The following is a 47,778-nucleotide window of genomic DNA, read 5'->3' as shown; positions in this document are numbered from 1 at the left end:
CGGACACCGTCAAGGTCTCCTTCAAGCAGTCCACGGACAACTCCATCAAGGTGATGGACACCTACCTCGCGGACATCAAGAGGCAGTTCGAGAAGCGTGCCCCCCGGCGCGCGCCGCGAACCGGAGGGGCCGTCAGGCGTTGGTGCGCCGACGGCCGGCGAGTACGCCGTACGCCACGCCCATCGCGCCGACGACGATGCCGACCACGCCCAGGACGCGGGCGGTGGTGTCGCTGGTGCCGGCGGGCTCGGCGGCGTCGGTCTTGGCGGAGGCCGCCTCGGCGTCCTTGGAGTCGGCGGCCTCGTCGGAGGACGACGAGCCGTGGTGCCCGTCCTCGCCGGCGGACAGCTCAAGAACCGGCGCCGGGTTCTCGGGCTCCTCCTGGCCTTCCTGCGGCACCTCGATCCAGCGCACGACCTCCTTGTTGGAGTACGTCTGGATCGCCTTGAAGACGAGCTGGTCGGTGTCCTCGGGGAGCTGGCCGACGGAGACCGGGAACTTCTCGAAGTAGCCCGGCTCGATGCCCTTGCCGTCGGCGGTCCAGGTGATCTTGGAGACGGCTTCGGAGATCTTCTCGCCGTGCATCTCGATCGGCTTGTCGAGCTTGGACTTGGTGACCTCGATCTTCCAGCCGGGCATCGGCTCCGGCATCGCCGAGGCCAGCGGATGGTCGGTCGGGAAGGTCACCTCGAGCTTGGTGGTCGAGGCGTTGTCGCGCTCGTTGGGCACCTTGAAGTCGACGACCGCGTAGCCGCCCTTGGCGGCCGTGCCCTCGGGCTGCACGCTGACGTGCGCGAAGGCGGGGACGGACAGGGCGAGCACGGCCGAGCCGGCGAGGACGCCGGCGGTGGCGAGGCGAGAGACCTTCATGCTGAGCACTCCACAGTGAGTGAGATTCGAGATTCCGGTGGTGAAGAGGAGTACGCCTGCGCGGAGGTGCCCGATCATCCAGGAAGGGCGGGAAAGGCGGGAAAGGCCCGAGGGCCGGAAGGCCGGTAGGCCGATAGGCCGGTAGGCCGGAAGGCCGGAAAGAGCCGTCCCACGATCGAGAACCGGGTACGCGCGCGTGCCGAGCGACGACGGCCGCTCATCCCCACGTCCGTGGAGTGGTGGTCGCGTCGCGTCAGGCGGCGAGGACGAGTGCGGCGCCGGCCGGCGGGCCGCGCCTGATCACCGAGTGCTGGAGTGCGAGGGTGCGGGGCTCGGGCGGGCCGAACCACTCGGCGCGCAGCACGCGCGGGCCCGCCTCGGGCGCCCCCGGCAGCCCGGCACGCAGGGCGCGCACCAGCGCGAGCGCCCCGCGCAGGGATCGTACGAACGCGCCCTCGGCGACCGAGTGCGCCGACAGGGCCGACATCTCGACGATCCGCAGCAGGGCCAGATCCCCGCGGCGCAGCAGCCACCCCGCGACGACCGCCGCGAGGAGATGCGCGAGCACCATGGGCAGGGACGGCAGGAGTGACGCGTAGGAGTCCGGGGCGGTGGACATGGCGTCCGCCGCCCGGTGCGAGGTGTGCGTCCCCGTGGCCGGCTGGAGCCGTGCCTCGGTGAGGATCCGTTGGGCCTGGGCGGGGCTGATCGCCGCCGCGGTGGTCCCGCAGACGAGCCGCGCGGCCTGCTGCACGAGCGTCGCGTCGGACAGGGCGGCGGAGGCGGACGCGGAGGAGACCCCGGCGCTCGCCCCGTGCTGGCCGAGCCCGAACAACGTGTGCAGGACCGTCTGGCCGGCCGCGAGCAGCCCCGCGATCCCGGCCAGCGAGCGCTCCCGCCCCGCGAACGGCACCGTGACGAGGAGCACCCCCAGGAATCCCGCGCCCAGCGTCCACAGCGGGATCGTGGCGCAGGAGCCCAGCACATGCCCGACCGCGGCCAGCACGACGCAGACCGCGGCGAACACCGCGGCCCGCAGTATCCGGAGATCGCTTCCGGAGCGCACCGTGCGCGGGTGGGGGGCAGTCATGGCGGGCTCATCATCGCACTGGCCTTATGACCGCCATACGGCAGGTCCACAAGGTGCCGTACGAGCGGTTGAGGGAGGTACGGGGCATAGGCGTCATAAAACCGGAAGATCGCCTTCTGGTGTGGGCCGCCCCCACATACACCGATTCCCGCATGGGCGCATCGACCATATGGGCGGCATCACGTCAATGATGTGCTTACGGCTGGGCACTCGCGGCAATACGTAACGGTATGTCGAGCCGCGGCCAGGAGGCTGGAGCATGAGCATCTGGTGGTCACTCCATCTGCGGCGGGAAGCCGCGAGCGTGCCGCTCGCCCGGCGGTTGCTGATCGGCACCATGGAGACCGCGGGCGTCGACCCCGATGTGTCGTACGACCTCTCCGTAGCCCTCAGCGAGGCGTGCGCGAACGCCGTCGAGCACGGCGGCGACACAGCGCCCGACGGCTCCCCCCAGGCATACCGCGTCACGGCCTATCTGGACGGCGAGAAGTGCCACATCGAGGTCACCGACTCGGGACCCGGCTTCACCGCTCCGCCCCGCGCACCCCGACCGGTGTCCACCGAAGCCGAGCACGGCCGGGGACTCTGCCTCATCGCGGAACTCGCCGACCACGTCCAGATCGGCAACAAGCCTGGGCGGAGCGGGGCGGTGGTGAGCTTCGACAAGATCCTCAAGTGGAGAGAGGACGCGCCGCTGGTCGCGGTGTAGCCCCTGACCGTCGAAGTCACCGTCGAAATCACCATCGAACGCAGTGGCGTTCGCACTACGGCCCGATGCGGTTCTCGCCGCCGGTCAGCGCACGACCTCCGGTTGCCTGAGCGCACGGTTCCCCCGGGCGTCGGCGGCCCACCTCGCCGTCGGCCCCATGGCGTACGACGCGGCCAGCGTCAGGACGCCCAGCAGCAGCCAGCCCGGCGTCCCTCACCCCACCAGCAGCGAGGTCAGGACGAGCGACCCCAGGGTCCGCGCCACCGTCACGCCCGTCCCGAAGACCCCCTGGTACTCACCCACACGATCCGCGGGCGCAAGATCGAACGACAGCTGCCAGGGCCCGCGCTGTCGGTACCCCGACAGCGCGTTCCGCAACTCGATACGACCGCGCGGATCGCCGTAGTCGTACGCCAGTGAGGGCGCCGTGGCGATCGCCCGCCGCAGCGCCCGCAACCAGGCAGCGGCCGGGAACGCCCTGACGTCCGGACTGCCCGGCCGCAGATCGAAACGCGACTCACGCGCGCGTGCGGCGGCCCGCGGCGGTTCGGCATCGACGGGAGGCAGCGAGCCGACGGGTGGCGGGCAGCCGAGCGCCAGGGGCGAGCCGCCCGTCCCGAACGGCGTCGCGCAGGGCACGTTCGAGCCCCGCACGACGCCCGTCCCCCGCGTCGGCGTCCAGATGCAGGTCCACCCCGACGCCGCCAAGGGCGCGGGGAACCGCCCGACCAGCCACACACCACCCCCGGAAGACCGCGACGATGGCCGGGCACCCCTCCGGTACCCGGCCATCGATCACACGTCAGCCCTTCAGCGAGGCCATCCAGCTCTCGACCTCGTCCGACCGCCGAGGCAGCCCGGCGCTCAGGTTCCGGTTCCCGTCCTCCGTCACCAGAATGTCGTCCTCGATCCGCACACCGATGCCCCGGTACTCCTCCGGCACGGTCAGGTCGTCGGCCTGGAAGTACAACCCGGGCTCGACGGTCAGCACCATGCCCGCCTCCAGCGTGCCGTCGACGTACGACTCCACGCGCGCGGCAGCGCAGTCATGGACGTCCATGCCGAGCATGTGCCCGGTGCCGTGCAGCGTCCACCGTCGCTGGAGCCCGAGCTCCAGCACCCGCTCCACCGGCCCCTCGACGAGCCCCCACTCGACGAGCCGCTCGGTGAGCACGCGCTGCGCCGCGTCATGGAAGTCCCGGTACTTCGCGCCGGGCTTCACGGCCGCGATACCGGCCTCCTGGGCGTCGTACACGGCGTCGTAGATCTTCTTCTGGATCTCGCTGTAGCGGCCGTTGATCGGCAGCGTGCGCGTGACGTCGGCGGTGTAGTACGTGTGCGTCTCGACGCCCGCGTCGAGCAGCAGCAGGTCGCCCGACCGCACGGGCCCGTCGTTGCGCACCCAGTGCAGCGTGCAGGCGTGCGGACCGGCCGCGCAGATGGAGCCGTAGCCGACGTCGTTGCCCTCCACGCGCGCGCGGAGGAAGAACGTGCCCTCGATGTAGCGCTCGGAGGTCGCCTCGGCCTTGTCGAGGACCTTCACCACATCCTCGAAGCCCCGGACCGTGGAGTCGACGGCCTTCTGCAGCTCGCCGATCTCGAACGCGTCCTTGACCAGCCGCGCCTCGGACAGGAAGACCCGCAGCTCCTCGTCCCGCTCGGCGGTGACCTTGTCGGTCAGCGCGGCCTCGATGCCGGCGTCGTAGCCGCGGACGACCCGCACGGGGCCCGTCGCCTCGCGGAGCTTGTCGGCCAGTTCGCGCACGTCGGACGCGGGGATGCCGTACAGCTTCTCCGCCTCGGTGAGCGAGTGCCGGCGGCCGACCCACAGCTCGCCCTGGCCGGAGAGCCAGAACTCGCCGTTCTCGCGGTCGGAGCGCGGCAGGAGGTAGATCGTGGCCTGGTGGCCCTCACCCTTGGGCTCCAGGACGAGCACGCCGTCCTCGGTCTGGTTGCCGGTGAGGTAGGCGTACTCGACCGAGGCCCGGAAGGGGTACTCGGTGTCGTTCGAGCGGGTCTTCAGGTTGCCCGCGGGGATCACCAGACGCTCACCCGGGAAGCGGGCGGACAGCGCGGCACGGCGGGCGGCCGTCTCGGCGGCCTGGGGGATCGGCTCCAGGTCGCGCAGCTCGGTGTCGGCCCAGCCGGACTTCATGTTCTCGGCAAGCTCGTCGGACACGCCCGGGTACAGGCCGTTCTTGCGCTGCTTGATGGGCTCCTCTGCGCTCTCTTCCGGGCCCGCTGCGGTAGCAGCAGAATCAGACGCTGCCGGGGTGAGCTCGTCGGCCACGGTCATCCTCCTCGATATGGCACTGGACCCCCTCCATCGTACGGATGTACAGGAGAGGGCCCAGGGGAGAAGGAACCGTGGCCCGCCGCTGCTATGGCCCGGACCACACGTCTGTTATGGCCGGTGACCGGCGGACCACGGTCAGCTACTCGAAGCGCGCGGCCAGCAGGACGACGTCCTCCTCGCTGTCCGCCCGGTCCAGCCCGTTCGGCAGCACGGTGCGCAGGACGTGGTCGACGACGGCGTCCGGGTCGTGCCGGATCGCCCGGGGCACCCCGGCCGCGGCCGCGTGCAGTCGGGCGAACGCCCGGTCCGTGGGGTCGCCGGTGCGGTGCAGCAGCCCGTCGGTGTACAGCAGAACCGTCTCTCCGGCCTCCGCCGTCAGCTCGACGCTCGGCGCCTCCCAGCAGGCCAGCATCCCCAGCGGCGCGGACACGGACGTCTCCACGAACTCCGTGCGCCGCGCGCCGATCAGCAGCGGCGGGGTGTGCCCGGCGCCGGCGAGCGTGAGCTTGCGCAGGGAGGGCTCGCAGTAGGCGAACAGGGCGGTGGCGCAGCGGGCGGGCTCGGTGAGTCTGAGCAGCAGTTCCAGGTCGGACAGGACCGCGACCGGGTCCTCGCCCTCCATGACGGCGTACGCCCGTAGCGACGCCCTGAGCCGGCCCATCGCGGCGACGGCGCTGGGCCCGGAGCCGGTCACCGAGCCGACCGCCAGTCCGAGCGCGGCGTCCGGCAGCGGCAGCGCGTCGTACCAGTCGCCGCCCCCGCGCGGGCCGGTGCGGTGCCGGACGGCGAGCTGGACCCCGGCCATGCGCGGCAGGCGGGAGGGGAGCAGTTCCTCGGCCATCGTCCGCATGCACGCGCGCGTGCGCTCGACTTCGAGGAGCTTCGCCAGGTGCTCGCTCGCGTAGCGGATGTACAGACCGACGAGGTGGCGCCGGCGTTCGGCCGGTTCGGCGGGCTCGTCGTACAGCCATACGGCGGCGCCGAGGCGGTCGGCCGCCTCGGTGGACAGGGGGAGGGCGTAGCTCGCGGCGTAGCCGAGGCGTGCGGCCACCTCGCGGTGGCGGGGGTCGAGCCCGTCCTCGGCGAACAGGTCGGGCTCGGCGATCTCGCCGTCGCCGCCCGGGAGGCCGTCGAGGATCCTGCCGTACGACAGGGAGCTGCGCGGCACGGTCTCGATGTGCCCGAGGTCGGCCCGGGCGAGGCCCAGTCCGATGGTCGTGTCCGGGCCGAGGCCGTCGGCCGGTTCCAGGACGACGAGACCGCGTCGGGCGCCCACGAGGGCGGATCCGGCGCGCAGCAGCTCCTGGAGGGCTTCGGCGAGTACGTCCGTACGGGCCAGGCGCTCGGTGAGTTCGTGGAGTGTCGTGAGGTCGGAGACCCAGCCGGCGAGACGGTCCTGGAGCAGTGCTCCCGGTGCGTTCGGTGGGGGGACCGATGAGGTGGCCGAGACCGCGGGCGCGGGCGCGACAGTGTGTGCGGGCGAGGGAACCGTTGAATCGATTCCGGCCACTTTCGGAGGGTGAGGGGCGTTCATGGCGTCCGGCTTTCCGACCGGTGCGTATTGCTCAAAAGCATCGCAAACCCCCATGTCATTCTGCGCCGCTAGCAGTGTCTCCACATGTACACGCACTCGTGAGGGGATGTCCAGCATTGTCCTGCTGGGATTCCTGGTGTCCGTGGGTAACCGGAGTACTCGTCGTAGTCTTCTTGCGTAAAGGCAAAGTTGGCTTAAAACTGCTTCAGGGAACGGGGTATTGCGGTCGACTGGTTTCGCTCCACGGAGCGTCACAGCGGTCGTGATGGGTACGTACTCGGTGAAGGCCAGGGGTGGTTGACGACCATCCGGAACCTGGTGACGGACCCGGGCGTCTTAGCCACCGACGACCGTGCCCCATCCTCCCGTGGCGGAGGCGAAGCGAAATACGCGCGACGGCAAACGCCATACTTCGCCACCCCACGCCACGCCCATGCTTTTGACAGACGCGGTATGGACGAGGCTGCCGCGGAAGCAGCCAACGCTCGGCCCATAGGGGTTCCCCTTGCTCGCGGCAGGGGTGTGATGCGCCAACAGGTACGCACAGTGAAGTGATCGACACATGATGTGATGTGGACCACGGTGTTGCCAGCGGTGCAACGGAAAGGAACGAGCGCTCATGCGCGAGATCCTCGGAAGGCGACGCAGGCTCCTGCGCGGCGACGGGAAGTCTGAGTTGATCAGCGCGGCCCTCACCTACGCGACGGAATGGCGCTGGCCCGTACTCCCGGGCGTGACGACCCACCCGCAGGGGACCTCCCGCTGCGGCTGCCCCGACCCGGAGTGCACGGTGCCCGGTGCGCACCCCTTCGACCCCGGTCTCCTCGCGGCGACCACCGACGAGCGCATGGTGCGCTGGTGGTGGGCCAACCGGCCCGCGGCGCCGATCATCCTCGCCACCGGTGGCAAGGCTCCCTGCGCGGTCAGCCTCCCCGCCCTGCCGGCCGCGCACGCACTCACCGCGCTCGACCGCATGGGCATGCGCCTCGGCCCGGTCGTCGCCTCGCCCGCGCGCTGGGCGATCCTGGTCAAGCCGTACTCGATGGAACAGCTCGGCGAACTGCTGTACGCCAAGGACTTCGTCCCCGGCTCCCTCCGCTTCCACGGCGAGGGCGGCTATATCGCCCTCCCTCCGTCCGAGACGGGCCAGGGCCCCATCAGCTGGCAGCGCGCACCGCTGCCCGGTTCGGCCTCGCCTTGGGTGCCCGATGTGGAGGCCGTGGTCGACGCCGTGGTTGAAGCCCTCACTCGTACGGGTGTGAGCGCCCCCGAGTTGTAGGGGTGTCCGGCGTGCGCGGAACGGCGTACGCCCGCGTGGTCGTTATCTTCCGCTGTATGCCGCGTCACGCTGAGACACGCCGTCCAGGCTCTGGAAAAGTCCGTTTGCTCGCCCTCACCGGCGTCGTGGTGTGCGCGGTCGCGCTGCCGCTGGCCGTCGCGTCCGCGGGGCCCGTGGGCGAGGAGGAACGCGCCCAGGGCCATACGTCACGCAAGGCAGAGCGCCCTTCCGTACGTCCCTCCCCCACCGGCGACGGCAAGGCGCGCTCGACCGACTCCGCCGACCTCGGCGAATCCTCGCTGCTGCTCGACCTGGGCCTTGCCACCGCCGCTCGCTGCGGCCCCGAGCTCACCTCCCCGGAGGGCATCGAGGCGCAGACCTGCGTCCTCACCCAGGGCGCGGAGACCTGGGCGCGCACCTACTTCCGCAATGCGACCGGTGGCGCGCTGGACTCCGTGCTGAGCCTCATGGGGCCAGCGGGACGGACCTTGCAGATGCGCTGTGCCGGGAGCGCCGAGGACGAGCCAGGGACGTGCGAGACGCCCCGGCAGCGCACCCGGGGAAACCTGGACGCCTACACGGCGGTCGCGGAATTCGCCGCGCGGGCGGGCGACGGGCCGCTGCTGCTGCGCGCGGCGAGCAACTCGGCACCGGAGAAGTCCGGGGAGTCCACGGGCAGTTGACACCCGGCGCCGATCCGTAAACAACCGCGCACATGGAAAGACCCGGTTGCTGGCGACGGGGGATGCACCAGCAACCGGGCTATTGGAACGGTAACAAGAGATCGGCGGTTCGCAAATTCGATCCGGGGTTTCCAGTCACGGACTCCCTTGCTCCGCAGGGGAGTTGTGATCGGACTCACCTATCCCGCGCGGGCCGGTTCGGCTGAACGGTCGGTCAGCCGAACCCGATCTCCGCACCGTCCGTCAGCTGAGCGTGACCTGCCGGTTGGTCAGGCCGCCACGCGCGCGTCGCTCCTCCGGAGTGAGCGGAGCGTCCGTGGCCAGGGCCGCGGCGAGGCGCTCGGCGAACTCGGCCGCCGGCTTCTCCACGTCCTCCGCGCCGACGCCGCTCGGCAGGTCCCAGACCGGCACGGTGAGGCCGTGAGCACGGAAGGAGCCCACGAGCCGGGTGCCCTCGCCGAGGTTCGACTGTCCCGCCGCGTGCAGGCGCGCGAGGGCGTCCAGAAGCCGCTCCTCGGCGTGCGGCATGACCCAGCGCAGGTGGTTCTTCTCCGGCGTCTGGCACCAGTAGGCGGCGTCCACGCCGGTCAGCCGCACCGTGGGGATGGCCGCGGCGTTGGCCCGCTCCAGGGAGGCGGACACCTCCGGAGTGGCGTTCTCCGCGTCCGGGACCCAGAACTCGAAGCCCGTGTGCACAACTGGCTCGAACGCGCCTTCGGGGTCGAGCAGATCCTGCAGCCGCGGACCGTCGGCCGGGGCACGGCGGCCCTGGACCGGGGTGCCGGGCTGCGCGGCGAGGGCCTGCTGGAGGGTGTCGGCGAGGTCGCGGCTGATGTCGCCGGACGCCGTGTCGTTCTGCAGGCCGAGCAGGACCGAGCCGTCGTCGCGGCGCAGGGCCGGCCAGGCCATCGGCAGGACCGTGGCGAGCGTGACGGACGGGACGCCCTCGGGGAGGCCGCCCTTCAGGGTCAGCTCGACCGTGGCCGCGGGCACCAGTTCACGCAGGGCCACCCAGTCGCACTCGGCCGGCAGTCCCTCGAACGGGCGCTGCACCAGCTCGGTGACCGCGTGTGCGGCGGCCCGGCCGTGGCAGGCCTTGTAGCGGCGGCCGCTGCCGCAGGGGCAGGGCTCGCGCGCGCCGACCACCGGGATCTCTGCATCGCTGAGCTGCGGGCGCTTGGCCTTGGTCTGGGGTCGCTTCTTGGCCATCTGGGTGTCTCCCGGTTACGGCTCGTCTCGTACGGGCGCGAGCCTAGCCGTTCAGGTCCGGGCCGACGGGAGCCTGTGGACAACCCACGGGTCGTGCCGGAGCGGATCCGGTTCACGGGGCCACCGGAACCCGTACGGGTAACCGGTGCTCACCGGTGCGGGCAACCGGTGCTCACAGGTGCGGGCAACCGGTGCTCCCCGTGCGGGAAACAGGTGCTCTCAGTCCAGGTCGTCGAAGGCGTCCGCGAAGTCGAGGCCGGATATCGCGCCCACGGCCGGTGCCGCGACGCGCGTAGCGAAGTCGTCACGGCGGTGCCCGGCATCCGGATCATGAACGTCGTCGTGGACCACGACCCACACCGTGACCTCGCCACGGGCGTCGTCCCGGACACCCCAGTCGTCGGCGAGAGCGGTGACGATGTTCAGCCCGCGGCCGCCGTGCGCGGTGACCGAGGGCGTCGCCGGAGCAGGGCGGGTGGGTCCGCCGCCGTCCGTCACCTCCACCGTGAGCCTGCCGCTCGCGTCCACGCGCCACGCGGCCCGGACGTCGCCGTCCCCGGCGAGTGCGTCGCCCAGCGGCCGACCGTGCTTGCAAGCGTTGCTCAAGAGTTCGGAAAGAATCAGTACGGCATCGTCGATGACCGATTCCGCTACGCCGCCCCTGCGCAACTGAGTGCGCATACGGTGTCTCGCTTTCCCCACGCCCGCAGGGCCATGGGGTACGGCCATGCTCGACGACGTGGGCACCTCCTGTGCCACCACCAACGCCACCCCCGAGACCTCCTTTGCCCCACGCCACGGTGTGGATGCCCCATTGGCCTGTACCGGAAACCGGCCAATCAAGGTCCGGCGACGCATTCGTAACGATCGAATACGGACCGAACGCGCCGGAGCACTCCCTGTAATCAGGATGGCTGGAACTGGACGGTGTGGCCGAGAGTGGAGGATGGGGTCGAAGGGGCTCCAGGGTCAAGAGGTTGTGCAGGGGTTGATGAGGATTTAGGGGTTTCCCGGTGTGCGGTTTGCCTCCGGCGCGCGCGTGTCAGCGGCCGAGCTGACGCAGCACCGCGCGCGGGCGGTTGGTGATGATGGCGTCCACGCCCAGTTCGACGCAGAGATCGACGTCCGCCGGCTCGTTCACGGTCCAGACGTGCACCTGGTGACCGGCGCGCTTCAGGCGCTCCACGTACGCCGGGTGGCTGCGCACGATCCGGATAGAGGGGCCCGCGATGTGGACGCCCGCGGGAAGCCGGCCGTCCCGCAGCCTGGGCGAGACGAACTGCATCAGATAGACCGTCGGCAGCGTCGGTGAAGCGGCACGCACGCGATGCAGCGAGCGCGCCGAGAAGCTCATGACGCGCACCGGTGACGCCTCGGCGGAGGCGGGCGTGTCGAGCCCGAAACGCTTCAGCAGGAGCAGCAGCCGCTCCTCGACCTGCCCCGCCCACCGGGTCGGGTGCTTGGTCTCGATGGCCATCTCCACGCGCCGTCCGGCGTCGGCGACGAGCTCCAGCAGTCGCTCCAGGGTGAGGACGGAGGTGTCCTCGGGGTCCTCCGGCCGGAACTCCCAGTCGGGCTCCTCGGTCCGGTTCTTCCAGGAGTCGCGGTTCTTGCGGGAGCCGAAGTCCAAGGCGGCGAGTTCGGCGAGTTCCAGGGCCGAGACCGCGCCGCGGCCGTTGGACGTACGGTTGACGCGTCGGTCGTGGACGCAGACGAGGTGGCCGTCCGCAGTGAGGCGTACATCGCACTCGAGGGCGTCCGCACCGTCCTCGATCGCCTTCTTGTACGCGGCCAAGGTGTGCTCGGGAGCGTCTTCGGAGGCTCCGCGATGGGCGACGACTTGGATCTGCTGCTGCCGTACGTGGGTCACCGCGTCATGGTGCCACCGCATGGGGGTAGACGTGCGACCGGAGGAGTTGCGAGGGTGCTGGGATTGCGCCCGTTTAGTCGCACATGACCAATATAAGGATTGGCCGTGGACCCACAGCGACCGCTTATGGTCTTCTGACGGCCAGTGGGAAAAGCTGACGGCAGACACAAAATGGCATGCACAGCTGAAACGCACCGACCGCCGAACAAGAGACTGGCAAGCGTGAACGGGCGTGACCGAGTGCGACCGAAGACAACAGCCGTGGATCGAGGAGAGAAGCTGTGAGCACCGAGAACGAGGGCGCCGCGGTCCCCCCGGCCCCGCCCGCACCCCCCGTGCCGGTGGATGCTCCCGCTGCTCCGGCGTCCCAGGAGCGCCCGGCCCCCGAGGGCGACGTCGCCCCGACCACTCAGCTCCCGCCGGTGCCGAACAGCGCCCCGCCGAGCCCTCACGGCACCCCGGAGAGCCCTCACGGCACCCCGGACAGCTCGAACGGAGCCCAGCCGTACGCCGCCCAGGCGGCCTCGAACGGAAGTCAGCCGCCCGCCTCCCAGGGCTCGGCCCCGGATGCCTCCTGGCCGCCCCCGCAGCCGCCCGCCACGTCTCCCTACGCCGAGAGCGGCGCCGCGGCAGGCGGTGCCGCCGGTGCGGGTGGGGGCGCGGGCTTCGGCTGGGGCAGTGCCTACCAGCAGCCGGCGCCGAAGTCCGGCCGTGGGCGCGGGGGTCTGCTCGCCGGGGTCCTCATCGCCGCGCTGGTCGCCGGCGGCCTGGGCGGTGGACTCGGGTACACCCTGGCCAAGAACGACGCCAACACCTCCTCGACGACCGTCTCCGCCTCCGACAGCGGCGGCTCCGTCAAGCGCGACCCGGGCACCGTCGCGGGCGTGGCCGCCAAGGCGTTGCCCAGCACCGTCACCATCGAGGCCGAGAGCAGCAGTGGCGAGGGCGGCACCGGCACCGGCTTCGTCTTCGACAAAGAGGGCCACATCGTCACCAACAACCACGTGGTGGCCGACGCGGTGGACGGCGGCAAGCTCACGGCGACGTTCCCGAGCGGCAGGAAGTACGACGCCGAGGTCGTCGGTCACGCGCAGGGCTACGACGTCGCGGTCGTCAAGCTCAAGAACGCCCCGTCCGACCTCAAGCCGCTGACGCTGGGCGACTCCGACAAGGTGGCCGTCGGCGACTCGACGATCGCGATCGGCGCCCCCTTCGGTCTGTCCGACACGGTCACCACGGGCATCATCAGCGCCAAGAACCGCCCGGTGGCCTCCAGCGACGGCACCGGCAGCAACGCCTCCTACATGAGCGCTCTGCAGACCGACGCCTCGATCAACCCCGGCAACTCAGGCGGCCCCCTGCTGGACGCGCAGGGCAACGTGATCGGCATCAACTCCGCGATCCAGTCCGCCGCCAACGGCCTCGGCGGCACCAGCCAGTCCGGCTCGATCGGCCTCGGCTTCGCCATCCCGATCAACCAGGCCAAGTACGTCGCCGAGCAGCTGATCAAGACCGGTAAGCCGGTGTACGCCAAGATCGGCGCCTCCGTCTCCCTGGAGGACACCAGCGACGGCGCGAAGATCACCGAACAGGGCGCCAGCGGATCGGACGCGGTCGAGGCGGGCGGCCCCGCCGACAAGGCCGGCCTCAAGCCCGGCGACGTCATCACCAAGCTCGACGACAGGGTGATCGACTCCGGCCCGACCCTGATCGGCGAGATCTGGACCCACAAGCCCGGCGACAAGGTCACGATCACCTACGAACGGGACGGCAAGTCCCACACGATCGAACTCACCCTGGGAGCCCGCACCGGCGACAGCTGACGCCGGCCAGGGCCACGGCCACGAGCACGGCCACGGCCACGGCCACGGCCACGAGCACGGGCAAGGGCACGGGCACGGGCACGGGCGCGTACGTGCCGGCACCGACAGGAGCCGACCGTACGCGCGCGTGCCCGCTCCGTTCCGCCGGCCGACCCCACGCGCACGCGCCTGGCCCGTTTTGGCCGGCCGACCCCACGTACGCGTGCCCGCCCGATCTCCTGGCCGACGCCAGGCGCGCGTAGACGCCACGCGCGCGTAGTCGCCCGCTTTCCTGGCCGAGTGCGCGCGGAGCGGGAACCCATCTCCCTTGATCTTGCGTCGTGTTGGACAGGCGGCGCATGAGCGGCGGCCGGTCGAGCGCGGACCGTGCCCGGATGTTCGTATGGGTTATCGTGCCTTCTCGATCTCGACGGTTCGCGAACGGGAACAGAGAAGGGGACGGTTCCACGGTGTCCGATCTTGGGCGGCTGGTCGCCGGCCGGTATCTGCTGGTGGAGCGGGTGGGCAGCGGCGGCATGGGCACCGTGTGGCGGGCCGAGGACAAACGGCTCGGCCGACAGGTCGCCGTGAAGAAGCTGCGCATCCCACCCCATTTGCAGGACGATGAGGTCCAAACGCTCTACGAGCGCACCCGCCGCGAGGCCCGCAGCGCCGCCCGGATCACCCACCCCAACGTGATCGTGGTGCACGACGTCGTCGACGACGAGGGCCTGCCGTGCATCGTCATGGAGTACATACCCTCGGCGACCCTGAGCGACGTACTGAAGAGGCGCGGTGCGCTGCCCCCCGACGAGGCCGCCCGGATCGGCCGTGCCATGGCCGCCGCCCTGCGCGCCGCGCACGACGCCGGGGTCCTGCACCGGGACGTCAAACCCGCCAACGTCCTGCTCGGGGGCGACGGGCGGATCGTCCTCACCGACTTCGGGATCGCCATGGAGTCGGGAACGTCCTCGCTCACCAAGCCCGGCGAGCTGATCGGCTCCATCGGCTACCTGGCGCCCGAACGGCTCAGGGGTGCCCGTCCCGAGCCCCACCCGGCCAGTGACCTGTGGGCCCTCGGGGCGACGCTCTACCAGGCGGTCGAAGGGCGGGACCCGTTCCGCCGCGACACCGCGATCGAGACGGCGTACGCCATCGCGACGGACTCGTACGAACCCCCGCGCAATGCCGGGGAACTGGCCCCGGTGATCGAGGGACTGCTCGTCAAGGATCCCGAACAGCGCATGGACGTGCACGAGGTCGAACGCCGCCTGGGCGAGGTGACGGCCACACGAACCGCGCGCCTCGATCCACCGACCCGCCCGGACCGCTCCGACGACCTCGCGTCTCCCGAACGGAAGGGCAACGGCAACCGTCGCCGTACGGTGGCGGGGGCGGTCCTCGCGGTGACCCTCGCCGCCTGTCTGGCGAGCGGCGCGCTGTGGTGGCTCAATGGCGATGCCGACAAGGCGACCACCCACGCGTCCGGGGCCGACGCCGCCACCCCCTCCCCGAGCCCCACCCCCACGGCGCCGCCGCCGCTGCCCGCCGGGTACCACCTCGAAAAGGCGGACCGGGGCCTCTCCGTGCCCGTGCGGGACGGCTGGACCAGCAAGACGCTGCCCGGCGGCGAAGTCGTGTACATCGACCCGTCGGGCCTGGTCGGCCTCAGGGTCAACGTCGTCGAGTTCGGCGGCACCGACCCCCTGCGGCACTGGCGTGAGACGGAGGAGGACCAGACCGCCCGCGACAATCCCGGCTACGAACGGGTGAGGATGGCCGAGACGACCTTCCGCGGGCGGCCTGCCGGGTACTGGGAGTTCACCTTCGACGGCAGGGCACGGAAGTACCGGGCGGCGGAGTTGGCGTTCGCGAGCGCCGACGGCACCCAGTACGTGATCTACCTCTCCGCGCCGGACGCGCAGTGGCACGAGCACCGCCCGGCCTTCGACACCGCCGTCAACGGAGTCCGCCTGCGCGACAAGACCTGACGAGGAGGGCTCGTAGGGCTCGTCGCTGCACCGGGCATCCGGGGAAGCACCACCATGACGGCCACCATGACGGTGCGCCTCCGCCGTCGAGGCAGGGCATGCCCAGAACGCCGAACGTGAAGCTGTGGCAGTCGAGTTGACGACGGTCACGCTGGCGGTGAACGCAATCCGCAGATTGCCGGTTTCCGGCACAAAGAGGAGCGGCGCAGGCTTCGATTCAGCACCGACAGGCATCACGGCCGAGGGCAGCTAGAAGGCGCCGCCCTCTCCCCGGTAAGGCTGAGGATGGCGCCTGTTGACAGACTGCCGCTCGGCCTATTCGCCTTCGTCAGCCTCCAAGGCAAGGGTGACTACGGCATCGTGTAGGAGAGCGTGTACGGCTACTTAGCGATGCAGTACAGCAACTGCCGGATCGGCGACAAGCAGTACATGAACGTATGGGCCCCGTACCACGAGGGCCGGCACATTCACGAGTGACGCGCACACCGCGACCCAACTGGTCCTCCACCGGAGATCAGAAGGTCGCAGGGTCTGCGGTCCACACAGACCCAGTGGACCCAGAGGACCCAGTGGCCCCAGTGTGGACCACGCACTCCGCACACCGCCCGCGGCCGGTACGCTGTACCCGCTCCGCCCCCAGGTGGGTCGGGGCCGAGGTGGGTTGCCCGAGCGGCCTAAGGGAACGGTCTTGAAAACCGTCGTGGCGCGAGTCACCGTGGGTTCAAATCCCACACCCACCGCCGCAGGTCAGAGAAGTAGCAGGTCAGAGGGCGTGTCCCCGTTTCGGGGGCACGCCCTCTCTGCTCAACCTGTCTCACCCTGGATCGGGTGTGTACCGCCTCTGACCGGTGCGTGTGGGCCATACGCGGGCCATAACGTGGACCATACGTGGGCCAGGATCAGCGCTCGTCCTCGGCCTGGATGCCTTGCTCGATGAGGCTGTGGCCCGCCCGATGGGCGACCTCCATCGAGTCCACGCCCGACTTGATCCACACCGAGATGCCGGCTCTCCTCGACCAGCCAGCCCCGTTCCACCAGCCGTTCCAGCCGGGCCCCTGCTCCCTCGACGCGGGAGGCAAAGGGGCTGTCCCAGCCCGGCACCACCGCCGCCCGCCGGGCACCCAGCCTGTCTTCTCCCGCCTCCAGGACGGCGGCCATCGACGCCCGGTAGTCCACCGACAGGTCCTCGACACCGTCCGCGTTCTCACGGTGCGGCATCGAGCGTCGCGGTCCGACCGGTTTCCTCCGCGACGACCCACGGCTAGCACGGCGGGGCTTCCTCCTTCGAGCATGACCTGCGCAAATGCCCGGGACGACCTCGAGGGTCTCTTCACCGGGTGCACATGAGGAATGAGCGCAGTTCGGTGGCGTTTGGCGTGGAGATCAGGAAAGCTCGCGCGCATGGTCTCGGTATTGCAGAACGTGGCGATTGACTGTGCGGATGCCTACGAGCTTGCTCGGTTCTGGAGCAGGGTGACTGGCCGTCCGCTGTATCCGGAGGACGGACCGGGCGCCCCGGAGACTCAGGTGCTGCTGGCGGAGGGCCCGGTGCTGCACTTCAACCAGGTGCCCGAGGCTAAGGCGATCAAGAACCGGATCCATCTGTGTTTGCGCCCTGAGACATCGCGCGATCAGGAGGTGGACCGACTGCTGGGTCTCGGTGCCACCTTTGTTGCCGATCACCGGAATCCCGATGGTTCGGGCTGGGTGATCCTCGCTGATCCCGAAGGTAACGAATTCTGCGTGCTGCGCAGTGAGTCCGACCGAGCCGCCATGAATACCTGACGCTCACGCGCCGTCCTGGCCGGTTCCGGTTCCGTATGGCAGCTGTCCATAGCCACTCGTTGAGGCCCACGACGAGAACAGTCGCTTCGTGGCAGGCGGCGAGCTTGTCTTACCGGGTGACCACCGCCCGGTGCCTCCTGAGGCGATTTCCGAACGACACTATCCGGGCTCTGCGCTGCGTAGCTGAATCGGTTCGTGCGCCTGACCAGGAAGGGCCTCCGCAGGGCTCAGGACTTCTTCGCGGTGGTCCGTTTCGCGGCTCTGCCCCCGCTGGCGCGGGTCCGTCCGGCAGCGGGGGCAGAGCCGCCCTTCCGTCCGCCCCCGGCCTTCGCTGCGTCTGTTTCCGCCTCCACAGAAGGCGCTGCCCGGGTAGCCGGTCCGGTCGGCCACTTGAGCTCGATCTCCAGCTCGATCTCCCCGTCGCTGACCTCGACCTCGATCTCGCTGCGCAGCTCCCCGGGGATCCGCAGGCTCAGCTTCCAAGGGTCGAGTTCCAGTTCGGCTTCCCCACCTTGCCTCAGCGCGGCCGCCAGCGCCTCGAGCTGTTCAGCGGCCTCCAGGCGGGACAGCGAGCGCTCCTGTTCAAGCTTGAGGTCCGTCATGGCGTTCTCCGATGCGGCACAAACAGCAGATAACGCCCATTTTCTCGCCATGTGTCACGTCGGACATCTTGCGGAGAAGCGCTGAGAGGCGCAGAGAAGCGCTGAGAGGCGACTGAGAAACTCAGTGACCCGGCTGCCGGTCCCGCAACAGCCGCAACTGCCCGATCTCCGCGACGTTCTTCATCAGCTCCGCGTTCACCCAGCCGATCATGTGGGCGACGGTGTACTGAGGGTCGTTCGGCCAGGGAAACCGTGCCGGGGCGTCCAGCTCCCTGTCGTCGAGCCGCTCCAGCGCCGCGAGCCAGTCCGCGCGCAGATCGCGAAGCCAGGCGACGGTCGCATCGCCCTCGCCCGGCCAGGTGATGGCGGTACGTTCCCGGGGCGTACGGCCCCACAGATGGTCGGCGGCCACGCTCCACCACCAGCCGATGTGCCAGCTCACCCAGGCGATCGTCGGCACAGGGACGGGGTCGGGCTCGGTCTCCGCCCAGTCCGGCACCCAGCTGCCGTCAGCCGCCTGACGCACCGTCCAGCAGTGCGGACCCGGTTCCCACAGGAAGTCCTCGGGCCGTAGCCGGTCGAGGTGGTACTCGAACAACGACCATGTCAGGTCGAACTGCCAGCGCATCAGCTCACGTCGGGAAACACTCATCGGCCGACCCTGGCATACGGGTTCGCCTCCGGAGCAACCGATTTCCCGGTGATACGGCTTGTCAGCAACTGGCCCGGGACTGCGAGCTGTAGGGGGCCGGGGGCTCAGGGGGTGCCTGAGAACTTCAGGGGCGCGGGCGGTGCGACCCGTTAGGCAGCCGCACCGCCGGAAGTCGTGTCGCAGGGGGAATCACTGTCGCAGAGGGGGGCCTGTCGCACCGGGTCCTCTACCGCTCCGCCCTCACGATCATCTGGTTCCAGCCCACCCCGCATGTGCCGTCCGGCTGTGACGCGGAGGAGGCGTTGCGGGAGGTGCCGTGGGAGTCGAGGGCCGTGGAGTGGAAGGCGCCGACGCAGGCCACCGCCGGCAGCACCTCGACCGGGCCGAAGGCGCCGGCGTACTGGTCGGGATACTCGCGCGGCGGCGGGACGAGGTGTACCGGAGCGGAGGGGTGGGCGCGCTCCGCGGTGCGGACGAGGCCTTTGATCGTCATGTCGTTGATCGGCTTGCACGGGTAGCCCTCCAGCATTCCGCCGTACGTCGAGCAGAGCCGCAGCTCGGACAGGTCGAGCGAGCGGCCGGAGGTGAGGACGACGCGGGTCAGCGACATGGTCGGCACTCTAGGGCGGTGGTGCATCGAGCTCCCGTGAATTTCAAGGTCCGCGATCCAAGGCCACGACCGTCCGAGGACGACGACCCGTCCGAGTCACGCGATTCGAGGCCCACACGCCCCGTCCGTCCCGCGACCCGAGGCCACACGCCCCGCCCGTGTCCCGCGACCCGAGGCCCACACGTCCCGTCCGTGTCCCGCGATCCAAGGTCCACAACCGCCCATGGCTCACGATCCAAGGCCCGCGATCCGAGGCCCGCGCCCCAACCAAGGCCCGCGCCCCAACCAAGGCCCGCGCCTACCAGGTCGGCGACCTCAAGACATGCGGCGTGGTCAGGGCCCGTCAGGACGGGTTCCCCGTCATCCGTGCCGCCGACGCGATCGTCGCGCGGGCCTCGCGTTCGGTCAGGCCGGTGTTGAGGGCCGCCTCGACGAGCGGAGCGACCAGGGCGGGGCCGATGCCGTCCTCGTAGGCGCGGCAGGCCGCCCAGAACAGTCGGGTGTTGCGCTGGCCCTCGTGCGCGGCGAGCACGAACTGGACGAGTCCTTGCCCGTGGCCGCCGGTCGACGGGGGCGTGGGGTGGTGTGTGCGAGGCGGGGGAAGCAGAAGGCGCAGAAGGGCGCGCGGGCAGGGCGCGGGGGCGATGTGGGAGGTGCCGGGAGCGGTGCTGTAGACGCCGTGGTCGGTGCGTGAACCGGGGCCGACGAGGTAGCCGCCGGCGCCCCGGATGTCGATGCCGGGCGCGAGGCGGCCCGCCGAGTTGGGGACGACGACGTCGGGTGGGCCGGTCAGCCAGAGGTGGCGGCCGCCGCTGGGGGTGAGGACGACCACCGTGGGCGGAATCGTGAACAGGTGGCGCAGTGCGAGCTCACGCAGGGCGGCCGAGGAGTCCGTACCGGATTTGGTGTCCAGGTCGATGCCGATCAGGTGGTGTGGGGGCAGGCCGCACGCGATGCCGTAGCCCGTCGCCCAGGGCGCGGCCGCGAACAGTTCGCGTATGCGGGCGGGGTCGGTGGAGGCGTCGTAGACCCCATGTCCGAAACGGCCGCACTCGCCATGGCAGGGCACGGGCGCGGGGTCGTCGCGGTGTGGGGAGCGCAGGGCCGGGAGCTTCGTCCGGGACAGGGGGATGACGGCCAGTCCGCGTTCGGCGGCTGACAGGGCGTGTGCGAGGGCCAGCGTCGTGGCCTGCCGGTCGGTGGTGGCCATGGCTCCATTTTCGTACGTGCGTTCGAAAAAGGAAAGGGGATAGGTGGGGGTCGCTCGGCGACTCGCCGGTCGGCGGAGGTTGGCCGGATATGTGCAGGAACGCTTCGTCCCTTGTGGTGCTTGGGTTCCCGCTTACCTGTTACGGCACGTACTGCCCTGACCTGGGAGTCGGAAGTGGCGAAAGGGGTTTATCGACTTGTCATCACGCTTCAGGGCGAATAGGGGCTTCCGGGGTGGTTCGCCGGGGATTCGGTGGGCAACTCTGATCTCGCGACGTCGTGCAGGGCTCCGGGGCGGTCGGCCAACTTCCTTGGAGCGAGCAGTACTTCATGCACCACCTGAGCGTCCGGCGGGGAGCCTGGGCGCACCTGTTCTGGAGGAACAACATGGCAAGCATCCGTACCGCCCGCGTCATCGCGGCCGTCTCCGCCCTTCCGCTCGCCGCCGCCCTCTTCGCCGGCGTCGCAGCGGCGGACAACGGCGCCTTCGCGGACGACGGATCCAGCGCGGCCGTCACGAACGCCGCTCAGGGCCTCATCGGCAGCGGGGTCGGCGGCGACAACTACGGCAACTCGTCCACCACCCAGCAGCAGGCGACCGGCTCCGGCGCCTCGAATCAGAGCAACTCCGCCCAGGTGAACGGCTCCGCGTTCACGGCCATCAACCAGGGCAACGACAACGCGGCGGTCAACTTCACGCCGCTCTGGTGGTGAGCTGAGGGGGTCGGTGCCCCGTGCTCAGGCACCGGCCCCCTCGAACCGTGTGGGTGTGCTGTGGGGTGTAACACGTCTGTGCGGCGGTACTTCGGTGCCGCCGCGCAGGCGTTTTCGACGTTGTCCGTCGGCACTCGTCGGCACTCGTCGGCACTCGTCGGCACTCGTCAGCACCCCTCGGCATCCGTCGATGCCCCTCGGTGCTTTCGGCGGCCTTGACAGTGGATCGCATCTGACGGACAGTCAGAAATCTTCGTGGGGCCTCGCTCGCTCCGTGGATGTTCCCGGAAAGTCGTGGGAACCGGATCGGCGGTCGCGGTGTACCAGAAGTGTCAGTGCGATGCGCTGTGGGGCTACGAGGTAGATGGGACGAGGGGGCGACGGTGAGTTACGAGCCGGTGATGAGCCATGAGGTGGAGGCGGGCGACGAGTTCGGCGAGCGCCTGAAGGCTTACGAGGGGCGGTCGGCCGCCGTGGCCCGACCGGGCAAGGACCCCGTCAACGCGCCCATGATCCGGCACTGGTGCGAGGCGATGGGCGACACCAACCCGGCGTACGAGGGGCCGGACGCCATCGCACCGCCCACCATGCTCCAGGCATGGACCATGGCCGGCCTCTCCGGCCATACGGGACGGGCGCACGCGTACGAGGAGCTGCTCACCCTGCTCGACGAGGCGGGCTTCACCTCGGTGGTCGCCACGGATTGCGAGCAGGAGTATCTCCGGCCCCTGCGGCCCGGGGACGAGATCACCTTCGACTCGGTGATCGAGACGGTGTCGGAGAAGAAGACGACCAAGCTCGGCACGGGGTACTTCGTCACGACCCGCATGGATGTCCGCGTCGGCGCTGACCTGGCCGGCACCCACCGCTTCCGCATCCTCAAGTACGCGCCCCTACGGCAGACCGATCAGTCGGGCCGGCGCCCACGGAAGAAGCCTGCTCGCCCCCGCCCCGTCGTCAACCGTGACAACGCCGGTTTCTGGGAGGGCGTCCAGCGGCACAGCCTGCTCATCCAGCGCTGCACCGGCTGCGGCACCCTGCGCCACCCCTGGCTGCCCGGCTGCAACGCCTGCGGCGGCCTGGACTGGGACACGGTCGAGGCGAGCGGCGAGGGAGCGGTCTACTCGTACGTCGTGATGCACCATCCGCCCTTCCCGGCCTTCGACCCGCCATACGCGGTCGGGCTGATAGAGCTGGCGGAGGGCGTGCGGATGATCAGCAACGTGGTGGGCGTGCCGTACGACAAGGTGCGGATCGGCATGCCGGTGCGCCTCGAATTCCAGGCGCACGACGACGAGTTGGTGCTGCCGGTCTCCCGCGCGCGGGAGGAGGTCGCGTGAACGCCGGTGACGAACTGCCCCCGTTGGAGATCCCGATCACCCGCACGCTGATCGTCGCGGGGGCCATGGCCTCGCGCGACTACCAGGACGTGCACCACGACGCGGAGTTGGCCCGCCAGAAGGGCTCCCCCGACATCTTCATGAACATCCTGACGACGAACGGCCTGGTCGGCCGCTATATCACCGACCACTTCGGACCGACGGCCGTACTGCGCAGAGTGGCCGTACGACTCGGGGCGCCCAACTATCCGGGGGACACGATGGTGTTGACGGGCAGGGTCGAGAAGGTCGACGGCGACACGGCGACGGTAAGGGTGGTCGGCGCGAACAGCATCGGCAGACACGTGACGGGCACGGTGACGGTGACCGTGCCGCCGGGTGTGACCGTGACCGTGCCGCCGGGTGTGGCGGCCACCGAGCCGAAAGCGGGGGCCAAGGCCGCCGTGCCGGGAGGGGGCACGGCTACTGAACCGGCGAGGGCTTCAGCCGCGGAACCGGCGAGGGCTTCAGCCATGGAACCGGCGAGGGCCTCGGCCAAGGAACCGGCAGGGGCGACGGCCGCTGAACCGTGCGGGACCACGGTCCCCCCGCTGCCCGGTACCTCGGCCCGTGTGCCGATGTCCTGCTCGCCGGCCCGTGTGCCGGGGTCCGCCTCGCCGGCCCGTGTGCCGACGTCCCGGCCCCCGGCCCATGTGCCGCCCGGCACCCCAGCCCCTGTCCCCTCCCCCTCCCCCTCCCCGTCCCCGGCCACAGCCACGGTGCCGTCGGCAGGTCCGGTATGAGTGTCCGGGGGCGGGACGCCCTTGCCGGGCGGGCGGCGATCGTCGGTATCGGGGCCACCGAGTTCTCCAAGGACTCGGGGCGCAGCGAGCTCCGGCTGGCCGTGGAGGCGGTACGGGCGGCGCTCGATGACGCGGGGCTGACGCCGGGGGACGTGGACGGGCTGGTGACCTTCACGATGGACACCAGCCCGGAGATCACCGTGGCCCAGGCGTGCGGCATGGGTGAGCTGTCCTTCTTCTCCCGTGTCCACTACGGCGGCGGCGCGGCCTGTGCGACCGTCCAGCAGGCGGCGCTGGCCGTGGCGACGGGGGTAGCGGAGGTGGTGGTCTGCTACCGGGCGTTCAACGAGCGGTCGGGGCGGCGCTTCGGCTCGGGGGTGCAGCACCGGGAGCCGTCGGCGGAGGGCGTGGCGCTCGGGTGGTCGCTGCCGTTCGGATTGCTCACGCCGGCCTCCTGGGTGGCGATGGCGGCCCAGCGCTATCTCCACACCTACGGGCTGACGCCGGAGGTCTTCGGGCAGGTGGCGGTCATGGACCGCAAGTACGCGGCGACCAACCCGGCCGCGTACTTCCACGGCAGACCCATCACCCTCGCCGACCACGCGGCCTCGCGCTGGATCGTCGAGCCGCTGCGGCTGCTGGACTGCTGCCAGGAGACGGACGGCGGCCAGGCGCTGGTCATCACATCCGTCGACCGGGCCCGTGACCTGCCCCACCCGCCCGCCGTCATAGCGGCGGCGGCCCAGGGCGCCGGCCGAGGGCAGGAGCAGATGACGAGCTTCTACCGGGGCGACCTCACCGGCCTGCCGGAGATGGCCGTGGTGGCGCGGCAGTTGTGGCGGACGGCGGGGCTGGGGCCGGGGGAGATCGATGTGGGGATCCTGTACGACCACTTCACGCCGTTCGTGCTGATGCAGCTGGAGGAGTTCGGGTTCTGCGGAAAGGGGGAGGCCGGGGACTTCGTGGCCGAGGAGCGGTTGCCGATCAACACGCACGGGGGGCAACTGGGGGAGGCGTATCTGCACGGGATGAACGGAATCGCGGAGGGAGTGAGACAGGTGCGGGGTACGTCCGTGAACCAGATATCGGGGGCGCGGCGGGTGCTGGTGACGGCGGGCACAGGCGTGCCGACGTCGGGTTTGGTCCTTGCAGGCGACGGCTGACCCCCAGGGGTGATCCCGCAGTACGGGTCCCTCGCTCGTCCACCTTCAGGAGGTGGAGTCAACCCCAGCCCTACAACCTGAGGCGGACGTCGCTTCGGCACCTGCGGCCGATCCGCCGGAGTAGGCACCGCTCATAGCGTGGAGCCATGACCACACCCGTCTGCACCAGCGCTTCCGACGCCGCTACATCAGCGAGGCAGACCTTCCCGCACGCGACGTACCCCTCCTTCACGTCGTACGTGCGGGCCCGCCAGCCGGTGCTGCTGCGTACCGCCCGGTCGCTGACCGCGAACCCGAGTGACGCGGAGGACCTGCTGCAGACCGCGCTCACCAAGACTTACGTCGCCTGGGAGCGTATCCAGGACCATCGGGCGCTCGACGGCTATGTACGCAGGGCACTGCTGAACACGCGGACGTCGCAGTGGCGCAAGCGCAAGGTCGACGAGTTCACCTGCGACGAACTGCCCGAGCCCGAGCCCCTGCCCGGCCACGACGACGACCCGGCGGAGCGGCAGGCACTGCACGACGCGATGTGGCGCGCGATCATGCGGCTGCCGGCGCGGCAGCGGGCGATGGTCGTCCTGCGGTACTACGAGGATCTCAGCGAGGTCCAGACGGCCGAGGTTCTCGGGGTGTCCGTCGGCACGGTGAAGTCGGCCGTGTCACGAGCCCTCGGGAAGCTGCGTGAGGACCCTGAGCTGGAGCTGGTCCGTTAGCGGGGAGGCACGGCTCCGTTACCGGCACAGCCGCATGAACGCAACGTGACATGATCGATCGGCCGGCCCTAGTGACATACCGCGCGGTATGCGCGCAGAATCTCCGCAACCCTTACCACCGCGTAGGCAATGTCGCCCCGGGAGGACGCCGTGCTGAGCACCATGCAGGACGTACCGCTGCTGATCTCCAGGATCCTGACCCATGGGTCGACGATCCACGGCACATCGCAGGTCACCACCTGGACCGGTGAGGCAGAGCCGCACCGCCGTTCCTTCGCCGAGGTCGGTGCACGTGCGGCACAGCTGGCGCACGCTCTGCGCGAGGACCTGGGCGTGACCGGCGACGAGCGGGTCGCGACGCTGATGTGGAACAACGCCGAGCACGTGGAGGCGTACTTCGCGATCCCCTCCATGGGCGCGATCCTGCACACCCTCAACCTTCGCCTCCCGGCCGAGCAGCTCGCCTGGATCGTCAACCACGCGGCGGACCGGGTCGTCATCGCCAACGGCTCTCTCCTCCCCCTGCTCGCCCCGCTGCTGCCGCACCTCAAGACCGTGGAGCACGTGGTGGTGTCGGGGCCGGGTGACCGTTCCCTCCTCGTGGACGCCTCCGCCCAGGTGCACGAGTACGAGGACCTGATCGCCGGCAAGCCGACGACGTACGACTGGCCGGAGCTGGACGAGCGGCAGGCCGCCTCGATGTGCTACACCTCCGGCACCACGGGCGACCCGAAGGGTGTCGTCTACTCGCACCGTTCGGTCTATCTGCACTCCATGCAGGTCAACATGGCCCAGTCGATGGGTCTGACCGACCAGGACACGTCGCTGATCGTGGTCCCCCAGTTCCACGTCAACGCCTGGGGCCTGCCGCACGCCACCTTCATGACCGGCGTCAACATGCTGATGCCGGACCGCTTCCTCCAGCCCGCGCCCCTCGCCGAGATGATCGAGGGCGAGAAGCCGACGCACGCGGCCGCCGTGCCCACCATCTGGCAGGGCCTGCTCGCCGAACTCACCGCCAAGCCCAGGGACGTCTCCACCCTCGGTCAGGTGACGATCGGCGGTTCGGCCTGCCCGCCCTCGCTCATGGAGGCGTTCGACAAGCTCGGGATGCGGGTCTGCCACGCCTGGGGCATGACGGAGACCTCCCCGCTCGGCACGGTCGCGCGCCCGCCGGCCCACGCGGTCGGTACGGAGGAGGAGCTCGGGTACCGGCTCACCCAGGGCCGTTTCCCGACGAGCGTCGAGGCCCGCCTCACCGGCCCCGGCGGCGAACGCATCCCCTGGGACGGCGAGTCGGCCGGCGAGCTGGAGGTGCGCGGCCCCTGGATCGCGGGCGCGTACTACAACGGCCCCGACGGCGAGCCCCTGCGCCCGGCCGACAAGTTCAGTGAGGACGGCTGGCTGAAGACCGGCGACGTCGGCACCATCTCCCCCGACGGCTTCCTCACCCTCACCGACCGCGCCAAGGACGTCATCAAGTCCGGCGGCGAGTGGATCTCCTCGGTCGAGCTGGAGAACGCCCTGATGTCGCACCCGGATGTCGCCGAGGCCGCGGTCGTCGCCGTCCCCGACGACAAGTGGGGCGAGCGCCCGCTGGCCACGGTCGTCCTCAAGGAGGGCGCCACCGCCGACTTCGAGACCCTGCGCGCCTTCCTCGCCGACGAGGGCAAGATCGCCAAGTGGCAGCTCCCGGAGCGCTGGACGGTCATCGCGGCGGTGCCGAAGACGAGCGTCGGCAAGTTCGACAAGAAGGTGCTGCGCAGGCAGTACGCCGAGGGCGACCTGGACGTCACCCAGCTCTGACACGCGTACGGGGCCGGGACGGGGAGGACTCGTCCTGGCCGCCGCGTACTTCATCGCCGTCCGGCACCTACGCCGACGGCCTGCTTGGTAGTGGTCCGGTACCCCGCGCCGACCGCTTGCCTCTCAGCCGGTCCGGTACCTGTGCCGACGGCTTGTCTCTCAGCCGGTCCGGCACCCGCGCCGACCGCCTGCTTCATAGCGGGTCAGCGCCGTCACCAGCCGTCGGCTTCATCGCCGTACGGCACCAGTCAGCCCCCACCCCGACACCAGCCAGACGCCGGCCACCGCGCAGACCCCGCTCCACCCCCAGTGCCCGAAGGCGAAGCCCGCCAGGGCCGAGGCGGTGGCGCCGCCCGCGAAACCGGCGACGACATAGGCACTGTTGGCGGTCGCGGGGGAGGTCGTGGTCGTCAGGGCCAGGGTCTGGTTGGCGACGTGGGAGGCGACCAGGGCGGTGTGGATGGCGACGGCGGCCACGAACAGCGCGGTCATCACCCGCCCGCCGAGCCAGAACAGCGGCACGGACACGGCGGCGAGCAGATACGCCGACCGTACGACCCGAGCGGCGCCGAAGCGGTCGACGAGGCCGCCCGCGAGCGGGGCCACGATGCTCGCGGCCAGTCCGAAGAGGCCGAAGAGTCCGGCGGTCGCGGTCGAAAGGGCGTACGGCTCCGCCGTCAGCAGCAGGGTCAGCGTGGTCCACAGGGCGCTCCAGGCGCCGTACATGCCGGCCTGCCGTACGCATGCCCGCCACAGGTCGGGGGAGCGGCGCACCAGACCCGGCATCGCGGTGAGGCCGGAGAAGAGGCCGCCGGGGCCGTCGGCGCGACGAGGGCGCTCGGCCGGCAGGACGGCGGCGGTCAGCAGGCCGAGCACGGCGGTGAGCACGGCCGCCCCGACGAAAACCCAGCGCCAGCCGAAGGCCTGACCGGCGAGGCCGCCGAGGACGCGGGCGGCGACGATACCGGTGAAGAGTCCGGCGATGACGGCCGCGACATGGCGGGCGCGGCGGTCGGCGGGGGCGCGTTCCGCGACGAGCGGGACGAGAAGCTGCGGGACGACGGTCGCGGCGGAGGCGACGAGGACCGCGGCCGCGAGCGCGGTGGTCCCAGATGCCGCGGCACCCACGGCCAAGGCAACCGTCGTGGTCAGCGACAGCACGGCGACCAGCGGCCGCCGGCTGACCCGGTCGCCGAGCGGGGCGAAGAAAAGCAGACCGGCGGCGTAGCCGAACTGGGCGACCGCGGCGATCCCCGCCACGGCCGACGGGGTGGTGCCGAAGTCCTGGGCGATGACGGACAGCAGCGGGGCCGCGAGGTAGATGTTGGCGGCCGTGACGGCGGAGCAGAGGGCGATGAGAGGGAGAAAGAAGCGGGACACGGCGGCCGTGCCCGTCGGCTGACGGGCGGGCCTGACCTGCCGTGTGGTGTTCGTTGACGACATGAGCGCGGTGACTCCTTCGAGAGCGCGGTGACTCCTTCGAGTCCTTCCAGTTCTTCGAGTCCGCTCTAGTAACTAACTGGTTGGTTGGATGCCTGCCGGACAGTCTGCGCCGGACATCCCTTCGCGTCAACCAAACAGTTGGTTACTTGCCCGCTACCCTGAACCCATGGGAGTAAGGGACCCCGAGGCCACCAAGGCCCGGATCTTCGACGCGGCCGTCGCCGAGTTCGCCCGGTACGGCATCGCGGGCGCCCGCGTCGACCGCATCGCGGCCGAGGCGAAGGCCAACAAGCAGCTCATCTACGCCTACTTCGGCAACAAGGCGGAGCTGTTCTCCAAGGTCCTGGGCCGGTGCATGGTCGACCTCGCGGCGGCCGTACCCGTCGACACGGACGACATCGAGGGCTGGCTGGACCGGCTGATGGACTACCACGCCGCCCACCCCGAGCTGCTGCGCCTCCTCTACTGGGAGGGCATCCAGTACGGTGCCGCCGAACTGCCCGACGAGGCCGAGCGCCAGGACCACTACGCCCACAAGGTCGCCGCGGTCCGGGACGGCCAGGAGCGCGGCGTCGTCACCGACGCGATCCCGGCCCAGGACCTGCTGTTCCTGCTGGTCGCGATGGCCAACTGGGCCACCGTCGTGCCGCAGATGAGCCGCATCCTGGTGGGCGGCGCGGACAGCGACCGCGAACGCCTGCGCGCCTCGGTCAAGGAGGCGGCGCGCAGGCTCATCGCGCGCTGACGTACGGCAGCCGACCAGCCGACCAGCCGACCAGTCGGTCAGTCGGTCAGTTGGTCCCGATCCGAGACAGCAGGTCCACGATCCGCGCCTGCACCTCGCCGCTGGTGGACCGCTCGGCGAGGAACAGCACCGTCTCACCGGACGCCAGCCGCGGCAGGTCGGCCTGGTCGACCGCGGCCGTGTAGACGACGAGCGGGGTGCGGTTGAGCTGTCCGTTCGCACGCAGCCAGTCCACGATCCCGGCCCGGCGCCGGTGCACCTGCATCAGGTCCATCACGACCAGGTTCGGCCGGAAATCGCCGGCCAGCGTCACCGCGTCGGCGTCACTCGCGGCCCGCGCCACCTGCATCCCGCGTCGCTCCAGCGTCGCGGTCAGCGCCAGCGCGATCTCCGCGTGCTCCTCGATGAGCAGCACGCGCGGCGGGTGCTGCTCGCTGTCGCGCGGGGCGAGCGCCTTCAGCAGTACGGCCGGATCGGCGCCGTACGCCGCCTCCCGCGAGGCCTGTCCGAGCCCCGCCGTCACCATCACCGGCACCTCGGCGGCCACCGCCGCCTGCCGCAGCGACTGCAGCGCGGTCCGCGTGATCGGCCCGGTCAGCGGGTCGACGAACAGCGCGGCCGGGAACGCCGCGATCTGCGCGTCGACCTCCTCGCGCGAGTGCACGATGACGGGCCGGTAGCCGCGGTCGCTGAGCGCCTGCTGGGTCGTCACATCCGGCGCCGGCCACACCAGCAGCCGCCGCGGGTTGTCGAGCGGCTCGGGCGGCAGTTCGTCGTCCATCGGCTGCGGACGCGGCGTGTCGGCGACCTCGACGGCCCCGCCCGGCCCGTCCAGCGGTTCGGGTCCCTCGGCGGCGTTCTCGTCCGGGGCGCCTATGGCGTACGACCGTCCGGCGCCCTCGGTCATCGGCGACAGCCGCGACTGCCCGGCCAGCGAGGTGTGGGGCTGCCCGCCGAGCGACGGCTGCGGCGACGGGGAGGGAGTCGGCTGCGCGGCAACCGGCTGCGCGGACACCGGCTGCTCGGCCGACGGATGCGGTCGCGCCGCCTGCTCCGCCGCGGCGCCCGCCCGTGTGGCGGGGTCGGGCGGCGTACCCAGCTTGCGGCGCCGTCCGCCGCCACCGGTCTGATGCGGGGGCGGCGTGGCCGACGGCTGCGAAGCCTGTGAGGGCTGCGGCGGCTGTGAGGGCTGCGGCGACTGCGACGGTGCAGGTTGCGTGGACTGTGTGGACTGTGTGGACTGCGTGGGCTGCTGCACCTGCGCCGCCTGCCGCGTGAACGGCACCCCCTGCCCCAACGTCCGCACACTGATCGCCCGACCCTGAGTCGAGTTCGGGTCGACGGGTGCGGTGGGAGCGGTGGGAGCGGGGACCCCGGGCGCGACGGGACCCGTGGCTGCGGCTGCGGCTGCGGTTTCGGCTTCGGCGGGCAGGGGCTGGGCCGCACGCTGCGGCTGGGCGGCCGCGCCCTGCGCTGCCGCCTCGGCGGGCAGCGGGGTGCCCGGAGCCGGGGTGCCGGACGCGGGCTGCGCCGCATGCGGGGACTGCGCCTGCTGGGAGGCGCCGGAGGTGTCGTCGGCAGCGGGCCACGCCTGCGGGGCGGGGACGCCCTGGGCCGGAGTGCCTTGCGCGGGGACGCCCTGACCGGGGGTCGCCTCGGCGGGCAGGGGCCCGCCCGGAACAGCCTGCGCCGGAACCGCCGGACCCGCCTGCCCGGGCCCGGCCACCGGAACGCCCTGCCCGACGGTGCCCTGCGCGGGCACACCCTGACCGGCGGCGGGCTGCGCGGGCATGTCCTGCCCCTGCGCGCCCGGTGCCGGAACCCCCTGCTCAGGAGTCCCGGCCGCTACCGCCGGCTGGGCCACGGCCCGTCGGCGACGCCCGGTCGGGGCGCTGGTCGGATGCGGCTGCGGCGGCGTGTGGTCCTCGGCCTGATCGTGCGGCACGGCATCGTGCCGACCCTCGTCGACGAGTACGTCACCGGGGGAGCCCTGCCCAGGAACCTGGAGCTGCCCCGCGGCCTGAGCCGGAGCCTGCCCCGCGCCCTGAGCCGGCACGTGAGCCACGCCCTGCCCCGGAACAGGCCCGGGAACGGGCCCCGGAACAGGCCCTGGAACCGGCCCCGGAACAGGCCCTGGAACCGGCCCGGGAGCAGGAATCGGAGTCTGAGCAGGAACCGGCCCCGGAGCCTGCCCCGGATGCGCAGCAGCGGGGGCGACAGGCGCGGCCGGAGTCATGGCCGCAGCGGAAGCCGCAGCCGCAGCCGCAGTCGCCGCTGCAGCCGGAGCCGGGGCCGTCCCGGCGCCACCCTGCCCCTCCGCCTCGCCGACGCCGGCCCGGTCCGCCTCGGCGGGCGGCAGCGCGAAGACCTTACGGGGCCCCGCGTCCTGGGCCTGCGCGGCGCTGCGCTCGGCCGCCGCCGCCAGGGCACGCCGGCGCCGCCCGGTCGGCTGCGGGTCACCGGTCGGATCACCGGCCGGATTGCCGGCCGGATTGCCGGTCGGATCACCGGTGGGCTGACCGCCCTCGGCCGAGCCGGCCGTACCGGCTCCGGAAGCCGACTGAGCGCCGTCACCGGCCGCGGGCAGCGCGGGCGGCAGAGCGTGCTGCTCCCCGCCGTCACGCCGGGCGCGTCGTCCGGTGGGCGCGGGCACTCCCTGCGGCGGTACGGTCCCGCCCAGCCCGTTGCCGACGGCCGCGGCGCCCGCGGCATGCTCGGCGGCGGTGACCACGGCGCCCTCGGCGACACCGTCCGCGGTGCCCTCGGCCGGTCGCCCGCGCCGCCGTCCGGTGCCGCCGGACACCTCGCCACCGCCGTCGCCCGCACCCTGGGGGAGCGCCGGCGCGGCCGCGCGCCTGCGCCGACGCCCGGTGGGCACCACGCCCTCGGCGTCTCCGGTCGCGGAGCCGCCCTCGGCGTCGGCGCCGGGCGTGTCGCTCTCCAGGAAGGCGTCGACGGACGACCGCCGGGCCCGCCGCCGCCCGCCACCGGCACCCTGCTCGGCACCCACCGCGCCCTCGGCCCCGACGGCGGCACCCTCGGCCCCGTCGCCGGCCTCGGCCGCGGCGGCCTCGTCAGGGGCGGCGGCGGGAACGGACCCGGCCCCACCCCCGATGGGCACTTCGAGGACGTACGCGCTGCCGCTCATCCCGGGCACCTCGTGCGTCTGGAGCACCCCGCCATGGGCCCGCACGATCCCGCGCACGATCGGCTCGTGCACCGGGTCTCCCCCGGTGTACGGCCCGCGCACCTCGATGCGTACGACCTCACCGCGCTGCGCCGCCGCGACGACGACGGTGTTGTCCATGTAACCGCCCGCCGACACAGGCGAGTTGCCGGTCGCGTCGACTCCCGCGACGTCCGCGACGAGATGCGCGAGCGCGGTCGCGAGGCGCTGCGGGTCGACCTCGGCCTCGATGGGCGGCGCGTGCACGGCGAACTGCACCCGCCCCGGCCCGATCAGCTCGACGGCCCCGTCGACACCCGCGGCGACGACGGCGTCGAGCATCACCTTCGTACGGGAGACCTCGTCGCTGCCCGAGTCGAGCCGCTGGTACTGGAGGACGTTGTCGATCAGCGTCGTGATCCGCGAGTAGCCGGCCGACAGGTGGTGCAGCACCTGGTTGGCCTCGGGCCACAACTGCCCGGCGTCGTCGGCGGCGAGCGCGGCCAGCTCACGGCGCAGCTCGTCGAGCGGACCGCGCAGCGAACGCCCGAGCAGCGTCAGCAACTGCTCGTGCCGACCCGCCAGGGCCTCGTACCGGTCCTTCTCCCGCTCCCCGAGCGCGGCGTACCGCTCCTCGCCGGCGGCGAGCTGCTCCTGGTGCCGCTCCTGAAGCTCCTCGATCTCGGTGACGTGCTTCTGCCGCAGGGCGGTCAGCTCGGAGGCGTGCTCCTCGGTGAGGCGCTCCAGCTCCTCCTCGTGCCGCTTCTGAGCGGCGTCCTTCTCCTCGGCGAGGGCGTCGTAGGGCCGCCGGTCGGTGAAGGTCATCACGGCGCCGACGAGCTGCTCGCCGTCCCGCACGGGCGCGGTCGTCAGGTCGACGGAGACCTTGTCGCCGCCCTTGGACCACAGCACCTGCCCACGCACCCGGTGTTTGCGCCCCGAGCGCAGGGTGTCGGCGAGCGGGGACTCCTCGTACGGGAAGGGTGAGCCGTCGGCACGCGAGTGGAGCATGAGCGTGTGCAGCTCCCGTCCCCCCAGATCACTGGCGCGATAACCCAGTATCTGAGCGGCGGCCGGATTGACGAGGACGATCCGCCCGTCGGTGTCGGTCCCGACCACACCCTCGGCCGCGGCCCGCAGGATCATCTCGGTCTGCCGCTGCGAACGTGCCAGCTCGGCCTCGGTGTCGACGGTCCCGGAGAGGTCCCGCACGACGAGCATGAGCAGCTCGTCACCCGTGTAGCCGTAGCCGTCGTAGGCTTGCTGGCCGTTCTGCAGATTCGCGGACGTGACCTCGACCGGGAACTCGCTGCCGTCCGTCCGCCGGGCCATCATCCGGGTCGGCTTGGTCCGCCCCTGCGGGTCCATGTGATCGGGGCGCCGCATGGACCCCGGGATCAGCTTGGAGTCGAAGTGCGGCAGGAGATCCAGCAGCCCCCGCCCCACCAGAGCGGTGCCCGGCGTCTCGAAGGTCTCCAGGGCGATGGTGTTGGCGTTGACGACGGTCCCATTGGCGTTGACCAGCACCAACGCGTCGGGCAGTGCGTCCAGTATGGCTGCGAGGCGAGCAGCGCCTCGGGATGGCCTGCTGCTCACGAGACGCTTCCTCCCTGTTACCGCACCTTGCCGACCGCTCGGGCCATCTTGCCAACCGGCCCGCAGCGTGTCACGCGAGGGAGTCTAAGGGCTGGGGTTGCGCTCGCGACGCCGGATGAGAGGGAGGTCGCACGACGAAGTGACCCAGAACGTCTGACCGCCTGTGCAGACGTCCTTCCGGCTGCTCGCCGGCTCCCTTCCGGCTTCGCGAGACCTTCGCGGGACATTTACGGAGCCGATGCTTCCCCTATGGAAAGCCTGTACGACCACGTACCGGAGCCCCCGCTTCCCACACCCGCACCCGCACCGCACTCGCAACCCTGTATCCGCGTCCGGCATTCGGCATGCGTCACTCCATGACGACGGGAGCCGCGTGCCCCGGCGGACGGTGGGTGCCCGCGGACTACGGCCGCCCCTCCTGCCGCAGATCGGGCAGGACGGGCACGAGCCGGTCCCACCGGCCGATCTGACACCCGTCACCGCGGTCGTACCTCGCGTCGACGGGCCGCCCGGCCCAGGTCCCGGTGACATGGGCGGTGGCGGGCCCGCCGTACTGCATGGTGCAGAAGCTGTCCTTCGGTACGGGAGCGAAGGCGTCCCTGCCCCACCGGGTACCGCGGTCGAGCGTGGCGCAGGCGCCGGCGGGGTCCGGGTGGTCGCCACGGTCCGGGTGGCAGTACAGCTCGTAGGTCCCGTCGGCACCGTCGCCGGCGTTCCGGACGGTGATCGTGAGGTGGTCGCCGGAGCGGCCGGGGTCGGAGAGGGACGGGGGTGCGAGGGGGAGGGGCGCGGCCTGGGCGGCGTAGGCGGAGGCGGGCATGACGGCGGCGGAGCCGACGGCGACGAGGGACGAGGCGGCGACCAGGAGAAGCCGCCGAAGACGTCCGTCCCCGACGGAACGATTGACCTGCAACATGACCTGACTAACGCCGGCCGCCTCCCGACGTTGCGGCCCGGCGGCCCGGCACCGACCCGCTCCCGCACCCCGAAGACCTCGAAGACCTCGAAGAACCTCGAAGACCCCGAGACCTCGCAGCACGCCGACGCCGGGAAGGGCTTTGCCCTGTGGCCTGCCCGCCTAGTACCGTGGACGTCGATTGGTGACACCCCGCTCGACTGTGTCATCATCTGCACGCACCGATCGCGCTCGCGCGAGCGGCTGTGCTGGAGGCGTCGCCTAGTCCGGTCTATGGCGCCGCACTGCTAATGCGGTTTGGGCCTTAAAGCCCATCGAGGGTTCAAATCCCTCCGCCTCCGCGCTCGATCACGAAGCCCCGGTCCACTGGACCGGGGCTTCGCTGTTCGATACAGGGGTTCCGCCGCACCCCGCCGCAACCCCGCCGCGCGACGGCCCCCAGCAGCCCCTCGCAGGGGCATTTACGCAGGTCGCAAGGGGTGCACCTAACGGATTTCACATGGCGGCGCCGGTCATGTAATGTTCTTCCTGTCGCCGCGAGCGGGCCGGAAGGGCCGGGAACGGCGGGAAAACAGAACAAGCACTCGTAGCTTAACGGATAGAGCATCTGACTACGGATCAGAAGGTTGCAGGTTCGAATCCTGCCGAGTGCACACAGGTCAAGAGGCCCCGGAGAGATCCGGGGCCTCTTGCCGTTTCGGGGGCTCCGGTACGTTTCGGGGGCGCCCGTACGCCTCGGAGGCGCGGTCCGGACTTGGATGCTCGCCGTGGGCCGGCGGCGCGTGGGCGCATACTGGGGACAATGAGAAAGCCTGCTGTATCGAAACGTCATTTGCCCACCAGCCCCTTCAAGGCCCCGGTCGCACCGGCTCCCAAGCACTTCGCCGTGGGCGACCAGGTCACACATGACATGTACGGCCTCGGCCGGGTGATCGGCATCGAGGAGGGAATCGCGGCGCTCGTGGATTTCGGCTCGGCGCAAATGCGGATCTTGAGCCCGTACGCCAAGATGACCAAGCTGTAGGACCGCTGTGCCGGTCACGGCACGTCAGGCTCCTCAGGGGCCTGTACACCGAAAGGGAGACCTCTCATCGATCCGACGTCGCTGTTCTCCGCTCCGGAAGGGCAACCCCGCAGATCCACTGCGGCTTCGCCGCCTCCGACGACAAACCCCTTCCAGGCCCCGGACTTCGGGGAAGACGAGACCTTCCTGCCCGAGGACGCACGGGAGCCCGCCTCCGGCATGAGCGCGAGCGCGGCGCGACACAAGGCCGCGTAGCGGTGGGTTCGACAGCCGCCCGCGGGCTGTCACCCGCGCTGCGGTGAGGAACGCGGCCGTCCCGGTTCCCGGCCCTGAAAACGTGTGGCTCCAGTCCCCGGCAAACCGTACTGTCGCCCGAATGAAGCTGCTCTCCGTCAACGTCGGCAAGCCCCGGCCCAACCCGTGGAAGGGGCTCAGCGCGACCGGAATCGACAAGCGGCCCGTGGACGGGCCGGTCGCCGTCAGTGCTCCCGGGCCCAAGGGCACCGGCGCGGTGGGGCTCGCGGGGGACCGTGCGTATGACGTACGGAACCACGGCGGTCCCGATCAGGCCGTGTACGCGTATGCCCGCGAGGACCTCGACGGGTGGCAGACCGAGCTGGGCCGGCCACTTGCCGACGGCGTTTTCGGTGAGAACCTCACGACCCTCGGCCTCGACGTCAACGGCGCACTGATCGGGGAGCGCTGGAGCATCGGGGCCGACGTGGTGCTGGAGGTGTCGTGCCCGCGGATCCCGTGCGGGACGTTCCAGGGGTGGCTGGAGCAGGACGGGTGGATCAAGCGGTTCACCCGGGCCGCGCTGCCGGGCGCGTATCTGCGTGTGGTCGAACCCGGAGACATCCGCGCCGCCGACCCGGTCCGTGTCGTGCATCGGCCCGATCACGACGTGACCGTCTCGCTCGCCTTCCGCGCCATGACACTCGAATCGGACCTGCTCCCCCGGCTGTTGGTCGCCGACGCGCTTCCGGAGGAGATCACGGACATGGCTCGCAGGCGTACGGGCGGATAGGCGGCCCGCCGGCTACGGCCACCAGGACGCCCGCCCTGCCGCAGGCCACGCCTACGACAACGCCGGGAACTACCCGCGCCGACGGTTCTCAGCCGTCGCGCCGAGGCCCTGGAGCGAGCGAGCCGACGAGCCGGCGCCCCAGGGTCTCCCCCGTCGCCCGCTGGGTCTACGGCCCCTGATCCCCGAACGCCAGCGCGTCCAGGTCCCCGTCGAAGTCCTCGCCCAGACCCGGCACGCCCAGGAACATCCGCTCCAGCGGGTCGGCTGCCGTCTGGTCCTCCCGTGTCGTCTCCGGTGTGTGCAGGGCCTGTTCCGTCCAGATGCACTTGCCCGTGGGCGTGTACCGCGTCCCCCACCGCTGCGACAGCGCGGCGACCAGCTGAAGTCCCCGGCCGCCCTCGTCCGTCTCCGTCGCCCGGCGTATGCGCGGCATCGTCAGGCTGCCGTCGAAGACCTCGCAGATCAGTTCGGCGCCGTGCAGGAGCCGTAGACGGAGCGGGCCCCTGGCGTGGCGGACGACGTTCCCGATGAGCTCGCTCGCCAGCAGCTCGGTCGTGGGGGTCAGGGCTTGCAGTCCCCAGGCCGCGAGCTGCTCGCGGATCAGGCCGCGCGCCTGGCCCGCCGCCCTGGGGTCCTTGGGGAGGGGCCAGGAGGCCATCCGGGAGGAGGGCAGCGCGTGCAGGCGGGCCAGCAGGAAGGCGGCGTCGTCGGCCGCCTGGTGGTCGGCGGGGAGGAGGGCGGACGTGACCCGTTCGCAGAGGTGCTCCAGGTCCTTCGCCGTGCCGTCCGTGTGGGACGTCCGCAGTACGGCGGCGAGCGCCGCCATGCCCTCGTCCATCTCGCGCTTCGAGGACTCGACCAGGCCGTCGGTGTACAGCGCCAGCACGCTGCCTTCGGGGACCGCGATCTCCGTCGTCTCGAAGGGGGGTTCCGCCGCGCCCAGGGGTGGGTCGGCCGACAGGGACGGGAACACCACGGTGCCGTCCGGGTGGAGCAGGGCCGGGGGCGGGTGGCCCGCCCGGGCTATGGAGCACACGCGTGTCGTGGAGTCGTACAACGCGTACAGGCACGTCACGTACGACTCCTCGCCCATGGCGCCGACGATGTCGTTGAGGTGGCTCATGATCTCGTCGGGGGGCAGTTCGAGGTCGGCCAGGGTGTGGACCGCGGTGCGCAGCCGGCCCATCGTCGCCGCCTCTGGCAGGCCGTGGCCCATGACGTCGCCGACGACCAGGGCCACCTGTCCGCCCGAGAGCGGGATGATGTCGTACCAGTCGCCGCCCACGTCCATGCCCTGCCCGGCCGGCAGGTAGCGGGCGGCGGCCGTGCAGGCGGGGAGCGCGGGCAGGTCCCGGGGGAGCAGGCTGCGCTGGAGTTCACGGGACCGGGTGTGTTCGGCGTCGAACAGGCGGGCCCGGTCCAGGGCTTGGGCGACCAGGGCGCTGGTCGCGGTCAGGAGGGTGCGTTCCTCGTCGGTGAGGCGGCGCGGGTGGTCGAAAGTGATGGCGCAGATGCCGAAGGTGTGGCCCGAGGCCGTCAGCGGGAGGAACGCCCAGGCCTGTTTGCCGGCGCGGGCGGGCATGTCGGCCAGTTCGGGGTAGCGGGCGGCGAACTCCCGCGGGGAGGACATGAACAGCGGCGCGCCCGCCAGTATCGGGTCCCACAGCGGGCTGGACCGCGTGCGCTCGCGGCCGTGGAGCACGGCGAGGACGTCGTCCGGGTAGCCGACGGATCCGACGGTGTACAGCCGGTCGCCCTCCACGGTCTGCACCACCAGGCCGGTCGCCTCGAACGGCGGCAGCACCCGGCGGGCCACCGCGTCCACCACGTCCTTCGAGGTCGTCGCCTTGGCGAGGGCGGTCGTCAACTCGGCTATCCGGGTGGACCGTTCGGAGGCGGCGCGTTCGGCGGACCGGCGCTCCTCCTCCAGGCGCCGCTTCTCGGTGACGTCCGTGAAGTAGATGGTGCGGCCGTCGGGGCCCGGAACGAGCCGGAGGTGGCACAGCCGACCGTTCGGCAGCCGTACGTCGAAGCTGACCGACTTCTCCGCGGCGGCGGCCTGCCGGCAGCGGATCTCCAGGCCGGGCACCTGCTCGGCGGCGGGCAGGTCCCACAGCAGGCGGCCGATCAGCTCCTTCTCGGAGTAGCCCAGGGTGCGTTCGGCCTCCACGTTGGCGAAGGTGATCCGCCAGTCGTCGTCCATCGCGAGGAAGCCGTCGCTCATGTGGCGCAGGGCCCGGCTGAGCGCGTCACGGGCGGAACGCGGCTCGTCGCTGTCCCAGCCCACGCCGATCATCCGCCGGTGCGCGCCGCTGTCGTCGTACGTCGCTCTGCCGCGCGCCTGTGTCCAGCCCCAGGTACCGTCCAGCTTGCGCACCCGGTACTCGGCCTCGAAGACGCCGCCGCCGCGGATCGCCCGGTCCACCGCCGCGAGCGTCGGCGCCAGGTCGTCGGGATGGACGCACCGCATCCAGTCGCCGATCTTGCCCGTGTAGTCCTCCGGCCGGGTGCCGTAGAGCTCCAGGGCCGCCTCGTCCCAGATCAGGTCGCCGGTGCGGATGTTCCAGTCCCAGGAGCCGACGCGCACCTCGCGCAACGCCTGGCGCAGACGTTCGCCGTTCTGTTCGAGCTGCCCGGGCCGTGAGGGGCCGGTCGGTGGGGGTGCCTGGCCCATGCGTTCCTCGGTCCAGGCGACGACGGCACGGAGGAACTTCCACTGTTCCGGGCTCGGTTCGCCCCGGTCACCCATCAGGAGGGTGAGCGCGCCGGTGCTGCGGTTGCCGCTGTGCAGCGGCAGTACGGCGAGGCCGGTGCCGGGCCAGTCGGCGGCCGGGCAGTCGGCGGCCCGGGGGGAGTCCAGCGGAACCCAGAGGCCGTTCCCCTCGTGCACCGCGCGGGCCGGGGCCAGCGGGACCTCCTGGTCGATGACCTCCCAGGCGCGGGTGAGGGCGGGAGGCAGTCCGGCCGCCGAGACCAGGCGCAGCGCGGACAGCGGGCCGCGGAGATGCACCATGCCGCCCAGAGCGCCCAGCTCGCCCACCGCGTGCTGCAGGGCCAGCCGGAAGACCTCGCTCTCCGCGACACCTGGGGCCACCGCGCTGAGCAGCGTCAGCCGAGCGTTCATGGCGTGGACTTTACCGTTACAGCCCCGGCCGGATCGATGGTTCGCAAGATCCTCACCGCCCTCGCTCACGCGGTTGACCCGAGGTCAACGGCCGAGCGGCGAGGGCGGGTTGGCCGTCCACCTGAAGGCACCCATATGCCGCCCCGCTGACTCCTCGAACGTACGGCCAGGCGGGCGCGGCACCGGTCATCGGTGATCAGGTCCTGTCCCCGTCCCCGTCCCCGTCCCTCTCGCGGAGTTCCTTGTCCCCGTCCCTCTCGCGGAGTTCGTCGACGTAGGTCTGCGCGAGGCCCGTCGTGCGCGTGAACCAGTCGGTGAGTACGGCGATCTCGTCGGCGGAGTAGTCCGCGAAGAGGTCGTTCAGACGGCCGTAATAGGGGCCGTAGAGCGCCTCGACCCGGGCGACCGCGGTCGGGACGGCGGCCACGCGGACGCGGCGGCGGTCGGCCGGGTCCGGGCGGCGGGTGATGAAGCCGGACCGTTCCAGGCGGTTGAGGATGCCGGTCATCGCGCCCGTCGTGACATGGGCGTGTTCCGCGAGGTCGCCCGCCGTGAGCAGGTTCTCGCCCGCCTTCAGGACGCAGGCGAAGCAGAGCAGGTCGGTGATGTTCAGGCCCAGCCGCTGGGCCATCTCCTGCTGGCCGAGCAGGTGGGCCGCGATGAGGGAGTCCATCGCCTCGAGCGCCTGGGCCGGGGTGGCGGTGGGGCGCGGCGTGGCTTGCATCTTCTGATTACCTTAGCAAGTGAGAGATTAAGTGGTTAAACTTCTTAGAAGGTGAGGGATTCAGGGGAGGTAGGTACGTGAGTCAGTATGACGAGGGGCACACGGTCGCGGGTTGGACCGGTTTCGGGATCGCGACCGTCGCGGCCGCCGTGGTGGGGGCGGGGATATGCGCGGTGTCGGCCCCGTTGATCGCGGGCGGACTGGTCGTGGGGGCGGTGAGCCTGCTGGTCACCTGGGCGCTGCATCTCGCCGGGTGGGGCAAGGGACCGGGGCCGCGGCCGAGGGAGCAGTGGGGGATGCGGGTGCGGGACCTGGGCGCTCGGGACGGGCATACGGAGTGCTGGGGGTGCCGGTTGGCCGGGCGGGGACGAGGGCGAGGGCGGGAACGAGGGCGGGGACGTACGGCTGTTGCGGCCCCGCAGGTTGTTCGAGGCATGGCTGCCGGGGCCGGGGCCGGGGCCGGGGCGGTCGGGGCCGCCGGGGCCGTCGGGGAGCCCGAGTCGGCCGGTGCGGAAACCGGGCGCTGAACGCCCGCGCAGGTCGTCCGGCCGCCGTTGTCAGTGGTGGCCTCTACGCTCGAAGTGCGATGGCACAGGCATGGAGATGCTCGGGGCTGCGGTGGTCGGCGGACGGTCCCGTGCTGGTGTGGGACGGCGGTCGGCGCTCGGCGCTGACCTGGGGGAAAAGAGTGGCCTTCGAGGTCGCGGAAGGGGGAGTGCGGACATGCGTGGGAGCGCGGGGGCATGCGTGTCCGGTACGGACGGTCGTGCCGGGGCGGAGCACGGGGGCGCGGTGCGAGGAGTGTGCGCGGCTGGACCGGGCGCACTCGGTGGCCGCGGACACGATCGCGGACGACCCGCGGCCGTACCACGTATATCTGGCGTGGTTCGGCCCCGGCATGACCAAGGTCGGCATCACCGCCCTTGAGCGCGGCTCGGCCCGGCTGCTGGAGCAGGGCGCGGTCTGCTTCAGCTGGCTGGGCGTCGGCCCGCTGATGGCGGCCCGGCGCACGGAGGAACTGCTGCGGGCGGCCCTGCGGGTGCCGGACCGGATTCCGTACGCCGACAAGCGGGCGGTGCGGTCCGCGCTGCCGGCGTCGGCGGCGGAGCGAGCGGCCGAGGTCGAGGACCTGCACGCCCGGGCCGTGACCCTGCCCGGCTGGCCGGAGTCGCTCACCCGCGAGCCCTGCCAGCCGGTCGACCACGCGGGGCTGTTCGGGCTGGCGGATCTGGCGGATCTGGCGGATAAGGCGGACTTGGCGACCACGGTCGGGGAGATCACCGAGCTGGTCGCGGGCGGCGCGGTGAGCGGGCGGTTGGTGGCGGCTGCGGGGCCGGATCTGCATCTGGTGGTCGAGGGCGGGGTTGTGGTGCTGGATACGCGGTTGATGCGGGGGTGGGAGTTGCTGCCGGTCGGAGGGCCGACCGGGGATGGTGAACTCGCCTTGCCGGTGAGGGAGTTCAAGCGGGAGCCGAGCGGACAGGACAGCCTGTTCTGACGGGCGTGCTCAGGCACCTGCGCTTGCCTGCTTGCCGGCCGTAGAAGTTCTTCACTCGGCCAACGCCGGGGACCGACTGGCAGTGGGACGGCCCTCCCCAGACGGCGTCTGGGGAGGGTGAGCGCTGATGGACCTGGGGGGCTTGGTCAACGACCTCGGGGACGGGTCTGGACAGTGCCGTCGACGGCGTTCAGAGGGGCGTCGGGGAGACCGTCAACTGGGGGACGGACAAGGCGGCGGACGGCTTGGAGACGGCTCCGCCGAAGCCGGAGTTCACCGACCGGGTCAAGGCCAACGCCGTGGACGGCTTCGTGGGGGTGCAGCTGAACCAGATCCATGTCGCGGGCGGTTTCCTCAAGGGCGTCGCGGACGTGGCGAAGCTGGCCCGCACCGTCAACCCGATGGACTCCTACAACATCACCCACCCCGGCGAGTGGCTCAAGAACTCCAACATGCTGCTCGCCGGCCTGGTGGGCACGGCGGCCCATCCCGAGCGCCTGCCCAAGGCCATCATCGGCAGCGGTTGGAGCAGCGACCCCGGTGACGCCGCGGGCTATCTGGCCTCGAACCTGATCGGGGGCAAGGGCGCGGGCGGCATGGCCCGGGGGGCGGCGCGAGGACTCGCCAAGGACGCGGCGACCGGCGCCGCGCGCACAGGCGCGAACGGGGCGACGCGGAACTTCGCCCGCAAGCTGGGGTGCAAGCTGTTCGGCGGCGATCCGATCGACCTGGCCACCGGCCGGATGTCGCTGCCGCAGACCGACGTGACCCTGCCCGCCAAGCTGCCGCTTGTCTTCTCGCGACAGTTCGAGTCGTCGTACGAGGCAGGCCGTTGGTTCGGCGCGAAGTGGACGTCTACGGCCGACCAGCGCCTGGAGATCGACGCCGAGGGCGTGATCTTCGCCCGCGAGGACGGTTCCCTGCTGGCCTACCCCCATCCCGTGCCCGGGGTCCCGGTGCTGCCACTGGACGGCGACCGCCACCCGCTCACCATCGACGCCTACGGCGACTACGCCGTCACCGACCCCGAATCCGGCCGCGCCTGGTACTTCGCGGCCCCGGGCGGTGACGGCAACGGCATCGCCCTGCTGGAGCAGATCACCGACCGCTCGGGCCAGTGGCTCAGCTTCGAGTACGACCACGAGGGCGCCCCTACGGCGATCGTGCACTCGGCGGGCTATCACCTCGTGATCGAGACGAGCGGGGACCGGATCACCAGCCTGCACCTGGCCGGGGCAGCGGTCGACGGAAGCGGCGTCGAGCTGGTCCGCTTCGGCTACGACGACCACGGCCACCTGGCCGCGGTGACGAAGTCCTCGGGCACACCGACCCGGTTCACCAACGACGAGCTGGGCCGCATCACGGCTTGGACCGACACGAACAACTCGTCGTACAGCTACGTCTACGACGACCAGGGCCGCTGCACCTCCCAGTCAGGCGAAGCGGGCCACCTGCGCAACACGTTCGTCTACGGCGACATCGACCCGGAGACGGGCCACCGGACCATCACCGCGACCAACTCCCTGGGCCACAGCACGCGCTACCAGGTCAACAGCGACCTCCAGGTAGTGGCCGAAACCGGCCCCGACGGAGCGGTCACCCGCACCACATACGACCGTTACGACCGCCCGCTGACGATCACCGACCCGCTCGGCCGCACCACGAGCTACGCCTACGACAAGGCGGGCCGACCGATCATGGTCGTCCGCCCCGACGGCCGCTACACCAGCATCGGCTACAACGACCAAGGCCTGCCGGTCTCCATATCGGGTGCAGACGGCACGCACGTCAGCCAGCAGTTCGACGAGTTCGGCAACCGCACCGCAGTAACCGAGACCTCCGGGACGACGACCCGCTTCACGTACGACGACCGCGGCCACCTGGCGGCGGTCACGGACGCGGCGGGCGCGACGACCACGGTCCGCTGCAACACCGCGGGGCTCCCCCTGGAGGTCACGGACCCGCTGGGTGCCGTGACCCGCTACGAACGCGACGCCTTCGGCCGCCCGACGACGATCACGGACCCCCTCGGCGCCGTCACCCGCCTGGAGTGGACGGTCGAGGGCAAGCCGACCCGCCGCACCGCCCCCGACGGCAGCACCGAGTCATGGACGTACGACGGCGAGGGCAACTGCACCAGCCACACCGACCCCATGGGCGCGGTCTCCCGCTACGAGTACACGCACTTCGACCTGCTGGCCGCCCGCACCGGACCGGACGGCGCGCGCTACACGTTCGACCACGACACCGAACTGAGACTCACCCAGGTCACCAACCCTCAGGGCCTGACCTGGAGTTACGCATACGACCCGGCCGGGCGCCTGGTCGCGGAGACGGACTTCGACAGCCGCACCGTGGCCTACGAGCACGACGCGGCGGGCCAGTTGACTGCCACCACCACGGCCCTGGGCCAGACCGTCCGCTTCGAGCGGGACGTGCTGGGCCGTGTGGTGCGTAAGGACGCGGCCGGAGCCGTCACCACCTACACGTACGACGTGACGGGTGGCCTGGCCGAGGCAACCAACCAGGATGCCGTCCTTACGTTGCAGCGGGACGAGGCAGGCCGCCTGATATCCGAGACGGTCAACGGCCGCACGCTCACCTACACGTACGACGCCCTGGGCCGCCGCACCAGCCGCACCACCCCGACCGGCGCAACCGGCACGTGGACCTACGACGCGGCGGGCAACCGCACCGCACTGACCACGGCCGGCCGCACCCTCACCTTCACCCACGACGCGGCAGGCCGCGAACTCACCCGCCACATCGGCGACACCCTCACCCTTACCAGTGCCTTCGACCCCTTGGGTCGCCTGACGAAGCAGGAACTCACAGGTCCTGCCGAGCAGCGCCTGCAGCACCGCGCCTACACATACCGCGCCGACGGCAACCTCACCAGCATCGACGATCACCTCAACGGCAGCCGCCGCTTCGACCTGGACGCCGCCGGTCGCGTCACCGCCGTCCACGCCGCGAACTGGACGGAGTCCTACGCCTACGACGCAGCGGGCAACCAGACCCACGCCACCTGGCCGGACGCCATGCCGGGCCAGGAAGCGACCGGCGAGCGCGCTTACACCGGCACTCGCATCACCCGCGCGGGCAGCGTCCGCTATGAGCACGACGAAGCTGGCCGCATCACCCTGCGCCAAAAGACCCGCCTGTCCCGGAAACCGGACACCTGGCGCTACACCTGGGACGCCGAGGACCGCCTCACCTCCGTGGTCACCCCCGAGGGCAACCCCTGGCGCTACCAGTACGACCCCCTCGGCCGACGCATCGCCAAACAACACCTCGCCGCAGACGGCGAAACGGTCTTGGAACAGGTGGACTTCACCTGGGACGGCACCACCCTTGCCGAACAGACCACCCACTTCCCCGGCACCGCCGATTCGGCCGCCATCCTCACCTGGGACCACCAGGACCTGCACCCCCTCGCCCAGGTCGAGCGCAAGTCGCTGGCGGGCGCGCCCCAGGAAGACATCGACCAGCGCTTCTTCGCGATCATTACTGACGTCGTCGGTACCCCTGTCGAACTGGTCGACGAACATGGCGACATCGCCTGGCGCACCCGCACCACCCTCTGGGGCACCACCGCCTGGAACCGCACCGCCACCGCCCACACCCCTCTCCGCTTCCCAGGCCAGTACCACGACCCCGAAACGGGCCTCCACTACAACTACTTCCGCCACTACGACCCCGAGACCGCCCGCTACACCACCCCCGACCCCCTCGGCCTTTCCCCCGCGCCCAACCCGGCCACTTACGTCGAAAATCCTCTGGCTTGGACAGACCCCTTCGGCCTCACACCATGTAAAGACGCGGACAAAAATGCAGCGGCGAGGAATGAAACGGTACTTGGAAAAGATGTGCCTGTCCGAAATGAGGCGTCCGTCGGCAGTACAACAGACCACAACTACAAGAGGACGTTCTTCAATGCCAACCCGGAGCTAGCGGGAGAGGTGGTCGTCCACCACGCCATCGAACAGCAAGTTCTCGGGCGTTACCCTAACCTGTTCTCACCTGACGAGATCCACTCCCTGGAAAATCTTCGAGGGATACCGAAGGGCGACATCAACAGTCGCGTGCATCTGAGTGAGATACGCGTGGCATGGAATGCTTTCTACCGGGCACATCCCAACCCTACCCGTCAGGAAGTACTCGACCAGGCCACCCGTGTCGATGATATGCTCGGTCACTGGTTCAGTCCGCGCATCAGGTAATTCATGAAAGTGAAAGGATTACACGCATGTGGCGTGAACTTGCCCTTGAGTTTTCGAACGTAGAGCTGCATCCACCCGCCTCCGAAGACGCTCTCTCGCTTATTGAAGAACGGCTTGGGCAGATAATCCCATTGTCTCTCCGGTCGCTCCTCGAAGAGACTGATGGAATTAATGCTGAGTATGGAACCGAGGTGGTCTGGCCGGCTGAGCGGATTCTCGCCGAAAATATCTCGCTCCGCAGTAACGAGCAATTTAAAGACCTCTACATGCCGTTCGACTCGCTGCTGTTCTTCGGTGATAACGGAGGAGGGGATCAGTTTGCCTTTGTCCGCACTCCGGAACGTGAGGATGTATTTGTTTGGGATCATGAAACAGATAGTCGGAGCTGGGTCTCACCCTCTCTTGAGAACTTCTTGCGGAGTGCCCTGGGGAGTGGAGGTGAAGACTGGTATCGCTAACCCGCACCTGCCCGAACGGCTGGCATGACCGATTGGATTCAGAATTCGGAGCGCGATGGACGAGTCGTTAAAAAACGAGAATCAATCTTCAAGGCCCCGAAAAGCTGATAGGTAAACAATCCCGTTTGGTCTGCCGCCCACTGGCTTCGGGCACATCGAGCAGGCCCTACTCGACGCCAAGCCCCGTGAGGACTGGCCCGCCTACTTCGAGACACTCGCGCGGAATCGACTGTGCTTCGAGGGCTGTAACTGGACTTCACGAACTCGACGTACGGCACGACTCACAGCTCCTTGAGGAGGGCTGTCCAGGTTCCGGGCGTGAGCTGGAGTATCGGTCCGTCGGCCTCCTTGGAGTCCCGGACCGCGACGGCGCCGACGATGTTGCGGGCGACCTCGACGCACTGTTGCCCCGCGTCTCCGCCGCTGTAGCTGGACTCGGCGAACTCGAAGTCAGTCACCGGCCTACATCTCCTTGCGAATGGTGTCGATCAGGTCGAGAGCGTTGCGCTTCGCCAGACCGACCCGTGCGATGCGGTCGAAGGTACGGCCCGTGCCTGGCGGCGTCCTCTTCGCTCTCCAGCCAGAGAGTAGAAGCAGGTACGTCCATGTGTACGACGTCCAGTGCCCCGGGCTCACCGAAGAGACGATGCTGAAGGCGCCGATCGTGTCGGCGTTGGCTCCGGAGAGGTACGACACCACTTGGATTCTCACCGTGTCCAAGGCCGCCACGTCGAGCAGATGACCCAGCTGCTGCCTCATTACGTCGCGGCCGCCGACGAGTTGGCGCAGCGCACCTTCATGAATCACCGCCCATAGCTCTAGGGGGTTTTCCGACCGCAGTCGCGCCTGCCGGGTCAGCCGTGCTTCCACAAACGGCTCGATCTCGCGCGGGTCCTCCCATGAGCCGGGGCCCACCGCCACGGCGCGTGCGTAGTCCGGCGTCTGGAACAGCCCAGGAATGAAGGCGAGTTCCCACGTGCGGATGCTGGTGGTGGGCGCGGTTGGCGCGGGAGGAGTAGGCCTTGTCGCCGGCCACGGCGGCCGGCCGGGTGCGGGGACGGCCGACGGGCAGGCGGACCCGCACCTTGTTCAGGACGGCGATGAACTGGGGGCTGTCGGCGG

Annotated in this window: 36 protein-coding genes, 3 tRNA genes and 4 pseudogenes; 22 read left to right on the top strand and 21 right to left on the bottom strand. The window is 70.7% G+C overall.

Annotation, left to right across the window (positions count from 1 at the left end; all coding sequences use genetic code 11):
- Window positions 1-132: 132 nt before the first annotated feature.
- Together ABZ078_RS36345 and ABZ078_RS36340 are read right to left on the bottom strand one after the other, a co-directional pair.
- Entirely contained in the window at window positions 133-870 is a 738-nt protein-coding gene (locus ABZ078_RS36345; RefSeq protein ID WP_356582545.1) for a YcnI family protein, read from the bottom strand.
- Window positions 871-1,123: 253 nt separating this feature from the next.
- The gene (locus tag ABZ078_RS36340; RefSeq protein WP_356582543.1) at window positions 1,124-1,960 is read right to left on the bottom strand and encodes a hypothetical protein; all 837 of its coding nucleotides are present in this window, start codon (window positions 1,958-1,960) and stop codon (window positions 1,124-1,126) included.
- Between the two features lie 259 nt (window positions 1,961-2,219).
- Between ABZ078_RS36340 and ABZ078_RS36335 the strand changes: the two genes are divergently transcribed.
- Window positions 2,220-2,669 (top strand): ATP-binding protein, encoded by a 450-nt coding sequence (locus ABZ078_RS36335; protein ID WP_356582541.1) that lies wholly within the window; start codon window positions 2,220-2,222, stop codon window positions 2,667-2,669.
- Window positions 2,670-3,011: 342 nt separating this feature from the next.
- On the opposite strand, the pseudogene ABZ078_RS36330 reads toward ABZ078_RS36335, so the two are convergent.
- The 3 genes and pseudogenes from ABZ078_RS36330 to ABZ078_RS36320 all read right to left on the bottom strand — a co-directional run.
- Window positions 3,012-3,363, bottom strand: a pseudogene (locus ABZ078_RS36330) (PLP-dependent aminotransferase family protein); the annotation flags it as partial.
- 108 nt (window positions 3,364-3,471) lie between these two features.
- A complete protein-coding gene (locus ABZ078_RS36325; protein ID WP_356582539.1) occupies window positions 3,472-4,965 on the bottom strand; it encodes an aminopeptidase P family protein in 1,494 nt (497 codons plus the stop codon).
- Between the two features lie 139 nt (window positions 4,966-5,104).
- The gene (locus ABZ078_RS36320; RefSeq protein ID WP_356582537.1) at window positions 5,105-6,616 is read right to left on the bottom strand and encodes a PP2C family protein-serine/threonine phosphatase; all 1,512 of its coding nucleotides are present in this window, start codon (window positions 6,614-6,616) and stop codon (window positions 5,105-5,107) included.
- 502 nt (window positions 6,617-7,118) lie between these two features.
- On the opposite strand from ABZ078_RS36320, the gene ABZ078_RS36315 reads away from it, so the two are divergent.
- Complete coding sequence (locus ABZ078_RS36315) at window positions 7,119-7,778, top strand: bifunctional DNA primase/polymerase (protein ID WP_356582535.1); 660 nt, start codon at window positions 7,119-7,121, stop codon at window positions 7,776-7,778.
- A 56-nt stretch (window positions 7,779-7,834) separates the two neighbouring features.
- A complete protein-coding gene (locus tag ABZ078_RS36310; protein ID WP_356582533.1) occupies window positions 7,835-8,461 on the top strand; it encodes a hypothetical protein in 627 nt (208 codons plus the stop codon).
- A 243-nt stretch (window positions 8,462-8,704) separates the two neighbouring features.
- Here ABZ078_RS36310 and ABZ078_RS36305 read toward each other — a convergent pair whose 3' ends face one another.
- The 3 genes from ABZ078_RS36305 to ABZ078_RS36295 all read right to left on the bottom strand — a co-directional run bounded on the left by ABZ078_RS36305 (window position 8,705) and on the right by ABZ078_RS36295 (window position 11,540).
- Window positions 8,705-9,670 carry a DUF5926 family protein gene (locus ABZ078_RS36305; RefSeq protein WP_356582532.1) on the bottom strand — a complete coding sequence of 322 codons (966 nt, stop codon included), beginning with the start codon at window positions 9,668-9,670 and terminating at the stop codon, window positions 8,705-8,707.
- 219 nt (window positions 9,671-9,889) lie between these two features.
- Window positions 9,890-10,528 (bottom strand): ATP-binding protein, encoded by a 639-nt coding sequence (locus ABZ078_RS36300; RefSeq protein ID WP_356582530.1) that lies wholly within the window; start codon window positions 10,526-10,528, stop codon window positions 9,890-9,892.
- A 184-nt stretch (window positions 10,529-10,712) separates the two neighbouring features.
- Window positions 10,713-11,540: a glycerophosphodiester phosphodiesterase gene (locus ABZ078_RS36295; RefSeq protein WP_356582528.1), complete on the bottom strand. Its 828-nt coding sequence runs from the start codon at window positions 11,538-11,540 to the stop codon at window positions 10,713-10,715.
- Between the two features lie 281 nt (window positions 11,541-11,821).
- Between ABZ078_RS36295 and ABZ078_RS36290 the strand changes: the two genes are divergently transcribed.
- The 3 genes from ABZ078_RS36290 to ABZ078_RS36280 all read left to right on the top strand — a co-directional run bounded on the left by ABZ078_RS36290 (window position 11,822) and on the right by ABZ078_RS36280 (window position 16,073).
- The gene (locus ABZ078_RS36290; RefSeq protein WP_356582526.1) at window positions 11,822-13,363 is read left to right on the top strand and encodes a trypsin-like peptidase domain-containing protein; all 1,542 of its coding nucleotides are present in this window, start codon (window positions 11,822-11,824) and stop codon (window positions 13,361-13,363) included.
- 449 nt (window positions 13,364-13,812) lie between these two features.
- On the top strand, window positions 13,813-15,333 hold the full coding sequence (locus ABZ078_RS36285; protein WP_356582524.1) for a serine/threonine-protein kinase: 1,521 nt from the start codon (window positions 13,813-13,815) through the stop codon (window positions 15,331-15,333).
- 655 nt (window positions 15,334-15,988) lie between these two features.
- Window positions 15,989-16,073: transfer RNA gene (locus ABZ078_RS36280), tRNA-Ser, on the top strand.
- 268 nt (window positions 16,074-16,341) lie between these two features.
- On the opposite strand, the pseudogene ABZ078_RS36275 reads toward ABZ078_RS36280, so the two are convergent.
- Window positions 16,342-16,610: pseudogene (locus tag ABZ078_RS36275) on the bottom strand (hypothetical protein); the annotation flags it as partial.
- 124 nt (window positions 16,611-16,734) lie between these two features.
- On the opposite strand from ABZ078_RS36275, the gene ABZ078_RS36270 reads away from it, so the two are divergent.
- A complete protein-coding gene (locus ABZ078_RS36270) occupies window positions 16,735-17,118 on the top strand; it encodes a VOC family protein (protein WP_356582522.1) in 384 nt (127 codons plus the stop codon).
- Between the two features lie 227 nt (window positions 17,119-17,345).
- Here the strand turns inward: ABZ078_RS36270 and ABZ078_RS36265 are convergent, their stop codons facing one another.
- From ABZ078_RS36265 to ABZ078_RS36250, 4 genes are all read right to left on the bottom strand, one after another.
- Window positions 17,346-17,720 carry an amphi-Trp domain-containing protein gene (locus tag ABZ078_RS36265; RefSeq protein ID WP_356582521.1) on the bottom strand — a complete coding sequence of 125 codons (375 nt, stop codon included), beginning with the start codon at window positions 17,718-17,720 and terminating at the stop codon, window positions 17,346-17,348.
- A gap of 121 nt (window positions 17,721-17,841) precedes the next feature.
- The gene (locus ABZ078_RS36260) at window positions 17,842-18,372 is read right to left on the bottom strand and encodes a DinB family protein (RefSeq protein WP_356582519.1); all 531 of its coding nucleotides are present in this window, start codon (window positions 18,370-18,372) and stop codon (window positions 17,842-17,844) included.
- Between the two features lie 226 nt (window positions 18,373-18,598).
- On the bottom strand, window positions 18,599-18,982 hold the full coding sequence (locus tag ABZ078_RS36255) for a hypothetical protein (RefSeq protein ID WP_356582517.1): 384 nt from the start codon (window positions 18,980-18,982) through the stop codon (window positions 18,599-18,601).
- Between the two features lie 343 nt (window positions 18,983-19,325).
- Window positions 19,326-20,192, bottom strand: a complete 867-nt coding sequence (locus ABZ078_RS36250) for a bifunctional DNA primase/polymerase (RefSeq protein ID WP_356582515.1) — start codon at window positions 20,190-20,192, stop codon at window positions 19,326-19,328.
- A gap of 386 nt (window positions 20,193-20,578) precedes the next feature.
- Between ABZ078_RS36250 and ABZ078_RS36245 the strand changes: the two genes are divergently transcribed.
- The 6 genes and pseudogenes from ABZ078_RS36245 to ABZ078_RS36220 all read left to right on the top strand — a co-directional run bounded on the left by ABZ078_RS36245 (window position 20,579) and on the right by ABZ078_RS36220 (window position 26,712).
- Complete coding sequence (locus ABZ078_RS36245; protein WP_356582513.1) at window positions 20,579-20,905, top strand: hypothetical protein; 327 nt, start codon at window positions 20,579-20,581, stop codon at window positions 20,903-20,905.
- Window positions 20,906-21,306: 401 nt separating this feature from the next.
- Window positions 21,307-22,245, top strand: a complete 939-nt coding sequence (locus ABZ078_RS36240; RefSeq protein ID WP_356582549.1) for an OB-fold domain-containing protein — start codon at window positions 21,307-21,309, stop codon at window positions 22,243-22,245.
- Window positions 22,242-22,619 (top strand): annotated as a pseudogene (locus tag ABZ078_RS36235) (MaoC family dehydratase); the annotation flags it as partial. The gene ABZ078_RS36240 and the pseudogene ABZ078_RS36235, both read left to right, overlap by 4 nt.
- Before the next feature lie 404 nt (window positions 22,620-23,023).
- Window positions 23,024-24,190, top strand: a complete 1,167-nt coding sequence (locus ABZ078_RS36230; RefSeq protein WP_356582511.1) for a lipid-transfer protein — start codon at window positions 23,024-23,026, stop codon at window positions 24,188-24,190.
- Window positions 24,191-24,336: 146 nt separating this feature from the next.
- Entirely contained in the window at window positions 24,337-24,906 is a 570-nt protein-coding gene (locus ABZ078_RS36225; RefSeq protein WP_356582510.1) for a SigE family RNA polymerase sigma factor, read from the top strand.
- A 129-nt stretch (window positions 24,907-25,035) separates the two neighbouring features.
- A complete protein-coding gene (locus ABZ078_RS36220; protein WP_356582508.1) occupies window positions 25,036-26,712 on the top strand; it encodes a long-chain fatty acid--CoA ligase in 1,677 nt (558 codons plus the stop codon).
- A 228-nt stretch (window positions 26,713-26,940) separates the two neighbouring features.
- Here the strand turns inward: ABZ078_RS36220 and ABZ078_RS36215 are convergent, their stop codons facing one another.
- Window positions 26,941-28,155: an MFS transporter gene (locus tag ABZ078_RS36215; protein ID WP_356582506.1), complete on the bottom strand. Its 1,215-nt coding sequence runs from the start codon at window positions 28,153-28,155 to the stop codon at window positions 26,941-26,943.
- 166 nt (window positions 28,156-28,321) lie between these two features.
- Here ABZ078_RS36215 and ABZ078_RS36210 point away from each other — a divergent pair, with 166 nt between their 5' ends.
- Window positions 28,322-28,900 (top strand): TetR family transcriptional regulator, encoded by a 579-nt coding sequence (locus ABZ078_RS36210; RefSeq protein ID WP_356582504.1) that lies wholly within the window; start codon window positions 28,322-28,324, stop codon window positions 28,898-28,900.
- Between the two features lie 46 nt (window positions 28,901-28,946).
- Here ABZ078_RS36210 and ABZ078_RS36205 read toward each other — a convergent pair whose 3' ends face one another.
- Together ABZ078_RS36205 and ABZ078_RS36200 are read right to left on the bottom strand one after the other, a co-directional pair.
- On the bottom strand, window positions 28,947-33,662 hold the full coding sequence (locus tag ABZ078_RS36205) for a PAS domain-containing protein (RefSeq protein ID WP_356582503.1): 4,716 nt from the start codon (window positions 33,660-33,662) through the stop codon (window positions 28,947-28,949).
- 403 nt (window positions 33,663-34,065) lie between these two features.
- Entirely contained in the window at window positions 34,066-34,578 is a 513-nt protein-coding gene (locus ABZ078_RS36200; RefSeq protein ID WP_356582501.1) for an SSI family serine proteinase inhibitor, read from the bottom strand.
- Between the two features lie 250 nt (window positions 34,579-34,828).
- Between ABZ078_RS36200 and ABZ078_RS36195 the strand changes: the two genes are divergently transcribed.
- The 4 genes from ABZ078_RS36195 (at window position 34,829) to ABZ078_RS36180 (ending at window position 36,629) form a co-directional block, all read left to right on the top strand.
- Window positions 34,829-34,919 (top strand) — tRNA-Ser (locus ABZ078_RS36195).
- Between the two features lie 239 nt (window positions 34,920-35,158).
- Window positions 35,159-35,231: transfer RNA gene (locus tag ABZ078_RS36190), tRNA-Arg, on the top strand.
- 149 nt (window positions 35,232-35,380) lie between these two features.
- Window positions 35,381-35,602: a hypothetical protein gene (locus tag ABZ078_RS36185; protein WP_356582499.1), complete on the top strand. Its 222-nt coding sequence runs from the start codon at window positions 35,381-35,383 to the stop codon at window positions 35,600-35,602.
- A 376-nt stretch (window positions 35,603-35,978) separates the two neighbouring features.
- Entirely contained in the window at window positions 35,979-36,629 is a 651-nt protein-coding gene (locus tag ABZ078_RS36180; RefSeq protein WP_356582497.1) for an MOSC domain-containing protein, read from the top strand.
- A 166-nt stretch (window positions 36,630-36,795) separates the two neighbouring features.
- Here ABZ078_RS36180 and ABZ078_RS36175 read toward each other — a convergent pair whose 3' ends face one another.
- On the bottom strand, window positions 36,796-39,753 hold the full coding sequence (locus ABZ078_RS36175) for a SpoIIE family protein phosphatase (RefSeq protein ID WP_356582495.1): 2,958 nt from the start codon (window positions 39,751-39,753) through the stop codon (window positions 36,796-36,798).
- A 196-nt stretch (window positions 39,754-39,949) separates the two neighbouring features.
- Complete coding sequence (locus ABZ078_RS36170) at window positions 39,950-40,477, bottom strand: MarR family transcriptional regulator (protein WP_356582493.1); 528 nt, start codon at window positions 40,475-40,477, stop codon at window positions 39,950-39,952.
- Window positions 40,478-40,554: 77 nt separating this feature from the next.
- Here ABZ078_RS36170 and ABZ078_RS36165 point away from each other — a divergent pair, with 77 nt between their 5' ends.
- The 4 genes from ABZ078_RS36165 to ABZ078_RS36150 all read left to right on the top strand — a co-directional run bounded on the left by ABZ078_RS36165 (window position 40,555) and on the right by ABZ078_RS36150 (window position 46,656).
- Window positions 40,555-41,004 carry an HGxxPAAW family protein gene (locus tag ABZ078_RS36165; RefSeq protein WP_356582492.1) on the top strand — a complete coding sequence of 150 codons (450 nt, stop codon included), beginning with the start codon at window positions 40,555-40,557 and terminating at the stop codon, window positions 41,002-41,004.
- Window positions 41,005-41,063: 59 nt separating this feature from the next.
- Window positions 41,064-41,975 carry a DUF2797 domain-containing protein gene (locus tag ABZ078_RS36160; protein ID WP_356582490.1) on the top strand — a complete coding sequence of 304 codons (912 nt, stop codon included), beginning with the start codon at window positions 41,064-41,066 and terminating at the stop codon, window positions 41,973-41,975.
- Between the two features lie 245 nt (window positions 41,976-42,220).
- Window positions 42,221-46,198 (top strand): DUF6531 domain-containing protein, encoded by a 3,978-nt coding sequence (locus ABZ078_RS36155; RefSeq protein WP_356582488.1) that lies wholly within the window; start codon window positions 42,221-42,223, stop codon window positions 46,196-46,198.
- A gap of 26 nt (window positions 46,199-46,224) precedes the next feature.
- The gene (locus ABZ078_RS36150; RefSeq protein WP_356582487.1) at window positions 46,225-46,656 is read left to right on the top strand and encodes an SMI1/KNR4 family protein; all 432 of its coding nucleotides are present in this window, start codon (window positions 46,225-46,227) and stop codon (window positions 46,654-46,656) included.
- Between the two features lie 281 nt (window positions 46,657-46,937).
- Here ABZ078_RS36150 and ABZ078_RS36145 read toward each other — a convergent pair whose 3' ends face one another.
- From ABZ078_RS36145 to ABZ078_RS36135, 3 genes and pseudogenes are all read right to left on the bottom strand, one after another.
- Window positions 46,938-47,114, bottom strand: coding sequence for a DUF397 domain-containing protein (locus ABZ078_RS36145; protein WP_356582485.1), 177 nt, complete (start codon window positions 47,112-47,114; stop codon window positions 46,938-46,940).
- 4 nt (window positions 47,115-47,118) lie between these two features.
- The gene (locus tag ABZ078_RS36140; RefSeq protein ID WP_356582547.1) at window positions 47,119-47,640 is read right to left on the bottom strand and encodes a DUF5753 domain-containing protein; all 522 of its coding nucleotides are present in this window, start codon (window positions 47,638-47,640) and stop codon (window positions 47,119-47,121) included.
- Between the two features lie 7 nt (window positions 47,641-47,647).
- Window positions 47,648-47,778 (bottom strand): annotated as a pseudogene (locus ABZ078_RS36135) (IS5/IS1182 family transposase); the annotation flags it as partial.

The organism is Streptomyces sp. NPDC006385, assembly GCF_040612485.1.
Lineage (GTDB): Bacteria > Actinomycetota > Actinomycetes > Streptomycetales > Streptomycetaceae > Streptomyces.
Note: the sequence above shows the minus strand (reverse complement) of the source record. Positions and strands in the feature narration are given on the sequence as shown.

What these genes read in the sequence shown, in the direction of transcription:
- ABZ078_RS36345 (WP_356582545.1), bottom strand. Translation starts at nt 870, where the DNA reads ATGAAGGTCTCTCGCCTCGCCACCGCCGGCGTCCTCGCCGGCTCGGCC.
- ABZ078_RS36340 (WP_356582543.1), bottom strand. Translation starts at nt 1,960, where the DNA reads ATGACTGCCCCCCACCCGCGCACGGTGCGCTCCGGAAGCGATCTCCGG.
- ABZ078_RS36335 (WP_356582541.1), top strand. Translation starts at nt 2,220, where the DNA reads ATGAGCATCTGGTGGTCACTCCATCTGCGGCGGGAAGCCGCGAGCGTG.
- ABZ078_RS36325 (WP_356582539.1), bottom strand. Translation starts at nt 4,965, where the DNA reads ATGACCGTGGCCGACGAGCTCACCCCGGCAGCGTCTGATTCTGCTGCT.
- ABZ078_RS36320 (WP_356582537.1), bottom strand. Translation starts at nt 6,616, where the DNA reads ATGCTGGACATCCCCTCACGAGTGCGTGTACATGTGGAGACACTGCTA.
- ABZ078_RS36315 (WP_356582535.1), top strand. Translation starts at nt 7,119, where the DNA reads ATGCGCGAGATCCTCGGAAGGCGACGCAGGCTCCTGCGCGGCGACGGG.
- ABZ078_RS36310 (WP_356582533.1), top strand. Translation starts at nt 7,835, where the DNA reads ATGCCGCGTCACGCTGAGACACGCCGTCCAGGCTCTGGAAAAGTCCGT.
- ABZ078_RS36305 (WP_356582532.1), bottom strand. Translation starts at nt 9,670, where the DNA reads ATGGCCAAGAAGCGACCCCAGACCAAGGCCAAGCGCCCGCAGCTCAGC.
- ABZ078_RS36300 (WP_356582530.1), bottom strand. Translation starts at nt 10,528, where the DNA reads ATGCGTCGCCGGACCTTGATTGGCCGGTTTCCGGTACAGGCCAATGGG.
- ABZ078_RS36270 (WP_356582522.1), top strand. Translation starts at nt 16,735, where the DNA reads ATGGTCTCGGTATTGCAGAACGTGGCGATTGACTGTGCGGATGCCTAC.
- ABZ078_RS36265 (WP_356582521.1), bottom strand. Translation starts at nt 17,720, where the DNA reads ATGACGGACCTCAAGCTTGAACAGGAGCGCTCGCTGTCCCGCCTGGAG.
- ABZ078_RS36260 (WP_356582519.1), bottom strand. Translation starts at nt 18,372, where the DNA reads ATGAGTGTTTCCCGACGTGAGCTGATGCGCTGGCAGTTCGACCTGACA.
- ABZ078_RS36255 (WP_356582517.1), bottom strand. Translation starts at nt 18,982, where the DNA reads ATGTCGCTGACCCGCGTCGTCCTCACCTCCGGCCGCTCGCTCGACCTG.
- ABZ078_RS36250 (WP_356582515.1), bottom strand. Translation starts at nt 20,192, where the DNA reads ATGGCCACCACCGACCGGCAGGCCACGACGCTGGCCCTCGCACACGCC.
- ABZ078_RS36245 (WP_356582513.1), top strand. Translation starts at nt 20,579, where the DNA reads ATGGCAAGCATCCGTACCGCCCGCGTCATCGCGGCCGTCTCCGCCCTT.
- ABZ078_RS36240 (WP_356582549.1), top strand. Translation starts at nt 21,307, where the DNA reads ATGAGCCATGAGGTGGAGGCGGGCGACGAGTTCGGCGAGCGCCTGAAG.
- ABZ078_RS36230 (WP_356582511.1), top strand. Translation starts at nt 23,024, where the DNA reads ATGAGTGTCCGGGGGCGGGACGCCCTTGCCGGGCGGGCGGCGATCGTC.
- ABZ078_RS36225 (WP_356582510.1), top strand. Translation starts at nt 24,337, where the DNA reads ATGACCACACCCGTCTGCACCAGCGCTTCCGACGCCGCTACATCAGCG.
- ABZ078_RS36220 (WP_356582508.1), top strand. Translation starts at nt 25,036, where the DNA reads ATGTCGCCCCGGGAGGACGCCGTGCTGAGCACCATGCAGGACGTACCG.
- ABZ078_RS36215 (WP_356582506.1), bottom strand. Translation starts at nt 28,155, where the DNA reads ATGTCGTCAACGAACACCACACGGCAGGTCAGGCCCGCCCGTCAGCCG.
- ABZ078_RS36210 (WP_356582504.1), top strand. Translation starts at nt 28,322, where the DNA reads ATGGGAGTAAGGGACCCCGAGGCCACCAAGGCCCGGATCTTCGACGCG.
- ABZ078_RS36200 (WP_356582501.1), bottom strand. Translation starts at nt 34,578, where the DNA reads ATGTTGCAGGTCAATCGTTCCGTCGGGGACGGACGTCTTCGGCGGCTT.
- ABZ078_RS36185 (WP_356582499.1), top strand. Translation starts at nt 35,381, where the DNA reads ATGAGAAAGCCTGCTGTATCGAAACGTCATTTGCCCACCAGCCCCTTC.
- ABZ078_RS36180 (WP_356582497.1), top strand. Translation starts at nt 35,979, where the DNA reads ATGAAGCTGCTCTCCGTCAACGTCGGCAAGCCCCGGCCCAACCCGTGG.
- ABZ078_RS36175 (WP_356582495.1), bottom strand. Translation starts at nt 39,753, where the DNA reads ATGAACGCTCGGCTGACGCTGCTCAGCGCGGTGGCCCCAGGTGTCGCG.
- ABZ078_RS36170 (WP_356582493.1), bottom strand. Translation starts at nt 40,477, where the DNA reads ATGCAAGCCACGCCGCGCCCCACCGCCACCCCGGCCCAGGCGCTCGAG.
- ABZ078_RS36160 (WP_356582490.1), top strand. Translation starts at nt 41,064, where the DNA reads ATGGCACAGGCATGGAGATGCTCGGGGCTGCGGTGGTCGGCGGACGGT.
- ABZ078_RS36150 (WP_356582487.1), top strand. Translation starts at nt 46,225, where the DNA reads ATGTGGCGTGAACTTGCCCTTGAGTTTTCGAACGTAGAGCTGCATCCA.